General features: G+C 71.9%; 55 protein-coding genes and 1 rRNA gene (1 of these 56 only partly in view). 34 read left to right on the plus strand and 22 right to left on the minus strand.

Features of this window, described 5'->3' with window-relative positions:
* Window positions 1-93: ribosomal RNA gene (gene rrf, locus ACFYVJ_RS11750) — 5S ribosomal RNA — on the plus strand; the annotation flags it as partial.
* Window positions 94-150: 57 nt separating this feature from the next.
* Here rrf and ACFYVJ_RS11755 read toward each other — a convergent pair.
* The 7 genes from ACFYVJ_RS11755 to ACFYVJ_RS11785 all read right to left on the minus strand — a co-directional run bounded on the left by ACFYVJ_RS11755 (window position 151) and on the right by ACFYVJ_RS11785 (window position 7,430).
* Window positions 151-1,686 (minus strand): type VI secretion protein, encoded by a 1,536-nt coding sequence (locus ACFYVJ_RS11755; protein WP_388889355.1) that lies wholly within the window; start codon window positions 1,684-1,686, stop codon window positions 151-153.
* A 1-nt stretch (window position 1,687) separates the two neighbouring features.
* Window positions 1,688-3,061, minus strand: a complete 1,374-nt coding sequence (locus tag ACFYVJ_RS11760) for an ATP-binding protein (RefSeq protein WP_388889357.1) — start codon at window positions 3,059-3,061, stop codon at window positions 1,688-1,690.
* Between the two features lie 6 nt (window positions 3,062-3,067).
* Window positions 3,068-3,226, minus strand: a complete 159-nt coding sequence (locus ACFYVJ_RS11765; RefSeq protein WP_388889360.1) for a hypothetical protein — start codon at window positions 3,224-3,226, stop codon at window positions 3,068-3,070.
* 5 nt (window positions 3,227-3,231) lie between these two features.
* A complete protein-coding gene (locus ACFYVJ_RS11770; protein ID WP_388889362.1) occupies window positions 3,232-4,767 on the minus strand; it encodes an SCO6880 family protein in 1,536 nt (511 codons plus the stop codon).
* Between the two features lie 6 nt (window positions 4,768-4,773).
* Window positions 4,774-6,087, minus strand: a complete 1,314-nt coding sequence (locus ACFYVJ_RS11775; RefSeq protein ID WP_388889365.1) for a hypothetical protein — start codon at window positions 6,085-6,087, stop codon at window positions 4,774-4,776.
* Window positions 6,077-6,910: a hypothetical protein gene (locus tag ACFYVJ_RS11780; protein WP_388889367.1), complete on the minus strand. Its 834-nt coding sequence runs from the start codon at window positions 6,908-6,910 to the stop codon at window positions 6,077-6,079. Before ACFYVJ_RS11780 ends, ACFYVJ_RS11775 begins: the two co-directional genes overlap by 11 nt.
* Window positions 6,911-7,121: 211 nt before the next feature.
* Window positions 7,122-7,430: a hypothetical protein gene (locus ACFYVJ_RS11785; RefSeq protein WP_018840935.1), complete on the minus strand. Its 309-nt coding sequence runs from the start codon at window positions 7,428-7,430 to the stop codon at window positions 7,122-7,124.
* Between the two features lie 344 nt (window positions 7,431-7,774).
* Between ACFYVJ_RS11785 and ACFYVJ_RS11790 the strand changes: the two genes are divergently transcribed.
* Window positions 7,775-7,957 carry a hypothetical protein gene (locus ACFYVJ_RS11790; protein ID WP_388889370.1) on the plus strand — a complete coding sequence of 61 codons (183 nt, stop codon included), beginning with the start codon at window positions 7,775-7,777 and terminating at the stop codon, window positions 7,955-7,957.
* A gap of 76 nt (window positions 7,958-8,033) precedes the next feature.
* On the opposite strand, the gene ACFYVJ_RS11795 is transcribed toward ACFYVJ_RS11790, so the two are convergent.
* Window positions 8,034-8,741 carry an SDR family oxidoreductase gene (locus ACFYVJ_RS11795; protein WP_388889372.1) on the minus strand — a complete coding sequence of 236 codons (708 nt, stop codon included), beginning with the start codon at window positions 8,739-8,741 and terminating at the stop codon, window positions 8,034-8,036.
* 220 nt (window positions 8,742-8,961) lie between these two features.
* On the opposite strand from ACFYVJ_RS11795, the gene ACFYVJ_RS11800 reads away from it, so the two are divergent.
* The 3 genes from ACFYVJ_RS11800 (at window position 8,962) to ACFYVJ_RS11810 (ending at window position 12,082) form a co-directional block, all read left to right on the plus strand.
* Window positions 8,962-10,110, plus strand: a complete 1,149-nt coding sequence (locus tag ACFYVJ_RS11800) for a serine hydrolase domain-containing protein (protein WP_388889375.1) — start codon at window positions 8,962-8,964, stop codon at window positions 10,108-10,110.
* 47 nt (window positions 10,111-10,157) lie between these two features.
* Window positions 10,158-11,144, plus strand: coding sequence for an NlpC/P60 family protein (locus ACFYVJ_RS11805; RefSeq protein ID WP_388889378.1), 987 nt, complete (start codon window positions 10,158-10,160; stop codon window positions 11,142-11,144).
* Window positions 11,145-11,338: 194 nt separating this feature from the next.
* Entirely contained in the window at window positions 11,339-12,082 is a 744-nt protein-coding gene (locus ACFYVJ_RS11810; RefSeq protein ID WP_388889381.1) for a phosphatase PAP2 family protein, read from the plus strand.
* Between the two features lie 199 nt (window positions 12,083-12,281).
* Here the strand turns inward: ACFYVJ_RS11810 and ACFYVJ_RS11815 are convergent, their stop codons facing one another.
* On the minus strand, window positions 12,282-13,844 hold the full coding sequence (locus ACFYVJ_RS11815) for an FAD-binding oxidoreductase (RefSeq protein ID WP_388889384.1): 1,563 nt from the start codon (window positions 13,842-13,844) through the stop codon (window positions 12,282-12,284).
* A gap of 70 nt (window positions 13,845-13,914) precedes the next feature.
* Entirely contained in the window at window positions 13,915-14,130 is a 216-nt protein-coding gene (locus tag ACFYVJ_RS11820) for a hypothetical protein (protein WP_388889386.1), read from the minus strand.
* Window positions 14,131-14,223: 93 nt separating this feature from the next.
* Between ACFYVJ_RS11820 and ACFYVJ_RS11825 the strand changes: the two genes are divergently transcribed.
* Window positions 14,224-15,135 (plus strand): hypothetical protein, encoded by a 912-nt coding sequence (locus ACFYVJ_RS11825; protein ID WP_388889388.1) that lies wholly within the window; start codon window positions 14,224-14,226, stop codon window positions 15,133-15,135.
* A 159-nt stretch (window positions 15,136-15,294) separates the two neighbouring features.
* The gene (locus ACFYVJ_RS11830) at window positions 15,295-15,498 is read left to right on the plus strand and encodes a hypothetical protein (protein ID WP_234380258.1); all 204 of its coding nucleotides are present in this window, start codon (window positions 15,295-15,297) and stop codon (window positions 15,496-15,498) included.
* Window positions 15,499-15,686: 188 nt separating this feature from the next.
* Here the strand turns inward: ACFYVJ_RS11830 and ACFYVJ_RS11835 are convergent, their stop codons facing one another.
* Window positions 15,687-16,022: a metal-sensitive transcriptional regulator gene (locus ACFYVJ_RS11835; RefSeq protein ID WP_388889391.1), complete on the minus strand. Its 336-nt coding sequence runs from the start codon at window positions 16,020-16,022 to the stop codon at window positions 15,687-15,689.
* A gap of 226 nt (window positions 16,023-16,248) precedes the next feature.
* Here ACFYVJ_RS11835 and ACFYVJ_RS11840 point away from each other — a divergent pair, with 226 nt between their 5' ends.
* Both ACFYVJ_RS11840 and ACFYVJ_RS11845 read left to right on the plus strand, forming a co-directional pair.
* Window positions 16,249-16,869 (plus strand): DUF47 domain-containing protein, encoded by a 621-nt coding sequence (locus ACFYVJ_RS11840; RefSeq protein WP_101423001.1) that lies wholly within the window; start codon window positions 16,249-16,251, stop codon window positions 16,867-16,869.
* Between the two features lie 5 nt (window positions 16,870-16,874).
* Entirely contained in the window at window positions 16,875-17,873 is a 999-nt protein-coding gene (locus ACFYVJ_RS11845; protein WP_388889395.1) for an anion permease, read from the plus strand.
* A 45-nt stretch (window positions 17,874-17,918) separates the two neighbouring features.
* On the opposite strand, the gene pstB is transcribed toward ACFYVJ_RS11845, so the two are convergent.
* The 4 genes from pstB to pstS form a co-directional block, all read right to left on the minus strand.
* Window positions 17,919-18,695: a phosphate ABC transporter ATP-binding protein PstB gene (gene pstB / locus ACFYVJ_RS11850; RefSeq protein WP_388889398.1), complete on the minus strand. Its 777-nt coding sequence runs from the start codon at window positions 18,693-18,695 to the stop codon at window positions 17,919-17,921.
* A gap of 29 nt (window positions 18,696-18,724) precedes the next feature.
* Window positions 18,725-19,789, minus strand: coding sequence for a phosphate ABC transporter permease PstA (gene pstA, locus ACFYVJ_RS11855; protein WP_388889401.1), 1,065 nt, complete (start codon window positions 19,787-19,789; stop codon window positions 18,725-18,727).
* Between the two features lie 91 nt (window positions 19,790-19,880).
* Window positions 19,881-20,882, minus strand: coding sequence for a phosphate ABC transporter permease subunit PstC (pstC, locus tag ACFYVJ_RS11860; protein ID WP_388889403.1), 1,002 nt, complete (start codon window positions 20,880-20,882; stop codon window positions 19,881-19,883).
* Between the two features lie 143 nt (window positions 20,883-21,025).
* Window positions 21,026-22,153: a phosphate ABC transporter substrate-binding protein PstS gene (gene pstS / locus ACFYVJ_RS11865; RefSeq protein WP_388889406.1), complete on the minus strand. Its 1,128-nt coding sequence runs from the start codon at window positions 22,151-22,153 to the stop codon at window positions 21,026-21,028.
* A gap of 303 nt (window positions 22,154-22,456) precedes the next feature.
* Here pstS and ACFYVJ_RS11870 point away from each other — a divergent pair, with 303 nt between their 5' ends.
* The 11 genes from ACFYVJ_RS11870 to ACFYVJ_RS11920 all read left to right on the plus strand — a co-directional run bounded on the left by ACFYVJ_RS11870 (window position 22,457) and on the right by ACFYVJ_RS11920 (window position 34,035).
* Window positions 22,457-23,611: a zinc-dependent metalloprotease gene (locus tag ACFYVJ_RS11870; protein WP_388889409.1), complete on the plus strand. Its 1,155-nt coding sequence runs from the start codon at window positions 22,457-22,459 to the stop codon at window positions 23,609-23,611.
* 195 nt (window positions 23,612-23,806) lie between these two features.
* The gene (gene tilS / locus ACFYVJ_RS11875; protein ID WP_388889412.1) at window positions 23,807-24,991 is read left to right on the plus strand and encodes a tRNA lysidine(34) synthetase TilS; all 1,185 of its coding nucleotides are present in this window, start codon (window positions 23,807-23,809) and stop codon (window positions 24,989-24,991) included.
* Between the two features lie 199 nt (window positions 24,992-25,190).
* The gene (gene hpt, locus ACFYVJ_RS11880; RefSeq protein ID WP_047017100.1) at window positions 25,191-25,730 is read left to right on the plus strand and encodes a hypoxanthine phosphoribosyltransferase; all 540 of its coding nucleotides are present in this window, start codon (window positions 25,191-25,193) and stop codon (window positions 25,728-25,730) included.
* A gap of 302 nt (window positions 25,731-26,032) precedes the next feature.
* Window positions 26,033-28,099, plus strand: a complete 2,067-nt coding sequence (ftsH, locus tag ACFYVJ_RS11885; protein WP_388889415.1) for an ATP-dependent zinc metalloprotease FtsH — start codon at window positions 26,033-26,035, stop codon at window positions 28,097-28,099.
* 85 nt (window positions 28,100-28,184) lie between these two features.
* Window positions 28,185-28,808 (plus strand): GTP cyclohydrolase I FolE, encoded by a 624-nt coding sequence (gene folE, locus ACFYVJ_RS11890; RefSeq protein ID WP_388889417.1) that lies wholly within the window; start codon window positions 28,185-28,187, stop codon window positions 28,806-28,808.
* Entirely contained in the window at window positions 28,808-29,794 is a 987-nt protein-coding gene (locus tag ACFYVJ_RS11895) for a formylglycine-generating enzyme family protein (RefSeq protein ID WP_388889421.1), read from the plus strand. The genes folE and ACFYVJ_RS11895 overlap by 1 nt, the downstream gene beginning before the upstream one ends.
* A gap of 227 nt (window positions 29,795-30,021) precedes the next feature.
* Entirely contained in the window at window positions 30,022-30,879 is an 858-nt protein-coding gene (folP, locus tag ACFYVJ_RS11900; protein ID WP_388889423.1) for a dihydropteroate synthase, read from the plus strand.
* Window positions 30,880-31,258: 379 nt separating this feature from the next.
* Window positions 31,259-31,627, plus strand: coding sequence for a dihydroneopterin aldolase (gene folB / locus ACFYVJ_RS11905; protein WP_388889425.1), 369 nt, complete (start codon window positions 31,259-31,261; stop codon window positions 31,625-31,627).
* Window positions 31,628-31,630: 3 nt separating this feature from the next.
* Window positions 31,631-32,224, plus strand: coding sequence for a 2-amino-4-hydroxy-6-hydroxymethyldihydropteridine diphosphokinase (gene folK, locus ACFYVJ_RS11910; protein ID WP_101422975.1), 594 nt, complete (start codon window positions 31,631-31,633; stop codon window positions 32,222-32,224).
* Window positions 32,225-32,305: 81 nt separating this feature from the next.
* Window positions 32,306-32,773 carry a DUF3180 domain-containing protein gene (locus ACFYVJ_RS11915; protein WP_388889901.1) on the plus strand — a complete coding sequence of 156 codons (468 nt, stop codon included), beginning with the start codon at window positions 32,306-32,308 and terminating at the stop codon, window positions 32,771-32,773.
* 77 nt (window positions 32,774-32,850) lie between these two features.
* Window positions 32,851-34,035, plus strand: coding sequence for an NADH-quinone oxidoreductase subunit D (locus ACFYVJ_RS11920; protein ID WP_388889429.1), 1,185 nt, complete (start codon window positions 32,851-32,853; stop codon window positions 34,033-34,035).
* Between the two features lie 24 nt (window positions 34,036-34,059).
* On the opposite strand, the gene ACFYVJ_RS11925 is transcribed toward ACFYVJ_RS11920, so the two are convergent.
* Complete coding sequence (locus ACFYVJ_RS11925) at window positions 34,060-34,992, minus strand: coiled-coil domain-containing protein (protein WP_388889431.1); 933 nt, start codon at window positions 34,990-34,992, stop codon at window positions 34,060-34,062.
* Window positions 34,993-35,656: 664 nt separating this feature from the next.
* On the opposite strand from ACFYVJ_RS11925, the gene ACFYVJ_RS11930 reads away from it, so the two are divergent.
* From ACFYVJ_RS11930 to ACFYVJ_RS11955, 6 genes are all read left to right on the plus strand, one after another.
* The gene (locus ACFYVJ_RS11930; protein ID WP_388889434.1) at window positions 35,657-36,301 is read left to right on the plus strand and encodes a hypothetical protein; all 645 of its coding nucleotides are present in this window, start codon (window positions 35,657-35,659) and stop codon (window positions 36,299-36,301) included.
* A gap of 32 nt (window positions 36,302-36,333) precedes the next feature.
* Window positions 36,334-37,341, plus strand: coding sequence for a hypothetical protein (locus ACFYVJ_RS11935; protein WP_388889436.1), 1,008 nt, complete (start codon window positions 36,334-36,336; stop codon window positions 37,339-37,341).
* A 425-nt stretch (window positions 37,342-37,766) separates the two neighbouring features.
* The gene (locus ACFYVJ_RS11940) at window positions 37,767-38,000 is read left to right on the plus strand and encodes a hypothetical protein (RefSeq protein WP_388889439.1); all 234 of its coding nucleotides are present in this window, start codon (window positions 37,767-37,769) and stop codon (window positions 37,998-38,000) included.
* Window position 38,001: 1 nt separating this feature from the next.
* Complete coding sequence (locus tag ACFYVJ_RS11945; RefSeq protein WP_388889441.1) at window positions 38,002-39,354, plus strand: putative T7SS-secreted protein; 1,353 nt, start codon at window positions 38,002-38,004, stop codon at window positions 39,352-39,354.
* Between the two features lie 15 nt (window positions 39,355-39,369).
* Window positions 39,370-40,299, plus strand: coding sequence for a hypothetical protein (locus ACFYVJ_RS11950; protein ID WP_388889444.1), 930 nt, complete (start codon window positions 39,370-39,372; stop codon window positions 40,297-40,299).
* Window positions 40,300-40,346: 47 nt separating this feature from the next.
* Window positions 40,347-40,937, plus strand: coding sequence for a hypothetical protein (locus tag ACFYVJ_RS11955; protein WP_388889447.1), 591 nt, complete (start codon window positions 40,347-40,349; stop codon window positions 40,935-40,937).
* Between the two features lie 55 nt (window positions 40,938-40,992).
* Here ACFYVJ_RS11955 and ACFYVJ_RS11960 read toward each other — a convergent pair whose 3' ends face one another.
* The 3 genes from ACFYVJ_RS11960 to ACFYVJ_RS11970 form a co-directional block, all read right to left on the minus strand.
* Window positions 40,993-41,982 carry an ABC transporter substrate-binding protein gene (locus tag ACFYVJ_RS11960; RefSeq protein ID WP_388889449.1) on the minus strand — a complete coding sequence of 330 codons (990 nt, stop codon included), beginning with the start codon at window positions 41,980-41,982 and terminating at the stop codon, window positions 40,993-40,995.
* Between the two features lie 154 nt (window positions 41,983-42,136).
* Window positions 42,137-42,916 carry an ABC transporter permease gene (locus ACFYVJ_RS11965; RefSeq protein ID WP_388889452.1) on the minus strand — a complete coding sequence of 260 codons (780 nt, stop codon included), beginning with the start codon at window positions 42,914-42,916 and terminating at the stop codon, window positions 42,137-42,139.
* On the minus strand, window positions 42,916-43,650 hold the full coding sequence (locus ACFYVJ_RS11970) for an ABC transporter permease (protein WP_388889455.1): 735 nt from the start codon (window positions 43,648-43,650) through the stop codon (window positions 42,916-42,918). The genes ACFYVJ_RS11965 and ACFYVJ_RS11970 overlap by 1 nt, the downstream gene beginning before the upstream one ends.
* 84 nt (window positions 43,651-43,734) lie before the next feature.
* Here ACFYVJ_RS11970 and ACFYVJ_RS11975 point away from each other — a divergent pair, with 84 nt between their 5' ends.
* The gene (locus ACFYVJ_RS11975) at window positions 43,735-44,898 is read left to right on the plus strand and encodes an ABC transporter ATP-binding protein (RefSeq protein ID WP_388889458.1); all 1,164 of its coding nucleotides are present in this window, start codon (window positions 43,735-43,737) and stop codon (window positions 44,896-44,898) included.
* A 155-nt stretch (window positions 44,899-45,053) separates the two neighbouring features.
* Here the strand turns inward: ACFYVJ_RS11975 and ACFYVJ_RS11980 are convergent, their stop codons facing one another.
* Window positions 45,054-46,139, minus strand: coding sequence for an SAM-dependent methyltransferase (locus tag ACFYVJ_RS11980; RefSeq protein WP_388889904.1), 1,086 nt, complete (start codon window positions 46,137-46,139; stop codon window positions 45,054-45,056).
* A 256-nt stretch (window positions 46,140-46,395) separates the two neighbouring features.
* Between ACFYVJ_RS11980 and ACFYVJ_RS11985 the strand changes: the two genes are divergently transcribed.
* The gene (locus tag ACFYVJ_RS11985) at window positions 46,396-47,625 is read left to right on the plus strand and encodes a sensor histidine kinase (protein ID WP_388889461.1); all 1,230 of its coding nucleotides are present in this window, start codon (window positions 46,396-46,398) and stop codon (window positions 47,623-47,625) included.
* 105 nt (window positions 47,626-47,730) lie between these two features.
* Window positions 47,731-48,405 carry a response regulator gene (locus tag ACFYVJ_RS11990; RefSeq protein ID WP_388889464.1) on the plus strand — a complete coding sequence of 225 codons (675 nt, stop codon included), beginning with the start codon at window positions 47,731-47,733 and terminating at the stop codon, window positions 48,403-48,405.
* A 222-nt stretch (window positions 48,406-48,627) separates the two neighbouring features.
* Here ACFYVJ_RS11990 and ACFYVJ_RS11995 read toward each other — a convergent pair whose 3' ends face one another.
* On the minus strand, window positions 48,628-49,716 hold the full coding sequence (locus ACFYVJ_RS11995) for a DUF5937 family protein (protein WP_388889467.1): 1,089 nt from the start codon (window positions 49,714-49,716) through the stop codon (window positions 48,628-48,630).
* A 107-nt stretch (window positions 49,717-49,823) separates the two neighbouring features.
* A complete protein-coding gene (locus ACFYVJ_RS12000; protein ID WP_388889470.1) occupies window positions 49,824-51,110 on the minus strand; it encodes a threonine aldolase family protein in 1,287 nt (428 codons plus the stop codon).
* A 254-nt stretch (window positions 51,111-51,364) separates the two neighbouring features.
* Here ACFYVJ_RS12000 and ACFYVJ_RS12005 point away from each other — a divergent pair, with 254 nt between their 5' ends.
* The 5 genes in view from ACFYVJ_RS12005 to ACFYVJ_RS12025 are tightly spaced (at most 32 nt apart) and all read left to right on the plus strand, a layout consistent with a single transcriptional unit that may run on beyond the window.
* Complete coding sequence (locus ACFYVJ_RS12005; protein WP_388889472.1) at window positions 51,365-52,273, plus strand: Rossmann-like and DUF2520 domain-containing protein; 909 nt, start codon at window positions 51,365-51,367, stop codon at window positions 52,271-52,273.
* 12 nt (window positions 52,274-52,285) lie between these two features.
* Complete coding sequence (panC, locus tag ACFYVJ_RS12010) at window positions 52,286-53,227, plus strand: pantoate--beta-alanine ligase (protein ID WP_388889475.1); 942 nt, start codon at window positions 52,286-52,288, stop codon at window positions 53,225-53,227.
* Entirely contained in the window at window positions 53,224-54,963 is a 1,740-nt protein-coding gene (locus ACFYVJ_RS12015; RefSeq protein WP_388889477.1) for an L-aspartate oxidase, read from the plus strand. Before panC ends, ACFYVJ_RS12015 begins: the two co-directional genes overlap by 4 nt.
* A gap of 32 nt (window positions 54,964-54,995) precedes the next feature.
* Window positions 54,996-56,018 carry a carboxylating nicotinate-nucleotide diphosphorylase gene (nadC, locus tag ACFYVJ_RS12020; protein ID WP_388889907.1) on the plus strand — a complete coding sequence of 341 codons (1,023 nt, stop codon included), beginning with the start codon at window positions 54,996-54,998 and terminating at the stop codon, window positions 56,016-56,018.
* Window positions 56,019-56,058 carry the 5' portion of a type III pantothenate kinase gene (locus ACFYVJ_RS12025; RefSeq protein WP_388889480.1) on the plus strand. It continues 758 nt past the right edge of the window, so 40 of the gene's 798 nt are visible here — the first part of the coding sequence; the start codon lies at window positions 56,019-56,021; the stop codon falls past the right edge of the window.

The raw sequence follows: 56,058 nt of genomic DNA on the forward strand, positions 1-56,058 counted from the left end.
ACGCCCGGTCTCATTCCGAACCCGGAAGCTAAGCCCGTCCGCGCCGATGGTACTGCATGGGGGACCGTGTGGGAGAGTAGGTCACCGCCGAACAAACTTCAGTACTCAACCCCCGGACACCGTCCGGGGGTTGAGTCATTTCCGCACCCCTCACACCCCCAGCGACAGCCCCGGCCAGCGGCTGCGCGCCTGCTCCGGCGAGCGCATCGTGGCCAGCGTGGGCAGTCCCTCGCGGTCGCCTTCGGTGAGGAGGGCGGGGAGCTGGGCGAGGGGGGCGACTGCGGCTACGTCGTCGAGGACAAGGGTGAGTGGTGGGTCGAGCCGGCCGGTGGATGACCCTGCGGCCATGCGGCGGCCGTGCTCGACCACGTCTGTGGCGAGGGCGGTGAGCAGTGGCATCGCACCCGGGCGGGACCGGGGACCCTCGATGGCTTCACCCACCAGATAGAGCGTTCCCCCTTCGTCGATGAATGACTCCAATACGAGCGAATCTGCTCGGGTCGGTTTGGAAGCGTTGCGCATGTGGATCGATGACATGCCCTCCAGCGCCGTCGCCACGAGCTCCGCCGCCGCGTCCCGCCGCTCCGGATGCCCGGTCAGCGCCGACTCCAGCTCGCCGGCCGCGCCCGACGCCGCTTCCGGCGCCGAGCGCAGGATGCCCACCGGTTCGTGGGCGCCCGTGCCCTGGGCCCAGCGGTGGACCTGGGCGAAGGGGCGGTCCGCTACGGCGGCGGCGTGCAGCCAGCACGCCAGCATCGTCTCCGCGGTGTCCGCCACCGTGGTGTCCGTACGGTGCTGGGGCCGTACCGGGCGTAGGAGAGCTGCCGCTCGCCCGGACGCCGTGCCGCGTTCCGTGCAGCCGGCGGCCGGGGACCAGCGGAGTCGGTCCGGGGTGTCGCAGAGCTGGCCCGGGTCGTAGACGAGGACGGGGCCGAGCTTGCCGCGGGCGTCCTTGGTGTCCGCCCACAGGGTGGCGTCCGAGGTGATGACGAGCGCCGGCCCCTCTGCTCCCAGCAGCGTCTCCCGGGTGACCGCCATCGCCGTCGGGCTGCCCTTGCGGAACACCAGCGGGCCGGCGTGCGTCGGCGGCAGTCCGGCCGGGGGCCGGGCTCGGCCCTGCCGCGGGACGGTGGGGAGGGACTGCGCGGGCTGCGGGCGTGGCTCCTGCGTGGGTCGTACGGGCGCTCTGCGCTGGGGCGTGGGCTGTGCCGGGGGCTGCGTGTCCTCGTACCGGTCCTGCTCCTCGTACCGGCCCTCCAGGCCGCCTGCCAGCGCCTCGTCTCCCGCGGCCGCCTTGCGTGCCGCCGCCCGCCGGGCCCGCCAGCTCGCCATCGTCGTCATCCCCACGAGCGTGAACGTGCCGAGCACCATCAACTGGCTGATGAACACGCCCCAGAACAGCCCCCACCCCGACAGGGACTCCCGCGGCGTGTCCGGCCAGGCGGCCGGCAGGTCGTGCGGCTCGGAGACCAGCTCGCGCATCGCCAGCGGCGTGCGTGTGAAGGTGACGCCGTCCGGCCACGCGCCGTGCGCCAGCAGCCCGGACAGACCCGTCGCCGTCCACGCCAGAATGGTCAGGCCGAGCAGGAACGCCAGAATGCCGAGGAGCAGGGCGTCGGGGATGCCCCGCTCCGGGCCGTCCTGCTGCCCGCCGCCCCGGTTACGTCCACCGCGACCCTGCGCCATCTCAGGCCACCGTCGATTCCTTCGCCATCACCACCGGGCCGGTGTCGTCCGCCGCCTCCAGGGCCGGTACCGGGGCGGACTCCGTCATCGCCCGGTCGGTGAAGACCAGCGGCCGTTCGGCCTCGGTCACCAGGTGCTTGACCACCTGCACGTTGCCGTTGACGTCCCAGACGGCGATGCCGGGCGTCAGGGTCGGGATGATCTCGACGGCCCAGCGCGGCAGTCCGAGGACTTTTCCCGTCGCGCGGGCCTCGTCGGCTTTCTGCGCGTAGATCGTACGTGTCGACGCCATCTTCAGGATCGCCGCCGCCTCCCGCGCCGCGGCTCCGTCCACGACGTCCGACAAGTGGTGCACGACGGCGACGAAGGAGAGGCCGAGCCGGCGGCCGAACTTCAGCAGCCGCTGGAAGAGCTGGGCGACGAAGGGGGAGTTGATGATGTGCCATGCCTCTTCGACCAGGAAGATGCGCTTCTTGCGGTCGGGGCGGATCCAGGTGTGCTCCAGCCACACGCCGACGATGGCCATGAGGATCGGCATGGCGATCGAGTTCCGGTCGATGTGGGAGAGGTCGAAGATGATGAGCGGCGAGTCGAGGTCGATGCCGACGGTCGTCGGGCCGTCGAACATGCCGCGCAGGTCGCCGTCGACCAGGCGGTCGAGGACGAGGGCGACGTCCAGGCCCCAGTTGCGGACGTCCTCGACGTCGACGTTCATGGCCTCGGCGGCGGTCGGCGCCGGGTGGCGGAGCTGCTCGACGATGTCGGTGAGCACCGGCTGGCGGTCGGTGACGGTCCCGGTGACGTGACCGTGGGCGACCTTGAGGGCGAAGCCGGAGCGCTCGTCCAGGCCGCTGCCGGTGGCGACTTCGATGATCGTACGGAGCAGGGCGAGCTGGCCGGTGGTGGTGATCGCCGGGTCGAGCGGGTTGAGGCGGATGCCGCTGTCGAGGGCCGCCAGGGGGTCGAGGCGGATCGGGGTGATGCCGAGCTCCTGCGCGATCAGCGCCCACTCGCCGACGCCGTCCTCGCCCTGGGCGTCGAGCACGACGACCTGGCGGTCGCGGAAGCGCAGTTGGCGCAGGACGTAGGTCTTCTCCAGCGCGGACTTGCCGTTACCCGACTCGCCGAGCACCAGCCAGTGCGGCGCGGGGAGCTGCTGGCCGTAGAGCTGGAAAGGGTCGTAGATGTAGCCCTTGCCGCTGTAGACCTCGCGGCCGATGATGACGCCGGAGTCGCCCAGGCCGGGCGCGGCGGTGGGCAGATAGACGGCCTGTGCCTGCGCGGAGGAGGTGCGCACGGGCAGCCGCTGGGTCTCCGTCTTGCCGAAGACGAAGCCCGCGAAGGCACGCGTCGCCAGATCGAGGAGGTCGGCCATGGGGGGTCACCTGATCCCGGTCGCGGAGGGCGGGGTGTTGACGAGCGCGCGGCGGTGCCCGCGCTCGTACGGGGTGCCCTTCCGGGCGTGGACCGGGGCGTGGGGCGAGGGGGCGCGGTGCGCCGCGCGTTCCCTGTCGTGGGGGAGCATCAACCGCTGGGCCATGGGGGTCACCTGATCCCGGTCGCGAAAGGCAGGGTGTTCACGAAGGCGCGGTGGTGCTCTCTGTCGCACCATTCCAGTTTCAGGTATGACTTCCCCGCCGAGGCGCGGATCGTGCGCTTGTCGCGGGCGAGAGCCTCGGGGGAGCGGGCGGAGACCGTGAGGTAGCCGACGATGTTGACGCCGGCGGCGCCGGAGGCGAGGTCCTCGCCGCGCTGGTCGATGCGCTCGTGGTGGGCGATGTCCCGGGGGTCGACGACGCGGTTCATCTTCGCCTGCCTGGACGCCTCGGCGTCGTCGTTCGTCTTCTCCGTCAGCATCCGCTCGATGGCCACTTCTGTGGGCTCCAGGTCCATGCATACGGCGACCGTGCGGATGACGTCCGGGGTGTGGACGAGGAGCGGGGCGAGGAAGTTGACGCCGACCGGGGTCATCGGCCATTCCTTCACCCACGCCGTGGAGTGGCACCAGGGGTCGCGGGTCGCCGACTCGCGGGTCTTGGCGCGCAGGTACTGCGGGTCTACGGCGTCCAGTTCGGCCGGCCAGGCGTTGCGCTGGGTCATGGCCTGGATGTGGTCGATGGGGTGGTCCGGGTCGTACATGGAGTGCACGAGGGCCGAGAGCCGCGCGATGCCGAGCGGCTGCCGTACCCGGATGTCGGCCTCGGCGAGACGGGCGCAGATGTCGCCCAGCTCGCGGGCCATGATGACGGCGATGCACTCGTCGCGGCTCTGCTTGGTCGCGCGGCCCATGACCGTGGCCTCCTGGCCGAGGTCGCGGGTGTAGGGCATGCAGGCGACGAGGTACGCGCGGTGCTGCTCGGAGGAGGTGGACACCATCGACTGGAGCTGGTCGTACGAGCCCTTTATCCACTGCGGCGCGCGCGGGTCGCCGCGCTGCGAGACGTCCTTGGCGTGCGCGTCGGGGTCGGCGGGGAGCGTACGGGCGAGCATCTGCAGACGGCGTACGAAGCCGTCGCCGTTGGCGGCGTGCTTGAGCAGCGTGCCGAAGCGGTCGACGAGGGCTTCCTGGTCCTCGCTGTCGCGCAGGCCGACGCCCGGGCCCTCGATCTCTATGACGGCGGTGACGGTGCGGCGGTCCGCGTGCAGCAGGACGGCGATCTCGTCGGGGCCGAAGGGGGCGACCATCCAGTTGATACGGCCGATGCCGGGCGGGGTGCCGACGGCGACCTCCTCGCCGCTGAGGCGGGTGCCGGCTTCCTGGGCGCCGGAGCGGTAGACGGCGGCGCCGCTGCGCAGGAGGCGGCGGTGGCTGCGGCTGATCTCGAACCAGCGGTAGAAGGTGCGCCCGCGGTACGGGACGTAGACGGCGGCGAGGGCGAGCAGCGGGAAGCCCATCAGCAGCACGATGCGCAGCGTCAGCACGGGGACGAGGAGGCCGCACATCATCCCGAGGAAGGCGCCGCCGATGATCATGCCGATCTCGCCGGTCTCGCGGTTGCGGCCGACGATGGCGTTGGGGCGGGCCTTGCCGATGAGGTACGTGCGACGGGGGGTGATCGGTGGTGTGTCGTGCGTGGTCACCGCAGGTCACCTCCTGTTTCCGGGCTGCTGGGGGGACTGCGGGGGCACGCTGCGGCCGCCCTGCGAGCCGGGACCGGAGCCGCCGGTGCTGTGGTTGGCGGTGCTCGGCTTGGGCGGGGCGGACTGCTGCGGGCGGCTGCTGTGGGCGGAGACGCCACCGGCGACGGGGTTGGCGGGCTTGGCCGCGGAGCGGGACTCGCCGGTGGCGCCGCCGGCGGGTCCCGACGACGAGGTGCGGGAGCCGTGGGTCTTCATGCCGGCGGTGACGAGGGCGGCGGGGGTGGCCATGACGGCGGAGGCCGGGTTGGCGGAGGTGGCGCGGCGGCCCTGCTTGGCGGTCATGATCTCGTCGCCGAAGCCGGGCACGAAGCGGTAGATCATCGCGCTGGCGAAGATGGCGAGCAGGATGATGGCGAGGCCGGAGACGACGGCGGAGAAGGCGTCGGGTCCTTCCTCGGCGGAGAGGGCGCCGGCGAGGCCCAGGACGATGACGATGACCGGCTTGACGAGGATCACGGCGATCATGATCCCGGCCCAGCGGCGGACGTGGTGCCACATGTTCTTGTCGACGAGCCCGGCGTAGACGGCGGTGCCGAGGAGGGCGCCGACGTAGAGGAGCGCGGCGCGGATGACGAGCTCCAGCCAGAGCACGCCTGCGGCGAGCACGGAGACGAGGGAGACGACGATGAGCATGATCGGGCCGCCGCCGATGTCCTCGCCCTTCTTGAGCGCTTCCGAGAAGCCGCCGAAGAAGGTGTCGGTGTTGGACGACGTACCGGAAGCGATGGCTTCCGTGACGGAGTCGGTGGCGGTGACCAGGGTGTAGAGGACGAGGGGGGTGAAGGCGGAGGCGAGGACGGTGAGCCAGAGGAAGCCGATGGCCTCGCCGAGGGCTTCGCCGAGGGGGACGCCGCGGATGGCGCGCTTGGCGACGGCCAGGAGCCAGAGGGTGAGGGTGAGGATGGTGGAGGCGGCGAAGACGACGGCGTACTGGCGCAGGAAGGTGGCGTTGGTGAAGTCGACGGTGGTGGTGGAGTTGACGGCGTCGGAGAGCTTGTCGATGGTCCAGGCGGCGGCTTCGGCACACCCCTTCGCCAACGAGGACAGCGGATCGACGGATTCGGTCGGATCGCTGGGCGCGTCGGGGGCGGAGCCCTGGCGGTCGCCTTCGCCTTCGCAGTAGTCGCGGGCGGGGCCGCGGATGAGGTCGCAGGAGTCGCCGTCCTGGGCGGCGGCGCGGCCGGCGGCGAGGACGGCGACGAACTGCGCGCCCCCGAGGAGTGCGCCCAGGCGGAGGGCGCGGCGGCGGTCAGCGGGCATAGGTGAACCCTCCGAACTCCTCGATGGCCTTGGCCATGTCCTCGGCGGAGGAGGCGGTCTGGTCGCGCCCGACGGGCACCGGGCCGTCCTTCTGCGTGTAGTCGGACACCTTCCAGTCGCCGTCGGCCCACTGGAGCTCGTACGTCGTGGTGTACCAGCTCTCGGTGACGGGGTTCTCGGAGTCCTCGCCGGCGAGGCCGAAGAGCGCCGAGTACCAGACGGCGATCTTCGCGGTGTCGTCGGTGTACGCCTTCACGCTGGCGCCGACCGGGTTGATCCGGGAGACGAACGTCGTCCCGGTGGGTGCCGTCCCGTCCTCCTCCAGGCCGATGCGCTGGAGGAACGCCGGGTCGTCGTAGACCTCGTCGAGAGCGGAGAGACGGGCCTCGGCGACTCCGGGGACGTAGAGCGAGCGGACGATGTCGGCGCGCTCTTCTTCGTCGAACATCCCGGCGCCGGCCAGCGGCACGGTGTAGTTCGCCGCTGCCGACTGGGCGCCCTCTGCGGATTGGGGGAAGCCTGTGGGGATGCCGTTGGCGGGGGTATTTACCGGGGTGTCGCCTGTGGGGGAGGTGGGTTGGGCCTTGGTGTCGGGGTTGGCGGGGGACTCGGGGTCGTCCTCGGTGTTGCCGCCGCGGTTCGCGAAGGCGATCGCGGCGATGAGGAGGACCACGACGCCCACGACCGTGACCATCGCGCGGGAGGGCGAGACGCGGCCGCCGCGGCGGGTGCCGTAGCGGGCGTCGTTGTCGCCTTCGGCGAAGCGGGTGCGGGTGCCGGGTTCGGGGGTGGCGTAGTCGACGTAGTCGTCGTCGTGGCTCATGCCGGGTCCCCCCCTCCGTGCGCCGGTGCCGCGTTGCACCGGCGTGCCGTAGGCACAAGAAGGTAGCGGTGCGCCGTCTGACGTCTTACGGGGGTCCCCGGGCCGCGGCCGGGGGGTGGTCGCCTCCCGGGTCGCGGGCTCGGGCGACGTCCCGTCGCCGTGTGCCGCACCGCCGTTCGCCGTACGCCTGGCCCAGAAGTCACGGCCCGGCCTACACCGCCATTCCGTACACGATCGTGAACACGGTGCCGAGGGAGCCGATGATGAACACTCCCGTCAGACCGGCCACGATCAGCCCCTTGCCCTGCTCCGCGCTGAACGTGTCGCGCAGCGCGGTCGCGCCGATGCGCTGCTTGGCCGCGCCCCAGATCGCGATGCCCAGGCACAGCAGGATCGCGACCGCCATGACCACTTCGATCATCACGCGCGCTTCTTGGCCCAGGCTTCCGAAGGGGCCCCAGTCAGGGGCGATACCGCCGATGATGGTGTTGATGTCGCCCTTGTCGGCTGCCAGGAACATGTCGTAACTCACCGCCCCATGCGCTGTGTTGCCGTCCGGGGTGGACGGCAGGAGTCATTGTCCATCCTCCCTGATGATGCCCTCGTGAGAGTCGATTTGGCGTCAACCGCGGGGATTTCACAAGGGTGTTCGGCGCTCTCCGCCGACTTTCCTGTGTGTATCACGTTAGGTGACTATTGGCAACGCTGCGTGCCTGCGGGGTCGGGGAGGCGATCGGCTTGTCCGACCTGCGCCGAATCGGAGTATGTGAAGAGTGGGGGCCGCGGTGACGGGTGCCGGGCGGGCCTCGTTGGTGGAATTGACTCAAACAGGCCCCAGGGAAGGCGGCGGATGTGTTCGAAGGGATGACGGTCGTCTCGGGGGCCGTGGTGCTCGTCGGCGCGGTCAGCGGCGTTGGCGCGTCCTTGCAGCAGGGCGCCGGGCCGGGGGTGTTGACGTCGCCGGCGTCGGAGGTGGTGGAGGTGGCCGGCGTGGTTTCCGCGGGCGAGGGTGCGGAGGGCGGATCGCCCGTGCCGGCCGTGGTCTGACGCGGCGCGCCCGCCGCCGGGGTGCGGCGGCGGGCGGGTCGTACGCGGGGGCGCGCGGGCGGCGCGTCCAAGTGCTTTACACGGGCTGGCCGATGGGGCGCATGACGACCGTGTTGACGTCGACGCCCTCCGGCTGGTTCAGCGCCCAGACGATCGACTCGGCGACCTGGTCGGACGTCATCATCTCCATCCCCTCCGGCGCCCCGCCCATGCCGTCCCAGAAGAGCGTGTCGGTGCGGCCGGGGGCGACGAGCGTGACGCCGATGCCGTCGCCGGTGACCATGCGGCGGGTGTTCTCGGCCAGCCCCGTCATCGCCCACTTGGTGATGCCGTAGATGTTGCCCGGGGTGTGGACGAAGCCCGCGACGCTGCCGACGATGACGATCCGGCCGCGGGTCTCGCGCAGCGCCTCCAGCGAGCTGCGGATGAGCAGGGCGGGGCCCAGGACGTTGGTGAGCACCATGTCGCGCCAGCCGGCCGGGTCGCCGGTGCCGAGGTCGTCGTGGCTGGCGAAGCCGGCGTTGGCGACGACCGCGTCGAGCCGGCCGAACGCCGCGAGCGTGGCCTGCACCGCCTCGGCCACCGCCTCGTGGTCGGAGGCGTCGCCCGGCAGCGTCAGCAGCTCCGGCGGGTCGCCGGCGTCCTTGGCGAACCGGCGCAGCCGCTCGGCGCCGCGGCCGGTGACGGCGACGCGGCCGCCGCGGGCGAGGAGCTGGCGGGCCGCGGCGGCGCCGATGCCGCTGCCGCCGCCGGTGACGAGGGTGACGGGCGAGTCGTGGGTCATGGGTACGGGCCTCCGGGTGCCGTTCTGGTCGGACGCGGCGAGTGCACCACTTGGAGTGTTCTCTATGTCAACACCCCTGGTGAGGCCGGGCGGAGGTGGCCGTACGGCACGGGCGGCGGTGGTGCTGGCGCCACCTGGGGTCCGGCGGTCGGCACCAGTGATCACAGGGCGTATGCGGACGAGGGTGGAGCCCGCCACACCACGACCCAGGGAGACCGCCGTGAACCGCACCCGCACCCGCACCGCCGCCCGCCGCGCCGGGGCCGCCGCCCTCCTCGCCGCCGTCGTCGCCGGTGCCGCCGCGCCCGTCGCCGCCGCCCACGGCGCCGGGGGCGCCCCCGACCCCGTACAGCGCCGCCTCGACGCCCTCGTCGAGCGCGACGGCGTCCCCGGCGCCCTCGCGTACGACGGCCGCACGACCCGTACCGCCGGCGTCGCCGACACCGCCACCGGGCGGCCCATGGTCGGCGCCGAGGGCCGCTACCGGATGGCCAGCAACACCAAGGCGTTCACCGCCACGGCCGTGATGCGGCTGGTCGCCGCGGGCGAGGTGCGGCTGGACGCGCCGGCCGCGCGGTACGTGCCGCAGCTCGCCGGCACCGGCGTCACCGTGCGGCACCTGCTCAAGCAGACCAGCGGGCTGCCGGAGTACCTGCGGTTCGTCGACTGGAGCAGCGCCGCGACCGACGAGGAGTACCTCGCGCTCGCCCTCGGCCACCCCGCCGACTTCGAACCGGGCGCCCGCTGGGGCTACTCCAACACGAACCACCTCGCGCTCGGCCTGTTGATAAATCATGTCACCGGCGAGGACTACCGCACGTACATCGAGCGCACCCTCATCGAGCCCCTGCACCTGGAGGACACGTACTGGCCCGCGAAGGGCGAGCTGACGCTACGCGGCCCGCACGCCCGCAACTACGGCGTCGATCCGACCGACCCCGACGCCGGCGTCACCGACGTGACCGAGCTGCCCGGCTACGAGTTCGGCGCCTCCGGCGGCCTCGTGACCACGCCGAAGGACCAGAACGCCTTCTGGGACGCCCTCTTCGGCGGCAGGCTGCTGCCCGGCTGGGCGCTGCGGGCGATGACCCACGACACCACCGACGTCGGCGGCCAGGACACCTACCCCGAGGGCAGCAGGTACGGCTACGGCGTCGCGTCCTTCCCGCTGAGCTGCGGCGGCGTGTACTGGGGCCACGGCGGCGACCTGCCGGGCGACTCCGTCGCCGGCGGGCGGGCCGGCCGGGGGCGCGGGACGGTCACCGTCTACACGACCACGTGGGCCGCCGAGGGCGACCGGCTGGCGGGCCTCCAGGGGGCGGCCGACGCGGCGCTGTGCGCGAAGGGCCGTACGGGCAAGGGACGTTGAGCAGGGAACGGGCAGACAGCCGGGGTCCGATGAGGGATGGTTGAGGGGTGCGCAAGCTCTGGCTGTTCGTGGCGCTGGGGTCGGGGATGCTCCTGTCGTTCCTGGCCCTGCTCGTCGTCGGCACGTACACCGCCGCGTCCGGTCTCGCCGGACGCGGCGTCGGCCTGGCGAAGGGCGCCGTGCCCGCCACGTACCAGTCGCTGGTGCAGGAGTGGGGCAACCTCTGCCCGGCCCTCAACCCCGCCCTGCTCGCCGCGCAGTTGTACCAGGAGAGCGGCTGGGACCCCAACGCCGTCAGCCCCGCGGACGCGCGCGGCATCGCGCAGTTCATGCCCGGCACCTGGGCCACCCACGGCATCGACGCCAACGGCGACGGCGAGCGCAACATCAACGACCCCGAGGACGCCATCCCGTCGGCGGCCACGTACGACTGCAAGCTCGCGGGCTACGTCGAGGACGTGCCCGGCGACCCGACCGAGAACATGCTCGCCGCGTACAACGCGGGACCGTACGCCGTCATCAAGTACAACGGCGTGCCCCCGTACCGCGAGACGCAGAACTACGTGCAGATCATCCAGGCCCTGGAGGAGAGCTTCGCCGCCCCCACCTCCCGCCTGTCGCCGTCGAAGCAGGCCGCGGGCGCCATCCACTACGCGCAGGACAAGCTCGGCACGCCCTATCTGTGGGGCGGTGACGGCACGCCGGAGGAGGGCGGCCGGTTCGACTGCTCGGGGCTGACGAAGGCGGCGTACGCCTCGGTGGACATCGAGCTGCCGCGGGTGGCGAACGACCAGTGGAACGCGGGGCCGCACCCCGGCAGGGACGAACTGCTGCCCGGGGACCTGGTGTTCTTCGCGTACGACATGAACGACTCGCGCTCCATCCACCACGTCGGCCTGTATGTAGGGGGCGGCTACATGATCGACGCCCCTTACACCGGCGCCGTGATCCGCTTCGATCCGATCGACTCGCCCGACTACTTCGGCGCGACCCGGGTCACGGAGGCCGGCGCCGAGGCGCTGCCGAAGCGCTGACGTGCGACGGGCCGCCCCGCGTGGTCGCCGTACGGGCCGCACGGAGGGTCACTCTTCGATAACCTCCCGGTGATCTTTCGGTCGCAGACGGAACGCAGACCGTCGTGGCGCCGTTGCAAAGGGCGAGCGGCACCGTTGCAATAGGGAAGACGGCATTCGCCGATCAGCGGGAAACGGGTGGGGAGAGGAGCCGAGTGGACATGCGTTCGCTGCACCTGGCGGGGGCACCCCCGAGCGGGTCGAACGCCGACGTTTCCGTGCTGTTCGACATCAACGGCGTTGCGGACTCCACGCCGCCCTGGTTCGACCGCGGGGCGGCGTTCCTCGGCGAGTACGGGCTGATCGGGCTGCTCGGCGTGCTGCTGGTCGTGTGCTGGTGGCGCGCGCGCGGGCGTACGGGAGCGGTGCCGGTCGTGACCGCGCTGCTCTGGGGCCCGCTGGCGGCGGCGCTCGCCCTGCTCGCGAACATGCCGATCCGCGCGATCGTGGAGCGCCCGCGGCCGTTCCGGGAGCACGAGGGCCTGGAGGTCCTGCTGCCCGGCACGACCGGGTACTCGTTCGTCAGCGACCACACGTCGGTGGCCATGGCACTGGCGGTCGGCATCTTCATGGCGAGCAGGCGGTACGGGCTCGCCGCGCTGGCGCTGGCGCTGCTGGAGGCGCTGAGCCGGGTCTACCTGGGCGTGCACTACCCCTCGGACGTCGTCGGCGGCATCGCGCTCGGCACGTCGGTGGCGCTGCTGCTCGCGCCCGCGGCGACGGCCGGGTTGATGCCGCTGGTCAGACGGGCGCCCGCGTGGCTCGTCGGCGACCCGGAGGCGGCGGACGCCGACCCGGACCGGGAGCCGGCGACGGGCCCCGGCGCGGTCCCCACGCCGCGGACGGAGTCGCTGGAGCGCGGCGGAGGCGGCCGGGACGGCGACGAGTTGGCGGCGTAGCGGGTACGGGAGCGGGCCGACCGGCGGGTGGGGGAGGCCGGGGCCCGGAGCGTACGGAAGCGCTCCGCGCCGGGTACGCGCGCCAATGCGCCCCCCGAATTTCTCCGCGCCCGGACGCTACACCGCGTGACACCCGGGCTCGCCCGACGCCCGCACCGTCCGGTGCCCGGACCGCCCCGGTGCCCGACACCCCGGGCGCCTACACCGCCTGGTCGAAGTCGAACAGCCGCTCCGGGTCGTACCGCTCCTTCACCTTCGCCAGCCGCTCCGCCGCCGGACCGTAGTACGCGCCCCGCCACTTCCGCAGCTCCGGATCCGTGTAGTTCTGGTACGCCGCCCCCGAGGCGTGCTCCCGCATCGCCGCGTGCGTGTCCGCCAGCCACCGCTCGCCGGGACCGCCGTCCTCGCCCTCGTCCCACGACGAGATGTACTGCGCCAGCACCCGCGACTCGCGGTGCACGAACGCCGTCTCCGCCACCGGCACCCGGTTCACCGCCCCGCCCAGCGCGGTGAGGATGAACAGCGCGTCCGCCGACCGCGACGCCTTCTCCGCCCGGTCCAGCAGCGTGCCGATGCCGCCGGCGCCCAGCGGCTCGTCGTAGAAGTCGGAGCGCGCCGCGAACGTGTCGCGCTGCAGGATGCCGCGCGCGTTGCGGCCGGGGACGCCGCCCTGGAGCCGGCACTGCTCGCGGTCGGCCTGGGCGCAGCCCGCGTACGAGCGCATGGCGTGGATGTACGACTGCGGGCCGATGGAGACGTCCTCGGCGGGCCCGGGGCCGCCGGCCTGGTCGGCGAGGAAGTCGACGGCGGTGTGCATGTCGTCCTCGGTGCCCAGCGACATCGCGGCCACGGAGATCGTCGGCTCGCCGCCTCGGGTGTTGCCGAAGTGGACGGCGGACCACAGCTCGTCGGGCTGGTCCGGGCCCCACTGCTGCCAGGTGGTGAGCAGCGCCTCGGCCTTCGACCAGGGCCACACCATGTTCGCGGCGACGACGTCCGAGGCTTCGCGGGTGTCGTAGCGCAGCTCGGTGACGATCCCGAAGTTGCCGCCGCCGGCGCCGCGCAGCGCCCAGAACAGGTCCTCGTTCTCGTCCGCCGAGCACTCGAAGGTCTTGCCGTCGGCGGTCACGACGGTGGCGCCGCGGAGGTGGTCGCAGGTGAGCCCGTACGCGCGCGAGACGACCCCGTGGCCGCCGCCGAGGGTGAGGCCGGCCATGCCGACCGTCGCGCAGGAGCCGGCGGGTATGGTCCGGCCCCGGGCGGCGAGGACTTCGTAGACGTCGATGGTGCGCGCCCCGGCGCCGACGGTGGCGGTGTCGGAGTCGGCGTCGATCCCGGAGAGGGCGGAGACGTCGACGACGAGGCGGCCGTTGCCGCTGGAGAAGCCGGCGTAGGAGTGGCCGCCGCTGCGGACGGCGACGGGGACGCCGGCGGCGCGGGCGAAGCGCAGGCACTCGGCGGCGTCGTCGGCGTGGTCGACGTACGCGACGGCGGCGGGACGCAGGTCGTCGAAGCGGGTGTTGTACTGCTGGGCGGCGACGCGGTAGTCGTCGTGCCCGGGGAGGACGAGGCGGCCGGCGAGCGACTCCGCGAGCGCGGGCCAGTCCGGCGGTCCGGTGGCCGCGCCGCCGCCGGAACCGGAGCCGCCGGGCTTGGGGTCGGGCTTTCCGCCGTCGTCGTCGCCCGAGCAGCCGGCGACGCCGGCGGCGCCCATGCCTGCGGCGGTGGCGAGGGCGGTACGGAGCACTGTGCGCCTGTCCATCGGGACAGCACAGCGCATCCTGTCCCCCCTTCGCTACCCCCAAGTAGCAAAGCCTCGCGCTACGGACCCCTCAGCCGATGCCGTCCGGCAGGTGGTCCGCGGCGTCCGTACGGGCGCGGGAGCGGGCGCGGCGGGCCGGTCCCGTCCAGCCGCAGGTGCAGCGGGCGAAGGCGAACGCGCCCTGCTCGGCGGTCGACGTGCGGTGCGCGCCGCCGCCGTACGGGCCGCCGGAACCCGCGCCGCACTGGGGGTCACCCGGCCCGTCGCCGGGTCCGTCGCTGAGCACGCGGTCACGGTACCGCGGTGGGAAAGACCGTGACGGTGCCCCCTCCACATCGTTAAGCGAACCGGAGGAAACACCGGCCGGGGGTAGCGAGAGATGGCGGCGGAGCAGCGGCGGACCGAAGGCGGCGGCACCACGCCCGCACGCCCCGGCGCCGCCCGCGCGACCAGGCCGGGCGCCGCCCCCGCGGCCCGCCCCGCGGCCGCGCTCGCGCTCCTCGGCGCCCTCGCCGCCGCGGCCCTGTCCGCCACCGCCGGCTGCTCCGAGCGCGGCGCCGCGGCCGACGAACACCCGGGCGGCGACCCGCTCACCGCCGTGCAGCGCGCCGCCGACGCACTGGCGGGCGCGGGCAGTTCCCGTGCCCGTACGGCGATGGAGATGATCAGCGGCGGCACCCGCGTCACCGTCAGCGGCGACGGCACCTTCGACTACGCGGGCCGCCGCGGCCTGCTGCGTGTGGTGCTGCCGCAGGGGGAGGAGGAACCGATCACGGAGCTGTACGCGGTCGGCGAGCTGTACATGAAGAACCGCGGCGCCGGTGTCCCTGCCGACAAGTGGCTCCGGCTCGACACGACCCGGCTCTCCGACGGCAACCTCGTCACCAACGGCGCCACCGACCCGCTGACCGCCGCGGAACTGCTGCGCGGCGCCCGCGAGGTGCGGTACGTGGGCGAGGAGCGCGTCGGCGACAGCGTCGTACGGCACTACGAGGGCACGGCCGACCTCGGCCGCGCCGCCCGCGCGGCGTCCCCGTACGCGCGCGGGGCGCTGGCTGCCGCGGCCGAGGGGTTCGTCCAGGACGCGGTGGTCTTCGACGCGTATCTGGACGAGGACGGCCGGCCGCGCCGGGTGCGGCACGAGTTCGCGCTGTCCGGCGACTCACCGGTGCGGGTGGCGTCGACCGTCGAAACCTACGACTTCGGGGCGCCGGCCGAGGTGGCCTTGCCCGCGGATCGCGACATCTATGCCGGAACGGTTCGCCAGAGCGGCCAACAGCCCGCGTCCTAGCGGGAGTTGATTCCGGTCGTTTGCGCGGGGGCGTCGGGATTCGCCCGGGAAAGCCGGGGCCGTAAATGGTCCAGACGTGTCATGCGCGGACTGTGCCGCCCTACCTACTCTGAGCGGTGAGCCCGGCTGCCGGCGGGTGTGCATGGGGAAGTGGGGTGATTGCACGTGGGTCGGGGGTCGGCCGTCCAGGACCATGTGGCTCTCGCCGAAATCGAGTTGTGCGGTGAATTGATCATCGCGGCGACGAGCGCACCGGAAGAGCGGCTGAGCGACGACCGCATCGACGAAGTCCTGAGAGTGGAAGCCGAGCGGCGCGGCTCCGAGCTGGAGCGCAGGCGCGGCCGGCAGGAGATCACGCCCTAGCGACGGGGCACGGGCGCCGGGGTACGCGGCGCAGGGGTGCGGGTCGGGGCGGCGCTCGGGACGCGGAGCGCGGGACACGTAACGAAGGGCACGGAGCGCAGGGGTGTGCGGCGGAGCGGCCGCGGGCGCTGCGCGCGGCTCGTACGCGCGCAGCAGCAGCAGCAGCAGCAGCGGCCGGCCGCCCGGCGTTACGCCCGCAGCATCCGGGCGATCGCGGCGGTGGCCTCCTCGACCTTCGCGTCGATCTCGTCGCCGCCCCGGGCGGCGGCGTCGGCGACGCAGTGCCGCAGGTGCTCCTCCAGAAGCTGGAGGGCGAAGGACTGCAGCGCCTTCGTGCTCGCCGAGACCTGCGTGAGTATGTCGATGCAGTAGACGTCTTCCTCGACCATCCGCTGCAGCCCGCGGACCTGGCCCTCGATCCGGCGGAGTCGTTTGAGGTGGGCCTCTTTGTCCTTGCTGTACCCGTGCGGGCCGGAGCCCGGCGCCGTCTCGGCGGCGGTCGTCGTTGCCGTGGTGTCGGTCACGTGCCCGTCCTTCCGTTTCCCATCCCTCGATCCGCCCGGCGCGTATCGCTGTATGCGTACCACCGTATGCGAACCGTGCGCGATATACCCTCAGGGGGTATATGATACCGCCTTCGTGGCATTCTGTCCTGCGGCTGTTCCGCAGAGCCGGTTCGCTCCGCAGGTGCGGCTCGCCTAGCATCATCAGGACCTATTCGCCGATATTCGCAGCACTGAGGATCATCACGTGCGATTTCGTCTGACCCCCAGGGAGACGAGCTTCTACGATATGTTCGCCGCCTCGGCCGACAACATCGTGACGGGCTCGAAGCTCCTGATGGAACTGCTCGGGGCGGATTCCTCCGCCCGGGCCGAGATCGCCGAGCGGATGCGCGCTGCGGAGCACGCCGGCGACGACGCCACCCACGCCATCCTGCACCAGCTCAACGCCTCGTTCATCACGCCCTTCGACCGCGAGGACATCTACCGTCTCGCCAGCTCGCTGGACGACATCATGGACTTCATGGAGGAGGCCGTCGACCTCGTCGTCCTCTACCAGATCGAGGAGCTGCCGCGGGGCGTGGAGCAGCAGATCGAGGTGCTCGCCCGGGCCGCGGAGCTGACCGCGGAGGCGATGCCCAACCTCCGTACGCTCAACCACCTGCCGGAGTTCTGGATCGAGGTCAACCGGCTGGAGAACCAGGCCGACCAGATCCACCGCAAGCTTCTCGCGCACCTCTTCAACGGCAAGTACGACGCCATCGAGGTGCTCAAGCTCAAGCAGATCGTCGATGTACTGGAAGAGGCCGCCGACGCCTTCGAGAAGGTCGCGAACACCGTGGAAACGATCGCGGTCAAGGAGTCCTGAGCCCGGTGGACACCTTCGCGCTTGTCGTCACGATCGGGGTCGCGCTCTTCTTCACGTACACCAACGGCTTCCACGACTCCGCCAACGCGATCGCGACCTCCGTCTCCACCCGCGCCCTGACGCCGCGCGCCGCGCTGCTCATGGCCGCGGTGATGAACTTCGCCGGCGCCTTCCTCGGCAGCGGCGTCGCCAAGACGGTGAGCGAAGGGCTGATCGAGACCCCGCACGGCTCGCACGGGATGTGGATCCTGTTCGCCGCCCTGGTCGGGGCGATCACGTGGAACATGGTCACGTGGTACTTCGGGCTGCCGTCGTCGTCCTCGCACGCGCTCTTCGGCGGCATGGTCGGCGCGGCGCTGGCGGCGTCGTCGAAGGTGTTCTGGTCCGGGGTGCTGGAGAAGGTCGTCATCCCGATGTTCGTCTCGCCGATCGTCGGCCTGTGCGTCGGCTATCTGGTGATGTGCGCGATCATGTGGATGTTCCGCCGCTCCACCCCGCGCCGCGCGCAGCGCGGGTTCCGGGTGGCGCAGACCGTCTCGGCGGCGGCGATGGCGCTGGGGCACGGGCTCCAGGACGCGCAGAAGACGATGGGCATCGTGGTGCTGGCGCTGGTCATCGCGGACGTGGAGGACGAGGGCGACGCCATCCCGTGGTGGGTGAAGGTGATGTGCGCGCTGATGCTCTCCCTCGGTACGTATGCGGGCGGCTGGCGCATCATGCGGACGCTGGGGCGGCGGATCATCGACCTCCAGCCGCCGCAGGGGTTCGCCGCCGAGACGACGGCGGCGGGGATCATGTACTCGGCGTCGTTCATGTTCAACGCGCCGATCTCGACGACCCACGTGATCACTTCGGCGATCATGGGCGTCGGCGCGACGAAGCGGGTCAAGGCCGTGCGGTGGGGGGTGGCGAAGAACATCGTGATGGGGTGGTTCGTCACGATGCCGGCCGCGGCGGGGGTGGCGGCGGCGGTGTACTGGCTCGTGCACCTGGCCTTCGAGTAGCGCTGAAGCGTTTCTGCGCGGCTTCCGCGCCCCGGGGGCCGGCCCTCAGCCGAAGCGGCCCGAGATGTAGTCCTCCGTCGCCTTCTTCTCGGGGTTGGAGAAGATCTTGTCGGTGTCGCCCACCTCGATGAGCCGGCCGGGCTCCCCGACCTCCGACAGGTTGAAGAACGCGGTACGGTCCGAGACCCGCGCCGCCTGCTGCATGTTGTGCGTGACGATCACGATCGTGAACCGCTCCTTCAGGTCGGCCATCAGGTCCTCGATGGCCAGCGTGGAGACCGGGTCGAGGGCCGAGCAGGGCTCGTCCATGAGGAGCACCTGCGGCTCGACGGCGATGGCGCGGGCGATGCACAGGCGCTGCTGCTGGCCGCCGGACAGCCCGGAACCCGGGCGGTTGAGGCGGTCCTTGACCTCGTTCCACAGGTTCGCGCCGCGCAGCGACTTCTCCACCACCTCGTCGAGCTCGCGCTTCTTGTACGAGCCGTTGAGCTTCAGCCCTGCGGCCACGTTCTCGTACACGCTCATCGTCGGGAAGGGGTTCGGCCGCTGGAAGACCATGCCGACCACCCGGCGCACCCCGACCGGGTCGACGCCCGGTCCGTACAGGTCGTCGCCGTCGAGGCGGACCTCGCCCTCGACGCGCGCGCCGGGGGTGACCTCGTGCATGCGGTTGATGGTGCGCAGGAAGGTGGACTTGCCGCAGCCGGACGGGCCGATGAAGGCGGTCACGGACTTGGGCTCGACGGACATCGAGATGCCGTCGATCGCCTTGAAGTCGCCGTAGTAGGCGGTCAGGTCGCCGATGTCGATGCGTTTGGCCATGGGACTGGGATCTCTTTCGTACGTGGCCGTCAGCGGCCGGTCTTCGGAGCCTTGAAACGGGCGATGAGGCGGGCGAACAGGTTGAGGAGCATGACGAAGACGATGAGCACCAGGGCGGCGGCCCAGGCGCGGTCGTAGGAGGCGCTGTTGCCGTTGGCCCACTGCTCGTAGATGTAGAGCGGGAGCGACGCCTGGGCGCCCTTGAAGGGGTCGGAGTTGATGGCGGGGTTGCCGAAGACGAGCAGCAACAGAGGAGCCGTCTCGCCGGTGATACGGGCCACGGCGAGCATCACGCCGGTGGTGATGCCGCCGAGGGAGGTGGGCAGCACGACCTGCAAGATCGTCTTCCACTTCGGTACGCCCAGGGCGTACGACGCCTCGCGCAGCTCGTTCGGCACGAGCTTCAGCATCTCCTCGGTGGAGCGCACGACGATCGGCATCATCAGGATGGCCAGTGCGAAGGATCCGGCGAGGCCGGAGTAGCCGAAGCCCAGCCCCATGATCCAGACGCTGAGGATGAACAGGCCGGCGACGATCGACGGGATGCCGGTCATGACGTCGACGAAGAAGGTGACCGCCTTCGCCAGCCGCCCGCCCCCGTACTCCACCAGGTACACGGCCGTCAGCAGCCCGATCGGGGTGGCGATCGCGGTGGCCAGCGCGACCTGCTGGATGGTGCCGAGGAGGGCGTGGTAGATGCCCCCGCCGGGCGCGATGGCGACGACGCCGTTCATGGAGTGCGTCAGGAAGTAGCCGTCGAGGACCTTGACGCCCTGTCGTACGGTCTCCCAGACCAGCGACGCCAGCGGGATGACGGCCAGCAGGAAGGCGCCCCACACGAGCGACGTGGCCAGCCGGTCCCTCGCCTTGCGGACGCCCTCCGTACGCGCCGAGACGGCGTACAGCCCGGCGACGAAGAGCAGCGCGGCGATCAGCCCCCACTGCACCCGGCTGTCCAGCCCCGCGCCCAGCCCGACCGCCACCCCCGCCGCCACCGCGGCGGCCGCGACGGCCACCGGCGCCCAGCGGGGCAGGCGCGGCTGGTGGATGGCGAAGGCGTCGGCCCGGTCCATCACGGTCCCGGGCGCGCTCATGCCTCCCCCTCGATCATTCGCTTCTCCGCCCGCGCGGCGGGAGGTGCGGCCGGCGTCGTCGGGTGCGGCTGGGCAGCCGCGCGTGCGTCGCTCATGCGTTCGCTCCCGAGTACTCCTTGCGGCGCGCGATGATCAGCCGGGCGGCGCCGTTGACCAGCAGTGTGATGACGAACAGCACCAGGCCGGAGGCGATCAGCGCGTCCCGCCCGAACTCGCCGGCCTCCTTGAACGCCGAGGCGATGTTCTGCGCGAACGTCCCGCCCCCGGGCTCCAGGATCTTCGCCGACAGGATCGCCGACGGCGACAGCACGGTGGCCACCGCCATCGTCTCGCCGAGCGCCCGGCCGAGGCCCAGCATCGAGGCCGAGATGACGCCGGAGCGGCCGAAGGGGAGCACCGACATCCGGATGAGCTCCCAGCGCGTGGCACCCAGCGCCAGCGCCGCCTCCTGGTGCGTCTGCGGCGCCTGCCGGAAGACCTCGCGGCTGACGTTGGTGATGATCGGCAGGATCATGATCGCCAGCAGGATGCCGGCGGTCATCAGGGAGCGCGGGGCGCTGCCGTCGAACGAGAAGACGGCGGTCCAGCCCAGGAGGTCGTCCAGCCACTCGTACGGGCCGACGAGGTGCGGCACCAGGAACAGGGCGCCCCACAGGCCGTAGACGATCGAGGGCACGGCGGCCAGCAGGTCGATGACGTACGCGAGGGGCGCGGCCACCCTGCGCGGCGCGTAGTGGGTGATGAACAGCGCGATGCCCACCGCGATCGGCACCGCGATGACCATGGCGATGACCGACGAGACGATCGTGCCGAAGGCCAGCACCGCGATGCCGAAGACCGGCGGGTCGGCGTTGGCGTCCCACTGGAAGGTGGTGAGGAAGTTGCCCTCGTTCTTGGCGAGGGCGAGCGAGGCGCGGTAGGCGAGGAAGGCCGCGATCGCGCCCATGATCACCAGCAGGGTGATCCCGGAGCCCTTCGACAGGCCGGCGAAGACCTTGTCGCCGAGGCGGGTCGCGCGCTTGCGGCGGCCCTTCTCCGGTGGTGCCTCCGGCGGTGGCGGGGCGGAGGTGCGTATGTCGGTGTCGGTACTCACGGGCGGCCTCCCCTCGGGGTGGGGCGGCGGCGCGGCGGGGGTGGGCGCCGTCAGCCCCGGCGGCGGTGGACCGGCTGCGGGACCCGCGCCCTCCGGGCCCCCGCTCAGGTCGGCGCGGGGGCTGCGGGGGTCCGGGTCGGCGGTCAGGAGAGTGACTCCACTGTCGTACGGACCTTCCCGACGACCTCCGTGGGCAGCGGGGCGTAGCCGAGCTGGCTCAGCTTCGACTGGCCGGCGTCGCTCGCGGTGAAGCCGAGGAAGGACTTGACCTTGCCGAGGTTGTCCTTGTGGTTGCCCTGGTCGCAGGCGATCTCGTAGGTGAGGAGGGTCAGCGGGTACGCGCCCTCGGTGTCGGTGGTGAAGTCGAGCTGCATCGCCAGGTCCTTGCCGGAGCCGGTGACCTTCGCGGCGGCGATGGCCTTGGAGGCGTTCTGGCTGGTGGCCTCGACGGGCTCCTTGGCGCCGGTGTCGAGCTTGACGGTGTTGATGTCGCTCGCGGTGGCGAAGGACAGCTCGAAGTACGAGATGGCACCGTCGGTCTGCTTCACCTGCGAGGAGACCCCGGAGGAGCCGTCCGCGGCCTGGCCGCCCTGGACGGGCCACTTCTTGCCGGGCTGGTGCGGCCAGGTGTTCTGGGCGGCGGCGGCGAGGTACTGGGTGAAGTTGTCGGTGGTGCCGGACTCGTCCGAGCGGTGCACCGGCTGGATCTTGGTGTCCGGCAGGTCCGCGTCGGGGTTGAGGTCGGCGATGGCCGGGTCGTTCCAGGTGGTGATCGCGCCGGAGAAGATCCGGCCGAGTACGTCCGCGTTCAGGACGAGGTCGTCCACGCCCTCGACGTGGTAGCCGATGGCGATGGGGCCGCCGACCATCGGGATGTTGATGGCCTCGCCGTTCTTGCAGACCTTCTTCGACGCCTGCACCTCCTCGGGCTTCAGCACCGAGTCGGAACCGGCGAAGCCGGTCTTGCCCTGGAGGAACTCCTGGATGCCGGCGCCCGAGCCGGTGGCCTTGTAGTTGACCGTGATGTCCGGGCAGACGCCCTGGAAGTCGCTGACCCACTGGTCCATGGCGTTCTTCTGCGCCGAGGAGCCCGACGCCAGCAGCTCGCCGGAGCCGGCGCACTTCACGTCGTCGGCCGCGGCCTGGGCGCCGCCACCGGCCTGGCCGGAGCGGCCGGTGTTGTCGTCCGACCCGCAGGCGCCGAGGACGAGGGCGCCGGCGAGGGCGCCGGCGGCCGCGGCACGCAGCCGGGTGGTGCGGGGAAACTTCACGGTGGGGGTCCTTTGCGGTTCATGCGGACTGGAGACAGACCTCTCCCTCAGATATGCGCGTTCCCATCCGTCTCGCCTGCGCTGGTTCACCTTTCCCGTCGAATTTAGGCAAAACAGGTGAATCGTTCCGCTGTCGGAAGTGAACGAGAAGTGAATCTCCTCCCTCGTTCGGGCGACCTCCCCGCCGCCCCCGCCCGCGCCCCGCTCCCCGCCCGGCCCGGCGGGTCCCCTACGGGCCCTCCCGCAGCCGGTTCCGGGGGCTGCGCGCTCCCGCTCGGCCGCGTGGGCACGTACGGTGAAGAGATGACGAGCATCGGTGGTGCGGAGATGGTCGACTGGAATCTCGCGGTTGCGACCGCGACCCGGCTCGTGCGGCCGGGCCCCGAGGTGAGCCGGGACGAGGCGCGCGCCATCGTCGGCGAGCTGCGGGCGCACGCCCGGTCGGCCGAGGAGCACGTACGCGAGTTCTCCCGGATGTATCCCGAGGGCGCCGACCCGCGGCACGACACCCCGATCCTCGTGGTCGACCGCCCCGGCTGGATCAAGGCGAACGTCGCGGGCTTCCGGGCCGTCCTCGCCCCGCTGCTGGAGAAGATGGACAAGCGCCGCACCGGCCTCCCCGGCGGGGCCGTCCTGGGCGCCGTCGGCGGCAAGATCACCGGCGTCGAGCTGGGGATGCTGCTGTCGTTCCTGTCCTCCCGCGTCCTCGGCCAGTACGAGACCTTCGCCCCCGCCACCCGCGACCTGCCCGGCGGTCCCGCCCCCCACGCCGGCTCCGGCAGCGGCGGCGCCGGCCAGGGCCGGCTGCTGCTCGTCGCGCCGAACATCGTCCACGTCGAGCGCGAGCTTGAGGTCTCCCCGCACGACTTCCGGCTGTGGGTCTGCATCCACGAGGAGACCCACCGCACCCAGTTCACCGCCGTGCCCTGGCTGCGCGACCACCTCCAGGGCGAGATCCAGTCGTTCCTGGGCGAGACCGAGATCGACCCGGCCACCCTGCTGGACCGCGTACGGGAGGCGCTGCAGAGCCTCAGCGGCAGCCGGGAGGAGGGCGCCGAGGAGCGCAGCATCGTCGAGGTCGTCCAGACCCCGGCGCAGCGGGAGATCCTGGGCCGGCTGACCGCGGTGATGTCCCTGCTGGAGGGGCACGCCGACTACGTGATGGACGGCGTGGGACCGCAGGTGGTGCCGTCGGTCTCGGAGATCCGGGAGAAGTTCACCAAGCGCCGCCAGGCCGGCGCGGGCCGGCTGGACCAGGCGCTGCGCAAGCTGCTGGGCCTGGACGCCAAGCTCCGCCAGTACCGCGACGGCGAGCGCTTCGTGCGCCACGTCGTCGACCAGGTCGGCATGGACGGCTTCAACCGGGTGTGGACCTCGCCGAACACGCTGCCCACCAAGTCGGAGATCGCCAAACCGGCGGACTGGATCGCGCGGGTGCACAGCCGCGCCGAGAGCTGACGACTGCTCCCAGCGGTTCCCATGGCGGCGATATTCGAGTGACTTTCACCCGTCCGAGGGAGCGAACCCGGCGTTGCCCGCGTGCAATGCTCGGTTGGCCGCTCTCCTCTGTCACCATCGACACACTTACAGTGACGGTCGCGGAGGTGAGCCCGAGCGAGCTCTTCCGCCGCCAGCGAAAGTGAAGTGAAAGCCATGGGTCCCCATCCAGCGGTCGCCGCGATACGTCTGGCCGTACGCCACGTTCTGCACGACGTGCTCACCGAGTACGCGACGGCGCACGTACCCCCCACCCCCGCGGCCTCCCCGGCCGCCCCCCAGGCGTCTCCCGCCGCCCCCACGGCCTCCACGGCCGCGGTCCCCGCACCGGCCTCGCGCGCCCGCTTCGCGGGCACCCCCCGCCCGGCCGGCCCCACTGCCCCCGCAGCCGCCCCGCTGATCCTCGTCGCCTGTTCTGGCGGCGCCGACTCCATGGCGCTGGCCTCCGCGCTCTCCTTCGAAGCCCCCCGCCAGGGCGCCCGCGCCGGCGGCATCACCATCGACCACGGCCTCCAGGACGGCTCCGACCTGCGCGCGCGGGAAGTCGTCGGCCGGCTGCGCGCCCTCGGCCTGGACCCCGTCGAGTCCGTGCGCGTCGACGTGGGCCGCGGCGGCGGCCCCGAGGCCGCCGCCCGCGACGCCCGGTACGCGGCGCTGGACGAGGCCGCGCAGCGCCTCGGCGCCGCCGCGGTGCTCCTCGGCCATACGCGGGACGACCAAGCCGAAACGGTGCTGCTGGCGCTCGCCCGCGGCTCCGGCGTGCGCTCCCTGTCCGGCATGGCCGCGGCCTCCGGGCCCGGCGGCCGGTACCGGCGCCCGTTCCTGCAGATCGACCGCCAGGTCGCCCGCAAGGCGTGCATGGTCCAGTCGCTGCCCGTCTGGGACGACCCGCACAACGTCGATCCCGCCTACACCCGCTCCCGCGTCCGCCACGAGGCACTGCCCGTGCTGGAGAAGGCGCTGGGCCGCGGCGTCGTCGCCTCCCTGGCCCGTACCGCACGGCTCTCCCGGGACGACGCCGACGCCCTCGACGCCTGGGCGGCCGACGCCGAGCGCGGCGTGCGGGACGCGGACGGCGGCCTCGACGTCCCGGGGCTGTACGCGCTGCCGCCCGCCGTGCGGCGCCGCGTCCTGCGCCGCGCCGCCCTGGCGGCCGGCTCCCCGGCCGGGTCCCTCTTCAGCCGGCACATCGAGGAGATGGACAAGCTCATCACCGGCTGGCGGGGGCAGAGCGCCCTCAATCTCCCGGGGCGGGTGTCCGCCCGCCGCGAACAGGGCCGGCTGGTCGTCCGGCGGGAGGACCGGCGGGACGATCGCCGGGACGGCTTCGGGGCGGACTGAGGGCCCGTACGCAGCGGATCCCGCCGGTGGGCAGGCCGGCCGGCGGGACCGTACAGGCGCCGGCTGCCCCGGTCAGGGGGCGGAACGTCCGGAAAACGTGTCCTACGCGCTCCTGACCGGCGGGAGAACGGATGGCAGACTGTTCGTTCGGCAGTGGTCGTCGACCGAACGAGAGTGACCCCGGGTGGATGTGAAGGACATGGGCGCGGACCTTGAGAAAGTGCTCATCACCAAGGAAGAGATCGACGCCAAGCTCGCCGAGATGGCCGCGAAGATCGACGCGGAGTACGCCGGCAAGGACCTTCTGATCGTCGGGGTGCTCAAGGGCGCCGTGATGGTCATGGCGGATCTCGCCCGCACGCTCTCCACGCCGGTCACGATGGACTGGATGGCCGTGTCCTCGTACGGTGCGGGCACCCAGTCCTCCGGTGTCGTACGGATCCTGAAGGATCTGGACACCGATATCCAGGACCGGCACGTGATGATCGTCGAGGACATCATCGACTCCGGCCTGACGCTCTCCTGGCTGCTCTCCAACCTCGGCTCCCGGCAGCCGGCCTCGCTGCGGGTCTTCACCCTGCTGCGCAAGCCGGAGGCGGCGAAGGTCCCCATCGACGTGGACTGGGTCGGCTTCGACATTCCCAACGAGTTCGTCGTCGGCTACGGCCTCGACTACGCGGAGAAGTACCGGAACCTGCCCTTCGTCGGCACCCTCGCACCGCACGTGTACGGTGGCTGACGCAGTCCGCGGCTCCGCGTGCGCGGACTGAGGGGAGATTCCGCCGCCGCCCCCCGGGTGGCCGGACGCGGGCCGGCGGGTCCCTGCCCGGGGAACACCGGGGGGTTTCCCGCCGTTGGAGCATGGGAAAGCCGGTTTGTTAGCCGTCCCCGGCGGGGACGGGTGACAATTCTGGGGTACCGTCCGAACGACAGTCGTTTCAGTTTGGACCCATAACAGGCATACGCACGGCCACGGGCTCGGTCAGGAGCCAGCCGTGCCTCACTGGGCAGGAGGGACGGGGCGTACGCCGCCCCGTGTGGATGGACGTGAAGCGCTACTTCCGTGGGCCGGTCATGTGGATCGTGCTGGCCGTCCTCGCCGTGGTCCTGTTGATGCAACTGGTCGGCTCCTCCGAGGGCTACAAGTCCGTTGACACCGCCAAGGTCGTCGCCGCGATCAACGACAAGAAGGTCAGCTCCGCTGAGCTGACCACCGGCAACAGCGAGACCATCAAGGTCCAGCTCAAGGGCGACAACAAGATCGACGGCAGCGACAAGGTCCAGGCGAACTACATCGACACGCAGGGCGCCGACCTCGCTGACAAGCTGCAGGACAGGTTCGACAAGGGCGAGATCCCCGACGGCTACTCGGTCAAGCCGACGAAGGACAACCCGTTCGTCAGCATCCTGCTCTCGCTGCTGCCGTTCGTCCTGATCGTGCTCGTCTTCCTCTTCCTGATGAACCAGATGCAGGGCGGCGGCTCCCGGGTCATGAACTTCGGGAAGTCCAAGGCCAAGCTCATCACGAAGGACACCCCGAAGACGACCTTCTCCGACGTGGCCGGGGCCGACGAGGCCGTGGAGGAGCTCCACGAGATCAAGGAGTTCCTGCAGGAGCCCGCCAAGTTCCAGGCCGTCGGCGCCAAGATCCCCAAGGGCGTGCTGCTCTACGGCCCGCCCGGCACCGGCAAGACCCTGCTGGCCCGCGCCGTCGCCGGCGAGGCCGGCGTGCCCTTCTACTCCATCTCCGGCTCCGACTTCGTCGAGATGTTCGTCGGCGTCGGCGCCTCCCGCGTCCGCGACCTCTTCGAGCAGGCCAAGGCGAACGCACCGGCGATCGTCTTCGTCGACGAGATCGACGCGGTCGGCCGCCACCGCGGCGCCGGCATGGGCGGCGGTCACGACGAGCGCGAGCAGACGCTGAACCAGCTCCTGGTGGAGATGGACGGCTTCGACGTCAAGGGCGGCGTCATCCTCATCGCGGCCACCAACCGGCCCGACATCCTCGACCCCGCCCTGCTGCGCCCCGGCCGGTTCGACCGGCAGATCGGCGTGGAGAGCCCCGACATGCAGGGCCGGCTGGAGATCCTCAAGGTCCACCAGAAGGGCAAGCCCGTCGCCCCCGACGTGGACCTGTCGGCCGTCGCCCGGCGCACCCCCGGCTTCACCGGCGCCGACCTCAGCAACGTGCTGAACGAGGCCGCGCTGCTCACCGCGCGCAGCAACCGGAAGCTGATCGACAACGAGATGCTGGACGAGGCCATCGACCGCGTGGTCGCCGGCCCGCAGAAGCGCTCCCGGATCATGTCGGAGAAGGAGAAGAAGATCACCGCGTACCACGAGGGCGGGCACGCCCTGGTCGCGGCGGCCTCTCCCAGCGGCGACCCGGTGCACAAGGTGACGATCCTCTCCCGCGGCCGCGCCCTCGGCTACACGATGGTGCTGCCCGACGAGGACAAGTACTCCACCACGCGCAACGAGATGCTGGACCAGCTCGCGTACATGATGGGCGGTCGCGCGGCCGAGGAACTGGTCTTCCACGACCCGACGACCGGCGCCGCCAACGACATCGAGAAGGCCACCGGGCTCGCCCGCAAGATGGTCACGCAGTACGGCATGACCGAGCGGCTGGGCGCGATCAAGTTCGGCTCCGACCAGTCCGAGCCCTTCCTGGGCCGGGAGCTCTCGCACCAGCGCGACTACTCCGAGGAGGTCGCCGCGCTGGTCGACGAGGAGGTCAAGAAGCTGATCGAGACCGCGCACAACGAGGCGTGGGAGATGCTCGTCGAGAACCGCGACGTGCTCGACAACCTGGTGCTGGAGCTGCTGGAGAAGGAGACCCTGGGCAAGGAGGAGATCGCCGAGATCTTCCGCCCTCTGGTCAAGCGCCCGCTGCGGCCGGCGTGGACCGGTTCCTCGCGGCGTACCCCCTCCACCCGGCCGCCGGTCACCTCCCCGCGGGAGACGAACGGCTCCGGCCCGAGGATGCTCGACAAGGCCGAGACGCCGCCCGCCGGCGGCGGGCTGCCGGGCGGCCTCCAGGGCGGCACGCTGCCGGGCGAGGGCCCGCAGCACCAGCCGTCGCCGACCGAGGGCGGTCAGCCCTAGCGGATACCGCTGGAATGTGTGCAGCGCCCCCGAGGTTCTAGCCTTGGGGGCGCTGGCCATTGGCGCAGGTACGAGAGGCACCACGATGACGGATGAGGCTGTCAGGACAGGACACGGCCCGGAGCACGGCGACGAGAAGTACGGCGACTTCGACGAGAAGCGCGCCGAGGACGCCGTGCGTGAACTGCTCATCGCCGTCGGCGAGGACCCGGACCGGGAAGGTCTGCTGGAGACGCCGGCGCGGGTGGCGCGCGCGTACAAGGAGATCTTCGCGGGCCTGCGGCAGCGCCCCGAGGACGTGCTGACGACGACGTTCGACCTGGGCCACGACGAGATGGTGCTGGTCAAGGACATCGAGGTGCTGAGCACGTGCGAGCACCACCTGGTGCCGTTCGTGGGCTCCGCGCACGTGGGGTACATCCCGTCGCACGACGGGAAGATCACGGGGCTGTCGAAGCTGGCGCGGCTGGTGGACGTGTATGCGCGCAGGCCGCAGGTGCAGGAACGGTTGACCACGCAGATCGCGGACTCGCTGATGGAGATACTGGAGCCGCGGGGCGTGATCGTCGTCATCGAGTGCGAGCACTTGTGCATGACGATGCGGGGGGTGCGGAAGCCGGGGGCGAAGACGCTGACGTCGGCAGTGCGCGGACAGCTCCGGCACCCGGCGACGCGGGCCGAGGCGATGAGCTTGATCAGGTCACGCTGATGGGGGACGGGGGTACGGAGCGCGGGGCGTGCTGCGCGCCGGCACGCGGGTCGGAGGGCGCGGCGGTGCCGGGGGGCGGCGGGGCCGTCCCGGAGCCCCTCGATGCCGTAGCGGCGCCGGAATCGGCAGCGTACGAACCGCGCGGGGGCTGGCGGAAGCTGCCCGGCGGGGCCTTCCTGATGGGCTACGACGACGGCCCGTACCCGGCGGACGGGGAGGGCCCGGCACGCGAGGTGACGGTCGACGGCTTCGCGGTCGCGGCGACGGCGGTGACGAACGAGGAGTTCGCGGCCTTCGCCGACGCCACGTCGTATGTCACGGACGCCGAGCGCTTCGGCTGGTCCTTCGTCTTCGCGGGCTTCCTGCCCAAGAACTTCCCGGCCACCGCCTCGCCGCCGCAGACGCCGTGGTGGCGGCAGGTCCACCAGGCGGACTGGCGGCACCCTGAGGGCCCGGGCTCGGGCCTGCGCGGCCGGTGGGACCACCCGGTGGTGCACGTCTCGCACACGGACGCCCTGGCCTTCTGCGACTGGGCGGGCGGCCGGCTGCCGACGGAGGCGGAGTGGGAGTACGCGGCGCGCGGCGGGCTGGAGGGGGAGCCGTACCCCTGGGGGGCGGAACGGGAGCCGGAGGGCGCGTACCGGATGAACATCTGGCGCGGCAGCTTCCCGGACCGCAACACGGCGGCGGACGGCCACCGGGGGACGTGCCCGGTGGACGCCTTCGAGCCGAACGGACACGGGCTGTACAACACGACGGGGAACGTGTGGGAGTGGTGCGCGGACTGGTTCCACACCCGGCACCACCGGAAGGCTTCGCGGGACAACCCGCGAGGGCCGCGAGTGGGGCAGACGCGGGTGCTGAAGGGGGGGTCGCACATGTGCCATGAGTCGTACTGCTTGCGATACCGGACGTCGGCGAGGATGGGGAACACACCGGACAGCTCGAGCGGCAACACGGGCTTCAGGGCGATCCGGAGTCTCTGAACCCTGCCCCGGGGCCCGTCGGCCCCGCTCCACGGCCGCCGCCCACCTGCCCCGCACTCCCGCCCAAGGGTAGGCGCGCCCTCTGACATCGCCCCGGCACGCACGCACCGCCGCGGCCCGCTGGTCCATGCGCCCCTCCTCGCCGCCCGGCCACTGCCCCACCCCCTCGGACAAGGCTCCGGCGCCCTGCCGGGACCGGGCGGGCCGGTGGCGCCTACGCTGGAGGTATGACGGATGCGCGCAGGGGGCAGGTGGCGGGGCTGCCGGACTTCGGCCGCTGCGCCGTCATGGGCGTCGTCAACGTCACCCCCGACTCCTTCTCCGACGGCGGCCTCTGGTTCGACTCCGCGGCCGCGATCAAGCACGGCATCGACCTCGTCGCCACCGGCGCGGACATCGTCGACGTCGGCGGCGAGTCCACCCGCCCCGGCGCGCCCCGGGTGGACGAGGACGAGGAGCTTCGCCGCGTTCTCCCCGTCGTACGGGGCCTCGCGGCCGAGGGCGTACTCGTCTCCGTCGACACCATGCGCGCCACCGTCGCCGAACAGGCCGTCGCCGCAGGCGCCCGCCTCGTCAACGACGTCAGCGGCGGCCAGGCAGACCCCGCGATGGTCCCGGCGGTCGCCGCGACCGGCGTGCCGTTCGTGGTCATGCACTGGCGCGGGCAGTCCATCGACATGAACAACCGCGCGGTCTACGAGGACACCGTCACCGAGGTCACCGACGAACTCCGCCGCAGCCTCGACCGGGCCGTGGCGGGCGGGATCGACCTCGACCGGATCATCGCCGACCCGGGCCTGGGCTTCGCGAAGGCGGCGCCGCACGACCTGGTGCTGCTGAACAGCCTCGCCCGCCTCCGCGCGGAACTGGGCCGTCCGCTGCTGGTCGCGGCGTCGCGCAAGCGGTTCCTCGGGCGGGTCCTGGCCGGTCCCGACGGGGCGCCGCCGCCGGCCCGGGAACGGGACGCCGCCACTGCGGCGGTGTCGGCGATAGTGGCGCGCGAGGGCGCGTGGGCGGTACGGGTCCACGAGGTCCGGCCGACGGCGGACGCGGTACGGGTCGCGTCGGCGCTGGAGGGGGCGTAGAGGGCGTACGGCCCACCGGTCCGTCGCACAAGACCCGGGTCGCGTTCACACCCCGTTCGAGTCGCCGTCACCCCCCATACCGCTGTCCCGTCGACCCTCCCCGTAGACGCGGCCACACCCCACGGCAGGGCCGCGAGCAGCCCCGGTCGTTCGGCGTGTCAGCAGGCGCAGGTACATTCGATCGAGGGTCCGGGGGCAGGGCCGGGCATCAGACCACCACCGCATCGACCTCCGCGAGCCCACCGGCACCGCACATCGACCGAAACGAGCAGCCGAAGACACAAGCGCACAAACAACCGACGCAAGGCGCAAGAAGGAACGTTCAAAGGCACCACCCCACAGCGGCGCCACGACGCAGAAGGCGAGGCGAGAGCGAGCCATGACCCAAGCCGACCGAGTCGCGCTGCACGGCCTCAGGGCCCGCGGCCACCACGGCGTCTTCGCGCACGAGCGCGCCGAAGGCCAGCCGTTCGTCGTCGACCTCGTCCTCCACCTCGACACCCGCCCCGCAGCCGCCGGCGACGACCTCGCGCGGACCGTGCACTACGGCATCGTGGCGGAGGAGACCGTCGCCCTCGTCGAGGGCGAGCCGGTGGACCTGATCGAGACGCTCGCCGAGCGGATCGCCGCGCAGTGCCTGACCCACGCGCCCGTACAGCAGGTGGAGGTGACGGTGCACAAGCCGGACGCGCCGATCACCGTTCCGTTCGACGACGTGACCATCACCATCACCCGAAGCAGAGGTTGACCATTGAATCGCAGCGACCCGACCGTGCAGCCTGTGCCGCGTTCCGTGGTCGAGCAGGTCGACGCGGCCGACTCGACCCTGCAGAACCCGAAGCGCGCCGTGCTCTCCATCGGCAGCAACCTCGGCAACCGGCTGGAGACCCTCCAGGGCTCCGTCGACGCCCTTGAGGACACCCCCGGCCTCCGCGTCAAAGCCGTCTCGCCGGTCTACGAGACCGACCCCTGGGGCGTCGAGCCGGGCAGCCAGCCGACGTTCTTCAACGCCGTCCTGATCGTACGGACCACCCTCCCGCCCGCGTCGCTCATGGAGCGGGCGCACGCCGTGGAGGAGGCGTTCGCGCGCGTACGGGACGAGCAGTGGGGTCCGCGGACGCTGGACGTCGACATCGTGGCGTACCAGGGCGTCCTCTCCGACGACCCCGCGCTCACCCTCCCGCACCCCCGCGCGCACGAGCGCGCCTTCGTCCTCGTCCCGTGGCACGACGTGGACCCCGCGGCCGAGCTGCCGGGGCGCGGGCCGGTGGCGGAGTTGCTGGCGCAGGTCGGCCGGCAGGGCGTGCGCCCGCGTACGGACCTCGAACTGCGGCTCCCGGACTGACGGCATCCTGCCGGCCCTACGGGGCTACGATTTCCGGGAGTTCTGGGAGGAGCGCGTTCGGTGAGGCAACTGCACGTCGGGATGTTGGCCGGCATCTTCGTGGTGGCGGGGGTGCTGTCCTGGGCGGGATCCCGGCTGTGGAACTCGGTGGGGACGCTGCCGAGCGTCCCCGTCGCCGCCCCGGTGGTGCTCGCCCTGATCGCCACCATCCTGACGGCGACCGCGCTGTCCATCCGCTCTCGCCTCGCCGCCCAGCGCGAGCGCGTAGCGCACGCGAAGGGCGTCGACCCGCTGATGGCCGCGCGCGCGGTGGTGCTGGGCCAGGCGAGCGCGCTGGTCTCGGCGCTGGTGGCGGGGGGGTACGGAGGACTGGGGCTGTTCCTGATCCTGGACGGGCTGGACTACGGCACGCGCCGCTCCCAGGTGGTGTACGCGGCGCTGTCGGTGGTCGCGGCGGCGCTCGTGGTCGGGGCGGCGCTCTTCCTGGAACGGGTCCTGAAGCTGCCGGACGACGAGGACGAGGACGACCGTACCCCGCCGCGCCGCTAGCCGCGGGTTCCGTACGACGGGGACCGCACCCGCCGCGGCCCTAGGGCACGTTCCGTACGGCCGCTAGGCTCGGCTGCATGACTGCCGCGCCCACCGGAGACGCCGCGCCCGCCGCAACCACCGCCCCGCTGACGGTCGGCGTCGGGGGCGCGGCCGAGCAGACCGACATGGTGCTCAACATCGGCCCGCAGCACCCCTCGACCCACGGCGTGCTGCGGCTGCGCATGGTCCTGGACGGCGAGCGCATCGTCTCCGCGGAGCCGGTCATCGGCTACATGCACCGCGGCGCGGAGAAGCTCTTCGAAGCCCGCGACTACCGCCAGATCATCGTGCTCGCCAACCGCCACGACTGGCTGTCGGCCTTCTCCAACGAACTCGGCGTGGTCCTCGCCGTCGAGCGCATGCTCGGCATGGAGGTGCCGGAGCGGGCGGTGTGGCTGCGTACGCTGCTCGCCGAGCTGAACCGGGTGCTCAACCATCTGATGTTCCTCGGCTCGTACCCCCTCGAACTGGGCGGTATCACCCCGATCTTCTACGCCTTCCGCGAACGCGAGGATCTGCAGGCCGTCATGGAGGAGGTCTCCGGCGGGCGGATGCACTACATGTTCAACCGCGTCGGCGGCCTCAAGGAGGAACTGCCCGCCGGCTGGACGGACCGGGCGCGCGCGGCCCTGCGCACGACGCGCGCGCGGATGGACGTCTTCGACCGCCTCGTCCTCGGCAACGAGATCTTCCGCGGCCGCACGCGCGGCGTGGGCGTACTGCCGCCGCGGACCGTGCACGCGTACGGCGTGAGCGGGCCGATAGGGCGCGGCTCGGGGGTGGACTTCGACCTGCGGCGCGACGAGCCGTATCTGGCGTACGGGGAACTGGGCGGCACGCTGCGCGTCGTGACCCGCGAGGAGGGCGACTGCCTGGCCCGCTTCGAGGTGCTGCTGGCGCAGACGCACAACTCCCTCGACCTGGCAGACGCCTGCCTGGACCGGCTGGCGGAGCTGCCGCCGGGGCCGGTGAACCAGCGGCTGCCGAAGGTGCTGAAGGCGCCGGAGGGGGAGACGTACGCCTGGACGGAGAACCCGCTGGGGCTCAACGGCTACTACCTGGTGTCGAAGGGCGAGAAGACGCCGTACCGGCTGAAGCTGCGCTCCGCGTCGTACAACAACATCCAGGTGCTGACAGAACTGCTGCCGGGGACGCTGGTGGCGGACATGGTGGCGATCCTGGGGTCGATGTTCTTCGTGGTGGGGGACATCGACAAGTGAGGAGGAACGGGGGCGAATCCCCGTTCAGCTCGCCTGCTCCAGGTCGATGACGCGGCCGACGGGCCCGTGGGGGTCGTCGTCGGGGGCGTCGGCCTCGGCGGACGCCGGAACGCCGCCGGAGCCGCCCTCCGCCCCTGCCTTGCCTCCGGCCTCTGTTTCCGCCTCGGCCTCGGCGAGAACTTCCGGCCCGACGACATCGGCGAGGTCCGTGCCCGCGTCACCGGGCTCGCCGGGCCCGGAGCGGTGGCCGCCGCCGTCCCGGCGGCCGGACGGCGGGGGAGGCAGCTCCCGGGACTGAGCCCGCTGCGGCTGCCTGGAGAAGTAGCTGAAGCCGGCGGCATCGCCGGAGGGCGCCTGCGCGTGGGTCTGCCCGTGGCCCTGACGGGCGGCGTTGCCCGCGAGGTTGTCGAGGGCGTGGGAGGCGCGCAGGTACGAACTGAGCGAGGGCGGCGGCAACTGCGACTGCGAACGGGCGGGCGGCAACTGCTTGACGGGCGTCGCCGCCTCGATGGCCAACTGCCGCCGCCCTTCGAGCGCGGCGGCGCGCTCGGACTCGGCGTTGGCGTACCGCGCGAGCAGCGCTGCGTGATCCGTACGCAACCGGGCGAGGTCGCCGTGCCGCGACCCGAGCCGCTTCTCCAGCTCCCCGCGTACGCGCCGCGCCTCTTCCAGGTCGCTCTTCAACTCGGCGAGCTTCTCCTCATGCTCCCGCTCGGCCCGTGCCCGCGCCCCGGTCGCCTCGGTGACCTGGAGCGCCGTCATCCGATCCCGCAACCGCATGAGCGCCGAGGCCCCCACCGCGGCCCCGGCCGCCCCCGCGGCCAGCCACCGCACGGCGGACCCGTCCCCGGAAACCAGCCAGGCCCCGGCCGCGCAACCCAGCGCGACCGCGGCGAACGACACGGGCGGCAGGAGCCCGCGCATCGGCGAGGAGAAGCGGTGGCGTCCACGTGGCATAGGCCGCAACTTACCGTGGAGATGTCCCAAATGGAGCAGCCCCCAACCAATCGTTTCCCGCCGGTTACGTCCCAGCCACCCCACCGTCCCGCCCCGTCCGGCCCCGGAGCGGACCCCGCCCGGCGATCAACACACCCCGCCCGCGAGGGCCGCCAATGGAATTCCACGATTGCCGAGAAGGTGGCCAGTGTCGGAACAGGGTAATGCTTCGATGGAGCCACTTCGCAATAAGCACCTCAGAAGCCGCTGTCGACGTTGCATGTCCCCAAGCCGTACCGAGTGTCCTCCAACGACGGGGCGTCGTCACTCGTGGAGATCGGCCGGTGCCTGGGCCTTCCGCCGTGGAGTGTGCAGCACGGAGATCGGACGGCAGCAAGAGGGCCGTGAGACGTCACCACCCCAACTCCGGTCCGATAGGACTGCGCCTGGGCACGTCGAGCGGTGCAACGGTGCACGACCGGCAGGGAGATTCAGTCATCATCCGTTTGACCGATCGCGTGCTCGATCCGTGACTGCGTGAGGGCTGCCGTGAAGCCAGTGGCTAATGGAATTCCATCATTGCCGGAAGAGGCAAGATGTGACGCAAAGTCGACGGTGGTGCAACTGGATCAACCTTGGATAGCGTCAGGTCCCACAGAGATCCCCGATCCCCCCCGGAGCCGATGTGAAACGCCGCCCCCACCCCGCCGCCGCAGCGACCGTTGCTGCCCTGGCCTTGCTCCTCGCTGCCTGCGGCGGCAGCGAGGATGATTCGAACGAGGACGAGAAGATCACCGGCGCCAACTCGGCCAAGCCGTCCCCGTCGCCGAGTGAAACGGGAGCGGCGAGACCGGAGATCAAGCTGCCGGACGACGCGAAGAACGTCTTCGAGGACTGGGGGAGCAGCGACCCCGAGAAGGACGCCGTCCTGCAGGACAGCGCACAGATGATCGACTCCATCGACGACGCCATCTTCCGGGGCACCGCGGAGACGAAAGCGTTGGATTTCTACTTGGTTGGGGCTGCCCGCCAGAACGCGACTGATTACATCAAGGGTTACCTGGACGAGGGCCACGCCTGGGCTGGAACGACACGTTTCACCGTCAGAGAAGTGAGTCAACGTGACGATGGCGCAACCGTGGTCATCTACTGCTCGGATGAGAGCGACTCCTACATCACCGATGCCAAGACTGGCAAGCCCATCAAGAATTCTTCTGGTGGGTCCAGCGCCAACGTCCTCTATAACACCCGCTACGAAATGAACAAACTCGGTGTCTGGCAGATGACCGATGGGGTCTCTGAACGAGGTGCCAAACAGTGCGAGTCGTGAAGTGCTTACCAGCACTCTTAGGGGCGCTGGCGATGACCGCCGTCTTGGGCGTGATGCCAGCCCAAGCTCAGGGCGGCGGAAGGGGGAATGGGGGAAATTTCCTCGCGCCTCCGGCGGAGAAGGGCGCTTCAAATGACGGAAAGATCTCCGCGCAGGCGGGAGTGAAGGTCTCTTACTCCTCCAGCGAGGGAAATGCTGGTGATGGCGGCGGGGCGCTGACCCCTGTCGGAGACTGGTCTCCGCCGGCATGTTGGTATGCGCCGAAGTGGACCGCGGAAGAGGCAGCGCAAACCCGCTTCGACGGGATGGTCGACTTGAGCCCCCAGCATGACCCGGACACCGCGAAGGCGATGAAGGACAAGTACATCGACGGCAAACATGGTCCCTTCAACGTCGAGAAGAATGACAAAGGCTACTGGTGGGGTGTGTATAAGGACCCGAACCAGTCGGACAGCCCTGATGCGCTCGACTGCGCTGTGACGCCCTTCTGGGTTGACAGAGGGGATGAGCCGCCCGCCGAGATCGAGAACACCATCAACCCCGAGATTCTCGCTCAGCTCGCCTACGAGCAGATCCGCATCCCTGAGGCTACGCCGACGCTGCAGCCCGATGGGTCCAGGCAAGTGGTGAATCTCCCCACCTGGGTGTCCCTGGGCGACACTTCTTTCCGGCCAGTGTCTGTCACCGCGTCCGTCGATGTGCTCGGTATCTCGGCCACCACCACCGCCACACCCGGCAGTCTGCACATCGACCCCGGCACCGAAGATGCCCTCACCTTCCCCGAGTCCGGTGAATGCCCCCTCAACGATGACGGCAGCGTCGGCCAGAAACGGCTGGCCGGAGCCGAGGTTTCACCGCCGTGCGGCGTGCAGTACCTCCGGTCCTCCGAGGCCACAGGGCCGTACGCGTTCCAAGGCACAGTCACGTGGGACGTGAGCTGGACCGGCACCAACAACCCCAACCCCACGCAACTGCCCTCCGGCACCTTCGGTAGCACCCAAGACGTGACCGTCAAGGAGATCCAGTCAGTCGTCCGCTGACCGAACGCGTGTAAAACGTCGCGAATTCCTGACACCGAGCGGATGTACTTCGGTACCAGCGCAGAACGTACAGCGGATCCGCTGCCAACGGGACATGCGAGTGCAGCGGCCGGAATGCTGCTGGCTTGAAGTCGACCCTGCCGTGAAATTTCATCGTTGCCTCAATTGGCAATATTTGACGGAGATTTGGGGTGGTGCGACGACTTCGCTGTTCGCTAGCGTCACAACGTACGGGCCGCTTCCCGCTGGAATCGGCAGAGCGGTCCCGCCCCCGCGCCGCGCGCACCACATCGCCGCGTGTCCGGTCAAGCCTGCGAAATTTCCTCCCGCGGCCGGTTACACCGTCGACCCATCGGAAGGACCTGATGGCAGACTTAAAGATCAAGGGCGACGTTCTTGACGGGCTCTTTCACACGTTCACGACCATGGCCAAACGCCTGGACTACGCCGCCCGCTCGATGAAGGGCAGCGACACCGACATCGTCGGTGCCTGGATGCTCGTGCGTGAGTTGCAGGACTTCGCCGAGTCGTGGGAGTACGGGATCGGGCAGCTCGGGGAGCACGCCGACGGGGCCGCCAAGATGCTGACGAAGATCGCCAGAGACTTCGACGGGCTGGAAAAGGAACTGGAAGCCGCTCTCCAGCCCAAGGGACGCTGACGTGGCCGACAAGGACTACCCCACCCTCGGCTTCGACCCGGCGCCCGGTGACGCGCACAGCACCAAGTACCTGGCCCGCGCCATCGGCCGGCTCGCCGGCGAGTTGGGCACCACCGCCAAGGAGCTGGACCGCCTCGACCAGGGGGTGTGGAAGGGCAAGGCCGCGAACGCCTTCTCCGACCACGTAGCCGACAAGGTCACCCCCGACATCAAGCGGGCGCATTCCTCCTTCGAGAAGGCGGCGACTGCGCTGCGGCGCTGGTCCGAGAAGATGGACGGGTTCCAGGACGAGGCCCGCGCGCTGGAGCGCGAAGCGCGGCGGAAGCAGGAGGCCGTCGGGGACGCGCAGCGGCTCCTGGACGCCGGAAAGGCGGCGCCGTTCCCCGGTGCGTCGGCTGACGAGAAGGCGTCCGACGCGCAGAAGAAGCCGCAGGACAAGCGCGAGAAGGCCGCCGAGGAGGCCGGTGACGCACTGGACGACGTGCGGCGCCGGGCCGAGGAACTGAAGGACCGCTACTTCACCGAGGCGTGGTCGATCTCCCGCGAACTGGACGGCGCCGGGGACATAGCCCCGGACGAGCCGGGGCTGTTCGACCGGATAGCCAGCGGCGTGTCGGACGTCCTGGGCGACGCCCTCGACTGGGTCCAGGACCACGCGGACCTCATCAAGGCCATTGGCGACGTCCTCAGCTACGTCACCGCCGCGCTGACCGTGCTCGCCATCGCCACCGCGCCCTTCCCGCCGATCGGTGCGGCCTTCGCGTCGGCCGCGCTGGTCTACGCCGGGCTGACGCTGCTGACGCACGGGGTGGCCAAGGCGGCAGGCGCGGACGTCAGTTGGGCGACGCTGGGGCTCGACGCCCTCGGAGTGCTACCGGGGGTGGGACTCTTCAGTAAAGGGATCAAGATTGTGGGCCGGGGGGTGGCGGAAGCCCGGGTTGCTCAACTGGGTGGGCGCTTCACGATGCGACAGGTCGAGAGCGTGCGCAACATTGTTGCTGTCGGAGATCTCGCCGGTACGGTTCGCGGTGGCCTCAGCTTCACCATTTCGGGCAAGGGCGTCGCGTTGTGGGGGAAGAACCATGACGTTTTCATGGTGGCGGACGATTTCAGCAGGATGAACACCAGGATCGCCGCGATCAGCGAGCCCGCCCGCGTTGGTCGACTGGTAGGCAGCAGGGGAGTCGACCTCATCACTGGAGGACGGGTGGCAATCGACCCGTTGTCCGTGGGCGGGCGGCTGCTTGACACGGGCACCAAGGTGGCCCCGGCGCTGGCAGGACCGATAATCGAGCAGTTGCCCGGCGATCCGGTAGGTAACCTCGGGGATCGTTTGCAGGACGCGTTCGGATAGCGAAAGGGAGAGTGCATGGCCTGGTATCCCCGAGCGGGCGAGACGTTCTTGTACCGGGGGTCGATCGATTTCGCGACTGGAATGGCGGCGCCGGTCTCCGGCATGCGGTTCTTCCGCGACACGGAGCGCCGGGACATCCAGCACGAATTACCCGGCTGGCCGGAGGGGCCACGCTACGCCGTACGCGGCCGGGGCGGCACGGGCACGCGCAGGGCGGGCCGGGGGGCGTTCGTCGGACTCCAGCTCGTGTCGGGTTTCATCCTGAGTGCGGTGACACTGGGAACTTTCGGACCCAGCCTGCGCGGGCGACCCGAGGACCCCGACAACGAGGTTGAGGACTTCCCCGTCCTGTGGGCGGCGCCGGGTGCGGCTGCCCGCAAGCTGCCGTGGCAACTCGACCCCAAGCGGCGTGCGAAGGGATACGTCACCCACGCCATCGTGACCGACCGACGACTGGTCTTCGTCGGCTTCCCGGACGAGGACACCTCCCAGGACAAGGTGCTCGGCGAGTTCGATCGGGTTCGTGTCGCGCGCGTGGAGCGGCAGAAGTTCAGCAGCGACCAGCGCGACATCCGCGTCGATTTCGACGACGGCTCGTGGTGTCGACTCCATTCCGACAACGAGAACTCGGTGGAGGAATTCGTCCGTCACCTGGAGGCACCGCCGCAACTGGTCCCCGAGGAACAGCTCACTCCCGGACAGCTCGCCACCATCGCTGATTGCGTGGCTTCCCACGCACGTGTCAACGAGCGGGACGCCACCGACTACGACGGCTGGATCGTCACGCTCCGGCCGAGTGGGAACTTCTTCTTCCAGGCGTGGTCGGACAGAGCCGTTGCCTGGGCCGGTGCCGTCGGGCCAAGCGTGATCATGGATCGAGACGGCAATCGGGTTTACGACCCGGGCGACTTCGCCTCCGCCGACCGCCGGGGGCCTGCTTCATGAGTACATCTGCCCACCCCGCCGCGCCCCTGCGGGACGGTACTCCGCCGATGTGGTTCACAGTTCCGGACGGCCTCCACGCCCTGCCGATCGCCGCCACCGCCGAGGAACGCACCGCCCTGGCAGACGCCTTCGTGCGCGAGTTGTACCCCAACGGCGACGACGCGCTGTGGGCTGCCTCCGCGCCCTACTACGGTGTCGTGGGGCAGTTCATGAGCGGCACCGGGCTTTCGTTTTCGGCGATGGGATTCTTCGCCCGGGACGACGGTGGGGTGGTGCACTGCACGTTCACCGTGGCGAGCGTCGCATCCGGGCATGCCTCGGTGGAGGCCGCGGCCAACGGGATTCGGGAAGTGCTCGTCCGGGACCCGGCGAACGATGCGCGATGGGTGGATCTGCCGTGCGGGCCTGGGGTTTCCTGCACCACGCTGCGGGAGTTCACCGTGCCCGCAGAGCTGACCGCCGACGGGACGGAGACCAAGCTCCACACCGGCCAGATCCAGGTGCACGTCCCGTTTCCCACCGGCCCCTACGTCGCCTTGTTCACGCTCGACACCGCGGCTCTGGACCACTGGGGTGAGTTCTGTGAGATGACGGCCGCCATCATGCGGACCGTCAGTTTCACCGAACCTCCGGAGTAGCAGGCAGTTCCCTGCCCCGTCGGCCCGACGGGGCAGGGTTGCCGCTTCGCACCGGTCAGGAGCCGAGGAGGTTCTTGGCTTCCAGGTACTCCTTCGCCGCGTCGGCCGGCTTCATCCGCTCCGCGTCCACCTTGCGGTTCAGCTCGATCAGGTCCTCCGTCGTGAGTACCTTCGTGAGCTTGTCCAGCGTCGCGGCGATCTCCTTCGTGCCCGCCTCCTTGGCGTTGACGACCGGGAGGATGTTGTCCGCGTTCTGCAGGCCCTTGTCGTCCTCCAGGAGCACCAGGTCGAAGTCGTCCAGGGTCGCGTCCGTGGTGGTCGTCAGGACGAGCTGGTTGGTGCCGTCCTGGACCGACTGCTTGGCCGCCGGGGTGCCGACGCCCAGGGGGTCGATCTTGGTGATGTCGATGTCGTACGTGTTCTCCAGGCCCGGCTCGCAGAACGGCCGCTCCGGGCACTCGTCGCCCGCCGCGAGGCGGATGCCGTCGCCGGTCTTGCCGAGGTCGCTGAGGGTCTTGAGGTCGTTCTCCGCGGCGAAGTCCTTGGAGACGGCGAAGGCGTTCTGGTCGACGGCGTCGCCGGCGTCGAGCACCTTGAGGCCGCGGGGCTCGGCGAGCTCGCGCAGGGCGGTCACCGTCTCGCCGGCGTCGTTCGACGCGACGGGGTTCTTCTCCGGGGCCTCTACGCCGTTCTCCTTCGCGTTCAGGAACTCGGCGAGGGTCGCGGCGTACTCCGGGAAGACGTCGATGCTGCCCTTCTCGAGCTCCGGCTCGTAGAGCTCGCGGTTCTCCAGCTTCTTTATCGAGACGTCGTAGCCGGCGTCCTTCAGCATCGCCGAGTACAGCTCGGCGGTCACCGTCGAGACCGTGAACCCGGCCTGGCCCACCACCAGGGATGACTTGTCGTCGTCCGTGGAGTCCGTGCCGCCCTTTTCCTCCAGGCTGTCGCCGCCGCAGGCCGCGAGGCCCGCCGTGAGGGCGGCGGCGGCCAGCACCGAGGCGGCGGCGCGGGCGCGAACGCGGTTGGTGATCAAGGGATTCTCCATCCGTTGGGTGTCGATATTCGTGGCATCGCTAGGCGAAAGGGGTGTTGGATTACGTGTGATTCGGTTGGTTCATTCCGGAGGAGAATGCCGGCGTTATCCGCACGCCGGCGTCACGTGACACGGCGCTGCGCTGCGCACGACGTGACGCCGAACCTTACAGCGAGGCCGGCGCGGGCTTCTGTTTCCCCGGCGGTACGTCCGCCCCTTCCGTTCCCGGCGCTGCCAGGTCGTCCCCCGGCGTCCGCCGCCCGCGCCCGCGGCGGCCGTCGTGGCGGCCGCGCATCGGGTCGAGCAGCCGCCCGGCGAGGGCGAGCACGACCTCCAGCACCAGGGCCAGCGCCGCCACCAGGAAGGCACCGGCGACGACCATCGGGGTGTTGTACGTCCGGAAGCCCGCGGTGATGATCCGGCCGAGGCCGCCGCCGCCCGCGATGGCCGCCAGCGTGGCGGTCGCGACGACCTGCACCGTCGCCGACCGCAGGCCGGTCATCACCAGCGGATAGCCCAGCGGCAGCTCGACCCGGCCCAGCAACTGGGGCCCGGACATGCCCATGCCCCGTGCCGCTTCCACCACGTCCCGGTCGGCCTCGCGGATGCCCACGTACGCGTTCGTCAGCAGCGGCGGCACCGCGAAGAGCACCAGGGCGATGACCGTCGGCCAGTCACCGTGCATCCGCAGCGGCGTGAGCATGAGCAGGCCGAGCACCGCGAGCGTGGGCACGGCACGGCCGACGTTCGAGATGTTGATCGCGAGGGTGCCGCCCTTGCCGATGTGGCCCAGCCAGAACGCGATCGGCAGCGCGATGGCGCAGGCGATGGCCAGCGACATGCCCGTCAGGTACAGATGCTCGCCCAGCCGCACGCCGATGCCGGTCGGACCCGACCAGTTCGACCCCGTGGTCAGCCACGTCCAGGCGTCCGCGATGGTGCCCATCAGGCCGTCTCCTTCTGCCGCCCGGCGGTCCTCAGGCGGAACCTGCCGCCACCGCCAACGCTTCGCCGCTGCGCCCGCGTCCACGGCGTCAGCAGCCGCTGCAGGCCCAGGATCAGCAGGTCCGCCAGCACGGCGAGCAGCACGCACAGCACCGACGCCGTCAGCACCTGCGCCTTGAACAGGGTGCGCATACCGTCGACGATCAGGTTGCCCAGACCGCCGTAGCCGATGATGCCGCCGACCGTCGTCATCGCGATCGTCGACACCGTCGCCATCCGCAGGCCGGCCATGACGGCGGGCAGCGCGAGCGGCAGCTCGACGGCGAACAGCAGGCGCGTCTGCCCGTACCCCATCCCGCGGGCCGCCTCCCGCGTCTCCGCCGGCACGGAATCGAGGCCGGCCAGCAGATTGCGGATGAGGATCGTCAGCGAATAGAGCACGAGGCCGGTGACGACCACGGACGCCGAGATGCCCATGATCGGGACCAGCAGGGAGAACATCGCGAGCGACGGGATCGTGTAGAGCACCGTCGTCAGGCCGAGCACGGGGCCCGTGAGCACCCGCCAGCGGCGGGCGATCAGGGCCAGCGGGAAGGAAACCAGCAGGCCGATGCCCACTGACGCCAGTGTGATCCAGACGTGCTGGACCGTGGCGTCGACGAGCTCGTCGCTGCGGCTGCGGACGTATTCACCGCAGATCCACTCGTTCGCTGCCAGGCAGCCGGAGGCTTTCACGCCACCGCTCCTTCCCGTAGGCAGCTCTATTAGACCCCCCGCCACTGACACCGGAAGCGGGAGGGCGGGGCAGAATGAGGAAACATGATCCGATTCGAGCACGTGACCAAGCGGTACCCCGATGGGATTACCGCGGTGGACGACTTGTCGTTCGACGTCGCCGAGGGCGAGCTGGTGACGCTTGTCGGCCCCTCAGGCTGCGGCAAAACCACCACCCTGAAGATGGTCAACCGGCTCATCGAGCCCACGAGCGGCCGTATCGAGGTCGACGGGCGGGACGTCACGGCCACCGACCCGGTCGAGCTGCGCCGCCACATCGGCTACTGCATCCAGAACGTCGGCCTTTTCCCGCACAAGAACGTCCTCGACAACACGGCCACCGTGCCGCATTTGCTGGGCACGCCGCGCGACAAGCGGCTGAAGCGGGCGGCCGAGCTGCTGGAGCTGGTCGGCCTCGACCCGCACGAGCACGGCCGCCGCTATCCCGACCAGCTCTCCGGCGGCCAGCGCCAGCGTGTCGGCGTGGCGCGGGCGCTGGCCGCGGACCCGCCGGTGCTGCTGATGGACGAGCCGTTCGGCGCGGTGGACCCGGTGGTGCGCGAGCACCTGCAGAACGAGTTCCTCAAGCTGCAGGCGCGGATGCGGAAGACCGTGCTTTTCGTCACACACGACATCGAGGAGGCGGTACGGCTCGGCGACCGCATCGCGGTCTTCGGGAACGGGAAGATCGAGCAGCTCGACTCGCCGGCGGCGGTCCTGGGCGCGCCCGCGACCCCGTACGTGGCCGACTTCGTCGGCGCCGACCGGGGCCTGAAGCGGCTGTCGGTGACCGAGATAGAACGCGGCGACCTGGAGCAGCCGCCGGTGGTCCGGCTCGACGACGACGCGCGCACTGCTGCCGCGGCGCTACGGGACGGGGGCGCGCGCTGGGCGGTCGTGCTGGACGGCGACGGCGAACTGCACGGGTGGGTCGCGGCCGACGAGATCGCCAAGGGCGGCGCCGTGTCCGACTACGCGCGGCGGATGGACGCCTGGCTGCCGCTGGGGGCGAGCCTGAAGAAGGCGTTCGCGACGATGCTGCAGTACGACGCCGGGTGGATCGCGGTGGTGGACGACGTGGAGACGGGGCGCTTCGCGGGCGTCCTGACGCCGGCGAGCCTGCACGAGGCGCTGCGGCGGTCCATCGATGCGGACGCGCGCGCGGTCGCGCGGGCGGAGGTGGAGCTGGACTCGCTGCCGCAGCTCTGATGCGGGACCGCGACCGTGGGGGTGCCGGGGCGGAAGCACGCGTACGGGCATCGCGGGGCTCGCGGTGCGTACCGTACGGGCGTGGGGCCGCGGAGCGGCGTCAGGCGGCCCGTATCGGCCCCGCGCGTCAGGCGGCCCGTATCGGCCCCGCGGTGTCAGGGGAGGACCGGGGCGATGCCCACGTGGTGGGCCAGCCACGTGAAGCCCCCGAGACCCGCGGAGTCGAGCAGTTCGGCCGCCTGCCCCGCGGTGACGAGCCGCCGCAGGTAGCCCGCCGGGTCGGTCGACGCCAGGGCCAGCGACGGCCGGCTCCCGTCGAGCCCGAGCCCCCGGAGCGCCTCCCGCTGTGACATCAGCAACGTCGGTCTGCCCGGCTCCCGCGCCGCGGGGGACTGCGTGTCCTGGGGCGAGCCACCGTCCGTCCCTCCCGGTCGCGGGGTATCCGGTACGCCGGACGCGACTCCGTCGTCCGCCGGCCCCGTGCCGCTCTCCCGGGTCAGGTCGGCGGCCACCGCGTCCAGCGCCACGTGCGCCGTGACGTCGCAGCTCCCGTCCGGGACCGGCGTCACCTCCTGGCCGTCGCGGAACGCCGTCAGCGTGCCGTACGGGGGGCGGGTGGCCCGCGTGTGGGCGTAGTCCGCGGTCAGCGCCAAGCCGGCGGCCAGCGTCGTGACCGCCGCCGACCACGCCGCGTCGCGCGGGGCGCCGATCTCCGCGCGGCTGCCGGGCGGCGCACCCGCCAGCGGCCACCAGCGGTGCAGCCACGCCGCGTCCGCGCCGCCGACCTCCGGGCCCAGCCGCTCCGTGCCGTCCGCCGCGACCTCCACGTACCGCGGCACACCCCTCTCGTCCGTCTCCGCGACCTCCACGGGCACGTTGTCCAGCCACTCGTTGGCGAACAGCAGCCCCCGCGCACCCTCCGGCGGCTGCGCCAGCCATGTGATCCGCGCGTCCAGCCCCTCCGGCCGCGGTCCGACCTCCACCGCGTACGCCCGCAGCCGCCCCGGTCCCTCGTACTCCGACAGCACCCCCGTCAGCAGCTCCCCGCGCCCCGCGCCGATGTCCACCACGTCCAGCTCCGCCGGCCGCCCCAGCGCGACCGCCACCCGCCGCACCAGCTCCGCCACCGCCGCCGCGAACAGCGGCGAGGCGTGCACCGAGGTGCGGAAGTGCGCCGCCGCTCCGGTGCCGGGCCCGCCCCGGCGGTAGAAGCCCTCCGGCCCGTACAGCGCCAGCCGCATCGCCTCCCGCCAGCGCAGCCGGCCATCCGCGACCGAGTGCCCGCCCGAGCCCGCCCCGGAGCCACCGCCGGAAGCCGCCTCCGAGCCCGCGGCGAAGCCCGCCACAGCCCGCCTGCCCGGCTCCGCGCCCGCGTCCTGCCCGCCCGTCCCACCGTTCTCCACAAGCGCATCCTCCACCCTGCGGAGTAGATGCATCAGCCAGGGATCGCCCCGCGGACTGACTCCCGCTTACGCGCGCGTGCCTACGCTGGGTGACGTGCAACGTGTCTACGATTTCCTCCGCCGTCATCCGACGCTGGTCGACAGCTTCTGGGCTGTCTGCCTCGTCCTGATGACCGGTGCCTGGCTGATCGCCGTGGACACGACCAATCACGACGACAACCCGCACGCCCCCCTCAGCGACGTCGCGAAGACGATCGCGCTGGTCATCGGCATCGGCTACGCCGCCGTCGTCGCCCTGCGCCGCCGCTATCCCGAGCGCATGCTGCTCGTCGCCGGTGCGCTCGGCGTCGTGCAGGTCGTGGTGGATTCGAGTCCCGGCCCGGCGAACTTCGCCATGCTCGTCGTCATCTTCACCGTCGCCGCCGGCGACGTGCCCTGGGCGTCGCGGCTGGCGCTCATCGGCGCCGCCGTCGCGCCCGTGGTCAACCAACTGCGGTGGCCGGCCGCCAGTGAGAACGTCTTCGAGCAGGCCGTCGGCCTCGCCTTCCTGACCGTCCCGTTCCTGCTCGCCTGGGTGCTCGGCGACTCGCTGCGCACCCGCCGCGCCTACTACGCGCAGCTCGAGGAACGGGCCGCCCGCCTGGAGCGGGAGCGGGAGACGCAGTCGCGGATCGCGGTCGCGGCCGAGCGTGCACGGATAGCCCGCGAACTGCACGACGTGGTGGCGCACAACGTCTCCGTCATGGTCGTGCAGGCCGACGGCGCCGCGTACGTGCTGGACAGCGCGCCGCAGCAGGCCAAGGAGGCGCTCACGACGATCTCCGGCACCGGCCGGCAGGCGCTGGCGGAGATGCGCCGGCTGCTCGGCGTGCTGCGGACCGGCGACCCGGGCGCGGGCGGCGAGTACGTGCCGCAGCCCGGTGTGGAGCAACTGGCGGAGCTGGTCGAGCAGGTGCGCGGCGCGGGGCTCACGGTCTCGTTCGAGGTGGCCGGCTCGCCGCGGGAGCTGCCGAGCAGCATCGAGCTCGCGGCGTACCGCATCGTGCAGGAGGCGCTGACCAACACCCGCAAGCACGGCGGCCCCGAGGCGGGCGCCGCGGTGCGGCTGACGTACGCCGACGGCGAACTGCAGGTGCTGATCGAGGACGACGGCCGCGGCTCGCTTCCCGAGCTGTACGAGGAGGGCGGCGCCGACGGCCAGGGGCACGGGCTGATCGGCATGCGCGAGCGCGTGGGGATGACCGGCGGCGAGCTGGACGCGGGGCCGCGGCCCGGCGGCGGCTTCCGGGTACGTGCGGTGCTGCCGCTGAAGACGGCCGCCTGACCGGCCGCGCGACGGACTGCCCGGCGGGCGGCTTACCGTCGGACGCGGACAGAGGCGGGAAACCGGGGCGGCCGACGCCGCCCCGATGAGAGAGAAGGGACTCACGTGACGATCCGGGTCATGCTCGTGGACGACCAGGCGCTGCTGCGCACCGGCTTCCGGATGGTGCTGGCGGCCCAGCCCGACATGGACGTCGTCGCGGAGGCCGGGGACGGCGACGAGGCGGTGCAGCTCCTCGCCGTCACGAAGGTGGACGTCGTGCTCATGGACGTACGCATGCCGCGCCTCGACGGCGTCGAGGCGACGCGGCGCATCTGCGCGGACAAGCCGGCGGAGGCGCCGCCGAAGGTGCTGATCCTGACCACCTTCGACCTGGACGAGTACGCCTTCTCGGCGCTGCAGGCCGGGGCGTCGGGCTTCATGCTCAAGGATGTGCCGCCCGGCGACCTGCTGAGCGCCATCCGGGCCGTCCACAGCGGCGACGCGGTCGTCGCGCCGAGCACGACGCGGCGGCTCATCGACCGGTTCACGGCCGTGATGCCCGCCCCGGCGGGGGAGCGGGCGCACCCGGAGCTGAAGCGGCTGACGGACCGGGAGCGCGAGGTGCTGCTGCTGATCGCGCAGGGGCTGTCGAACGGGGAGATCGCGGCGCAACTGGTGCTGTCGGAGGCGACGGTGAAGACGCATGTGGGGCGGATCCTCACGAAGCTGGAGCTGCGGGACAGGGTGCAGGCGGTGGTCCTGGCATACGAGACGGGTCTGGTACGGGCCGGAGGCTGACGGCATACGAACCGGGCCGGGACGAGCCGGAACCCGGGTCCGGGGCCGGCTCAGGCGGGGTCGGGTCGGCTGACGGGCGTACGGACACGAGGGCGACGGGCGCGACGGCGGCAGTCGTACGGGCATGCCGCAGGCACCGCCCGCCTCGCCGGCACTGGGACTCGCGTCCCGGAGCCGTCCGGCGTGCGGCGGACCGTGTGCGCCGCGGCGGCGTCCCCCTCCTCAGCGCAGCAGGCCCTCCAGCAGCGACCCGCCCAGGCGGGCGACCGCCGGCAGCGACAGTTCGTACTGCACGTAGCGCCCGCGGCGCCGCGTGACGACCAGCCCGGCCTTCTTCAAGACCGCCAGGTGCCGGGAGACCTCCGGCGCCGTCAACTGATGCACGGCGGCCAGCTCGCCCGTCGTCGTCGGCGTCCGCGAGATCGTGCGGCACAGCCGGAGCCGCACCGGGTGCGCGAGCGCTTCGAGCCGCAGTTGCAGCGTCTCCAGAGTCGGCGCCCGGGGCAGGTCCGGCGAGGGTATGGGGTACTGGATCACCGGCTGCCAGCCCGGCGCGTACACCACCAGCACGTGCGGCCAGCCGAACGCCGTCGGCAGGAACGTCACGCTCTCGCTCGCGACCGCGCCGCCGTTGCTCAGCTTGTCCGCGACGATCCGGACCGAGCCGTCCTCGCCCTCGTCGAGCCGCAGTGCGCTCGACACGTCCGCCAGCGTCACGGCCAGGCCCTTGCGCCGCAGCAGGTCCGTCTTGTGCCGGGCATCGGCGGCCAGCGAGTGGCGCACCTGCTCCCACGTCTCGTCGAAGAACGCCTGCGCGCAGTCCTCGAACAGCCGCCGCAGCCACACCCGCAGCCCGTCGGGGTCGGCGAGCATCCGCTCGACGAACGCCGCCTGCCGCGGGCCGCGGGCCGCCGCGCGCTCGACGGCGATCCGGCGGGTGGCCGGGTCGGTGAGCGGCGACGGGCTGCCGTACTGGTACGCGGGGTTGCAGACGATCTCGAACGCGGCGGTGACGAACCTCTCGTCCGGTATCCGGTCGAGCGCGTCCAGCTCCTCGGCGAGGGTCGCTCCCGGCACGGCGGGCAGCAGGATGTCGGCCCGCCCGGCGCTCCACAGGAACTCGCCCTCGCTCAGCCGGTCCGCGAGCGCGGGGTCGAGCGCCGCGGCGGTCGCGGTCGTCCACTCGGCCGCCCCGGGGTGGTGCCCAGGGGCGGCGAGCGCGTGCAGCGCGGCGCCCAGCTCGGCGAGCGGGGAAGGCGTGAAGCCGATGCGCTCGACGGCGAGGCCGGTGATGTCGAGGGTGACGCTCATGAATCCATGGTCGGGCACGGGACTGACAGCGCCAGGGTCCTCGGCCCCTCATCCACGGCCGCGCAGTTGGACGGAGCCCGGGCCGTCGGGCCCACATCCACCTGCGGTCAGTTGGACACCGCCGGGCCCGCGGGCTCCGGGCCGGCGCCCGCGGCCTCCGCGTCGGCGCCTTCCGTCCCCGAAGCCCCCGGGACCTCCACAGCCCCCGTAACCCCCGCAGCCCCTGGAGCGCCCGCAGTCCCCGCAGTCCCTGCAGCCTCCACCCGCCGCACCCGCTCCACCAGCGCCCCCGCCTCCCGCACCACGTCCTCCGCCGACCACGCCAGCCCCGGCTCCGTCACCGTGACCTCCGTCACCGACAGCCCCGGCGGATCCCCCGGCTCCGTCCACATCCGGAACAGGCACGTCCCCGTCTCCTCCGCCAGCGCCGTCCCCGCGTCCATCAGCGCCTCCGCCCCGTACGGCAGCCAGACCTGGAACTGGTGCGTGTGCGGCACCCCGGGATGCACGCGGAAGAACGGAACCGCCGCCGCCGCGAACCCCTCCCGCAGCGCCTCCGCGACAACCCGCGCGTGCGCCACGTACGACGGCAGCCGCGGCAGCTCCCGCTGCAGCCCCTCCAGCGCGGTCAGCGCCGCCGGCCACTGCTGGAACACCTGGCCGCCGTACCGGTGCCGCCACGCCCGCGCCTCCTCCACGAACCCCGCGGGACCCGCCAGCGCCGCGCCGGACAGCCCGCCCAGCGACTTGTAGAACGAGACGTACACGCTGTCCGCGAGCCCCGCGATCTCCGCCAGCCCGCGCCCGAAGTGCGTCGTGCACTCCCACAGCCGGGCGCCGTCGAAGTGGACGACCGCCTCCCGCTCCCGCGCCGCCGCAACGACCTCGGCCAGCTCCTCCCACTCCGGCAGCACGAACCCCGGCTCGCGCATCGGCAGCTCCAGCATCAGCGTGCCGAAGGGCTCGCCCAGCGCCCGCACCTCCGCCGCGGTCGCGGCCCGCGGCGCGCGCGTGGGGTGCACGGTGCGCAGCCCGGTGACCACCGCGTACGCCGCCCTCTCGTGCACCTCCAGGTGGGCCAGCGGGTGCGAGGCGACGACGCGGCTGCCAGTGCGCTCCGCCCAGCAGCGCAGCGCGACCTGCTGCGCCATGGTGCCGGTGGGGAAGAACGCCGCGTCCTCGCAGCCGAGCAGCTCCGCGGTGCGCTCCTCCAGTTCGCCGACGATCCCGCCGGCGTAGACGTCGACCTGCTGGCCGAGGTCGACGCCGCCGGGCCTGGCGGTGGTGAGGCGGGCCAGGCGTGCGGAGATGGTGGGGAGGGAGGCCGAGAGGGTGTGCTCGGCCGCCGCCCACGTCGCGCGCCTACGGGTCATGAGGTCGTCCGCGTCCGTCATGGGCCCAGATCATGCCCGCCGCCGTGCCCCCTCCACACCGGGTTTACGCACCGGCCGCGCCATCCGTGCGGGGCGGCACGCGCGCGTAGGGTCACGGGCCGCCTGCCGAGCGCGTCCTACGCGCGTACGCGCGTAGGACGCAGTCGTCCTCGTGCCCGTACACCGTGCTCAGGCACACACCGGCGGCCGCCCCGGCCGCAAGTACCATGAACCCGTACGTCCGGTACCCGAAGCGGACTGGAACGGAAGGCGACGTGAACCCCAGCCCCACCCCCGAGCCGCAGGAGAAGCCCGCCCGGCTCGCCGTCGGCGTGGTCGGCGCCGGCCGGGTCGGCCCGCCGCTCGCCGCCGCGCTCGCGCTCGCGGGCCACCGCCCCGTCGCCGTGCACGCCGTCTCCGACGGCGCCCGCAGGCGGGCCGACGAGCTGCTGCCCGACGTGCCGGTCACCGAGCCCGCCGAGGTGCTGGCCCGCGCCGACCTCGTGCTGCTCACCGTGCCCGACGACGTGCTGCCCGGCCTCGTCGAGGGCCTGGCGAGCACCGGTGCCGTACGCCCCGGGCAACTGCTCGTGCACACCTCGGGACGGTACGGGGCCGCGGTGCTGGAGCCCGCCACGCGCGCGGGCGGGCTGCCGCTCGCGCTGCACCCCGCGATGACGTTCACCGGCACCGCGATCGACGTCCAGCGCCTCGCCGGCTGCTCCTTCGGGGTCACCGCGCCGGGCGAGCTGCGTATGGCGGCGGAGGCCCTGGTCGTGGAGATGGGCGGGGAGCCGGAGTGGGTGGAGGAGGCGGCCAGGCCGCTGTACCACGCGGCGCTCGCCATCGGTGCCAACCACCTCGTCACACTGGTCGCGCAGTCGATGGAGCTGCTGTCCAAGGCCGGCGTCGGCGCCCCCGACCGGATGCTGGGCCCGCTGCTCGGCGCCGCCCTGGACAACGCGCTGCGCAGCGGCGACGCCGCGCTCACCGGGCCGGTGGCGCGCGGCGACGCGGGCACCGTGGCGGCGCACATCGCGGAGCTGCGCGTGCACGCCCCCCAGGCGGTGCCGGCGTACGTCGCGATGGCCCGGGCGACGGCGGACCGCGCGCTGGCGGGCGGGCTGCTCAAGCCGGAGCTGGCCGAGGACCTGCTCGGGGTCCTCGCCGACGGAGGACGCTGAGGGACGGCGACGATGACCGCTCTACTCGTACACCAGGCAGCGGATCTGCCGGAGCCGCCGGGGGCGCATGAGCCCCCGGAAGCGCCCGGTGCCGCGCCCGAACGCCCGGCGCGCGCCGTGGTGATGACCATGGGCGCCCTGCATGAGGGCCACGCCGCCCTCGTCCGCGCCGCCCGCACCGAAGTCGGCCCGTACGGGCAGGTCGTGGTCACCGTCTTCGTCAACCCGCTGCAGTTCGGCCCCGGCGAGGACCTCGACCGCTACCCCCGCACCCTCGACGCCGACGTCCTGCTCGCGGGCAAGGAGGGCGCGGACATCGTCTACGCCCCGTCCGCTGACGAGGTCTATCCGGGCGGCGAACCGCACGTGCGCATCAGCGCCGGGCCGATGGGGGAGCGGCTGGAAGGCGCGTTCCGCCCGGGGCACTTCGACGGAATGCTGACCGTCGTCGCCAAACTGCTGCACCTCACGCGGCCGGACGTGGCGCTGTACGGGCAGAAGGACGCCCAGCAACTCGCCCTGATCACGCGGATGGTGCGCGACCTGAACTTCCCGGTGCGGATCCTCGGCGTGCCGACCGTACGCGAGCCGGACGGGCTCGCCCTGTCCAGCCGCAACGTGTACCTCTCCGCGCCGGAGCGCCGCACCGCGCTCGCGCTGTCCCGCGCGCTGTTCGCGGCGCGCGCCGCGGCGGGCACCCCGCGGGATGCGCTGGCCGCGGCACAGTCCGTGCTGCACGACGCGGGCACACTGACACCCCCGCTGGAGCTGGACTACGCCGCCCTGGTGGACCCGGCGGACTTCACCCCCGTCACTGACGCCACGGCGGAGGACGGGGCCGCTGCGCCACGGAAAGACGGCGCCGCCCGCGAGGCCGTCCTGGCCGTCGCCGCCAAGGTCGGCGCCACCCGCCTCATCGACAACATCCGCCTCACCTTCGGAGGTGCCAGATGACCGCGATACGGCTCGGCGCCCCGGCCCCCGGCTGGGTACTGGACACCGACGTCGTCGTGGTCGGCTCCGGCGTCGCCGGCCTCACCGCCGCGCTGCGCTGCGCCGAGGCGGGCCTGCGGGTCGCCGTGGTCACCAAGGCCAACCTCGACGACGGCTCCACCCGCTGGGCCCAGGGCGGCATCGCGGCCGCCCTCGGCGACGGCGACAGCCCCGAGCAGCACCTCGCCGACACCCTCGTCGCCGGCGCCGGGCTGTGCGACGAGGACGCCGTACGCACCCTCGTCACCGAGGGCCCCGCCGCCGTACGCCGCCTCATCGCCACCGGTGCCACCTTCGACACCGACCCCGCCACCGGCGCCATCGAGCTGACCCGCGAGGGCGGCCACCACCGCCGCCGCATCGCTCACGCGGGCGGCGACGCGACCGGCGCGGAGGTCTCCCGCGCGCTGGTCGCGGCCGTGCGCGAGGCGGGCATCGAGACCGTCGAGCACGCGCTCGTACTCGATCTGATCAAGGACGCGGAAGGGCGTGCCGCCGGGGTCACATTGCACGTCATGGGCGAGGGCGCGCGCGATGGCGTGGGCGCCGTGCACGCCCCCGCGGTGGTGCTCGCCACCGGCGGCATGGGCCAGGTCTTCTCCGCGACCACCAACCCGGCGGTCTCCACCGGCGACGGTGTCGCCCTCGCGCTGCGCGCCGGCGCGGAGGTGTCGGACCTGGAGTTCGTGCAGTTCCACCCGACGGTGATGTTCCTGGGCCCGGACGCGGAGGGCCAGCAGCCGCTGGTCTCCGAGGCGGTACGGGGCGAGGGCGCCCACCTCGTCGACGCCGACGGCGTGCGGTTCATGGTGGGTCAGCACGAGCTGGCGGAGCTGGCGCCGCGCGACATCGTGGCCAAGGGCATCACGCGGCGCATGCGCGAGCAGGGTGCCGACCACATGTACCTCGACGGGCGGCACTTCGGCGCGGAGATGTGGAAGACACGCTTCCCGACGATCTTCGCGGCCTGCCGCGCCCACGGCTTCGACCCGGTCCACGACCTCGTCCCGGTCGCCCCCGCGGCCCACTACGCCTCCGGCGGCGTCGTCACGGACCTCCGGGGCCACACGAGCGTCCCGGGCCTGTACGCGTGCGGTGAGGTGGCCTGCACGGGCGTGCACGGCGCGAACCGGCTGGCGTCCAACTCCCTCCTGGAGGGCCTGGTCTTCGCCGAGCGCATCGCGGCGGACGTCGCGGCCGCGCCCGTACGGGCGGAACCGGCAGCGCCGGAGGAGAAGAGCCCGCCCCGGGAGATCCCGCTCCTGCCGCAGGAGGCGCGCGCGGACATCCAGCGCGTGATGACCGCGGGCGCCGGCGTCCTGCGCTCCGCCGCCAGCCTGGACGGGGCCGCCGACGCGCTGCGCGCGATACGCGACACCGCGCGCCCCGCGCCCGCGGCGCCGTGCGTGGAGACCTGGGAGGCGACCAACCTGCTGCTCGTCGCGCAGGTCCTCGTCGAGTGCGCCAGGCGCCGCGCCGAGACCCGCGGCTCGCACTGGCGCGAGGACCACGCCGACCGGGACGACGCCCGGTGGGCCCGCCACTTCCTCCTCACCCTCACCCCCGATCCCGTACGCCCCGAAAGCCCCGCGGACCCCGTACGCCCCGAAGACCCGACGCACCCCGCACACCCCGCACACCCCGCACCCGCCGTCCGGACCACGGCCGGCACCGCCTTCCACCGGGAGACCCCGTGAGCAGCACCCCAGAGCCCCACCGACCCCAGCCCGTGGAGCTGACGCTCCTGCCCCTCGGCGGCCCGGACACCGGCGCCGGCGCAGGGGGCTGCGGCGACGCCTGCGGCTGCGGGGCAGGCGACGGTGCTGCCGAAGCGGCGTACGGCCACGACCCCCTGGAGTGCGGCCTGGACCCCGGTCTCGCCCAGCTCCTCGTCGACGCGGGCCTCGACCCCGTCTACGTCGAGGACGTCGCCCACCTCGCCGTCGAGGAGGACCTCGACCACGGCGTGGACGTGACGACCGTCGCCACCGTCCCCGAAGACGCCGTGGCCACGGGCGACTTCACCGCCCGCGAGGCCGGCGTGGTCGCCGGCCTGCGCGTCACCGAGGCGGTGCTGTCCGTCGTCTGCACCGACGACATGGAGGTCGAACGGCACGCGGAGGACGGCGACCTGGTCGCGGCCGGACAGCCGCTGCTGTCCGTACGCACCCGCACGCGCGACCTCCTTACTGCCGAACGCAGCGCGCTCAACCTCCTTTGCCGCATGTCCGGAATCGCCACCTCCACCCGCGCCTGGGCCGACACCCTGGAGGGCACCAAGGCGAAGGTCCGCGACACCCGCAAGACGACGCCGGGACTGCGCGCGCTGGAGAAGTACGCGGTGCGCTGCGGCGGCGGCGTCAACCACCGCATGTCCCTGTCGGACGCGGCGCTGGTCAAGGACAACCACGTCGTGGCGGCGGGCGGCCTGGCCGAGGCGTTCCGGCTCGTACGGGCCGAGTTCCCCGACCTGGACGTGGAGGTGGAGGCGGACACCCTGCACCAGGTGCGCGAGGCCGTCGACGCGGGCGCCGACCTCATCCTGCTGGACAACTTCACGCCCGTGGAGACCGAGGAGGCCGTCGCGCTCGTCGCCGGCCGCGCCCGGCTGGAGTCCTCCGGGCGGCTGACGCTCGACAACGCGCGCGCGTACGCGGAGACGGGCGTCGACTACCTGGCCGTAGGGGCGCTCACCCACTCCACCCCCATCCTCGACATCGGCCTGGACCTGCGCGAGGAGGGCGACGGCTAGATGCTCCTCACCATCGACGTCGGGAACACCCACACCGTCC

This window comes from Streptomyces sp. NPDC004134 (assembly GCF_042874195.1).
Classification (GTDB): Bacteria; Actinomycetota; Actinomycetes; order Streptomycetales; family Streptomycetaceae; genus Streptomyces.

Coding starts and splice junctions, on each gene's coding strand:
- ACFYVJ_RS11965 (WP_388889452.1), bottom strand. CDS start 42,916: ATGGGCACCATCGCGGACGCCTGGACGTGGCTGACCACGGGGTCGAAC.
- ACFYVJ_RS11785 (WP_018840935.1), bottom strand. CDS start 7,430: ATGTTCCTGGCAGCCGACAAGGGCGACATCAACACCATCATCGGCGGT.
- ACFYVJ_RS11790 (WP_388889370.1), top strand. CDS start 7,775: ATGACGGTCGTCTCGGGGGCCGTGGTGCTCGTCGGCGCGGTCAGCGGC.
- ACFYVJ_RS11795 (WP_388889372.1), bottom strand. CDS start 8,741: ATGACCCACGACTCGCCCGTCACCCTCGTCACCGGCGGCGGCAGCGGC.
- ACFYVJ_RS11780 (WP_388889367.1), bottom strand. CDS start 6,910: ATGAGCCACGACGACGACTACGTCGACTACGCCACCCCCGAACCCGGC.
- ACFYVJ_RS11940 (WP_388889439.1), top strand. CDS start 37,767: ATGGCCAAACGCCTGGACTACGCCGCCCGCTCGATGAAGGGCAGCGAC.
- ACFYVJ_RS11935 (WP_388889436.1), top strand. CDS start 36,334: ATGACCGCCGTCTTGGGCGTGATGCCAGCCCAAGCTCAGGGCGGCGGA.
- ACFYVJ_RS11755 (WP_388889355.1), bottom strand. CDS start 1,686: ATGGCGCAGGGTCGCGGTGGACGTAACCGGGGCGGCGGGCAGCAGGAC.
- folB (WP_388889425.1), top strand. CDS start 31,259: ATGACCCAAGCCGACCGAGTCGCGCTGCACGGCCTCAGGGCCCGCGGC.
- ACFYVJ_RS12000 (WP_388889470.1), bottom strand. CDS start 51,110: ATGACGGACGCGGACGACCTCATGACCCGTAGGCGCGCGACGTGGGCG.
- pstA (WP_388889401.1), bottom strand. CDS start 19,789: ATGAGCGCGCCCGGGACCGTGATGGACCGGGCCGACGCCTTCGCCATC.
- folE (WP_388889417.1), top strand. CDS start 28,185: ATGACGGATGAGGCTGTCAGGACAGGACACGGCCCGGAGCACGGCGAC.
- ACFYVJ_RS11925 (WP_388889431.1), bottom strand. CDS start 34,992: ATGCCACGTGGACGCCACCGCTTCTCCTCGCCGATGCGCGGGCTCCTG.
- ACFYVJ_RS11825 (WP_388889388.1), top strand. CDS start 14,224: ATGGCGGCGGAGCAGCGGCGGACCGAAGGCGGCGGCACCACGCCCGCA.
- ACFYVJ_RS11955 (WP_388889447.1), top strand. CDS start 40,347: ATGTGGTTCACAGTTCCGGACGGCCTCCACGCCCTGCCGATCGCCGCC.
- ACFYVJ_RS11975 (WP_388889458.1), top strand. CDS start 43,735: ATGATCCGATTCGAGCACGTGACCAAGCGGTACCCCGATGGGATTACC.
- panC (WP_388889475.1), top strand. CDS start 52,286: ATGACCGCTCTACTCGTACACCAGGCAGCGGATCTGCCGGAGCCGCCG.
- tilS (WP_388889412.1), top strand. CDS start 23,807: ATGGGTCCCCATCCAGCGGTCGCCGCGATACGTCTGGCCGTACGCCAC.
- ACFYVJ_RS11760 (WP_388889357.1), bottom strand. CDS start 3,061: ATGGCCGACCTCCTCGATCTGGCGACGCGTGCCTTCGCGGGCTTCGTC.
- ACFYVJ_RS11815 (WP_388889384.1), bottom strand. CDS start 13,844: ATGGACAGGCGCACAGTGCTCCGTACCGCCCTCGCCACCGCCGCAGGC.
- ACFYVJ_RS11870 (WP_388889409.1), top strand. CDS start 22,457: ATGACGAGCATCGGTGGTGCGGAGATGGTCGACTGGAATCTCGCGGTT.
- ACFYVJ_RS12015 (WP_388889477.1), top strand. CDS start 53,224: ATGACCGCGATACGGCTCGGCGCCCCGGCCCCCGGCTGGGTACTGGAC.
- ACFYVJ_RS11920 (WP_388889429.1), top strand. CDS start 32,851: ATGACTGCCGCGCCCACCGGAGACGCCGCGCCCGCCGCAACCACCGCC.
- ACFYVJ_RS11775 (WP_388889365.1), bottom strand. CDS start 6,087: ATGCCCGCTGACCGCCGCCGCGCCCTCCGCCTGGGCGCACTCCTCGGG.
- ACFYVJ_RS11895 (WP_388889421.1), top strand. CDS start 28,808: ATGGGGGACGGGGGTACGGAGCGCGGGGCGTGCTGCGCGCCGGCACGC.
- ACFYVJ_RS11980 (WP_388889904.1), bottom strand. CDS start 46,139: ATGCGGCTGGCGCTGTACGGGCCGGAGGGCTTCTACCGCCGGGGCGGG.
- hpt (WP_047017100.1), top strand. CDS start 25,191: ATGGGCGCGGACCTTGAGAAAGTGCTCATCACCAAGGAAGAGATCGAC.
- pstB (WP_388889398.1), bottom strand. CDS start 18,695: ATGGCCAAACGCATCGACATCGGCGACCTGACCGCCTACTACGGCGAC.
- ACFYVJ_RS11950 (WP_388889444.1), top strand. CDS start 39,370: ATGGCCTGGTATCCCCGAGCGGGCGAGACGTTCTTGTACCGGGGGTCG.
- ftsH (WP_388889415.1), top strand. CDS start 26,033: ATGGACGTGAAGCGCTACTTCCGTGGGCCGGTCATGTGGATCGTGCTG.
- ACFYVJ_RS11995 (WP_388889467.1), bottom strand. CDS start 49,716: ATGAGCGTCACCCTCGACATCACCGGCCTCGCCGTCGAGCGCATCGGC.
- ACFYVJ_RS11915 (WP_388889901.1), top strand. CDS start 32,306: ATGTTGGCCGGCATCTTCGTGGTGGCGGGGGTGCTGTCCTGGGCGGGA.
- ACFYVJ_RS11765 (WP_388889360.1), bottom strand. CDS start 3,226: ATGGCCCAGCGGTTGATGCTCCCCCACGACAGGGAACGCGCGGCGCAC.
- folP (WP_388889423.1), top strand. CDS start 30,022: ATGACGGATGCGCGCAGGGGGCAGGTGGCGGGGCTGCCGGACTTCGGC.
- ACFYVJ_RS11960 (WP_388889449.1), bottom strand. CDS start 41,982: ATGGAGAATCCCTTGATCACCAACCGCGTTCGCGCCCGCGCCGCCGCC.